Source organism: Vibrio algicola (assembly GCF_009601765.2).
In the GTDB taxonomy this organism is placed as follows: domain Bacteria; phylum Pseudomonadota; class Gammaproteobacteria; order Enterobacterales; family Vibrionaceae; genus Vibrio; species Vibrio algicola.
The window spans coordinates 173,014-230,684 of sequence record NZ_CP045699.1 but is presented as its reverse complement, the minus strand read 5'-3'; the positions used below and the strand labels follow the sequence as shown (position 1 = coordinate 230,684).

Here is a 57,671-nt window from a genome sequence, read left to right as displayed (position 1 = left end):
TATTTACAAGGTAGTATTAAAAAATGAACGAGAAATATGACGCGTTAAAAAGCAACGTACGCATGCTGGGTGATATCCTAGGTAACACAATTCAAGAAGCACATGGTGATGTTATTCTTGAAAAAGTGGAGACCATTCGTAAACTATCAAAATCCGCTACGGCAGGAAGCCAAGAGCGTGAAGATTTGATAGAAGAGATCAAAAACTTACCCAATGAGCAACTCACTCCGGTTGCACACGCATTCAGCCAATTCCTAAATCTGACCAACATTGCCGAGCAATACCACACCATTTCACGTCATTGTGAAGAGCAAGTGTGCGAACCCGATGCAATTAATACTTTGTTTGGCAAATTAGCCAACAACGACATCAGTAAAGAAGACACCGCGCAAGCAATTAAAGAACTCAACATTGAACTAGTGCTTACCGCGCACCCGACTGAAATTGCCCGTCGCACCATGATCAATAAATTGGTCAAAATCAATCAGTGCTTATCGCAATTAGAACACAGTGATCTTTCTCCTCGCGAACGCCTTAAAACTGAGCGTCGCTTAGAAGGTTTAATTGCTCAATCTTGGCACTCTGATGTGATTCGTCAGCAACGCCCGACGCCATTAGATGAAGCTAAATGGGGCTTTGCCGTGGTGGAAAACTCATTATGGGAAGCCGTCCCTGCCTTCTTGCGTGAGTTTGATGATCGCCTTAAAGGTCACCTTGGTGAAGGCCTTGCTATTGATGCTCGCCCAGTGCATTTTACTAACTGGATGGGCGGCGATCGCGATGGTAACCCGAATGTGACGCACCCTATTACTCAAGAAGTACTGTTACTTTCTCGTTGGAAAGCGGCCGATTTATTCCTAGGTGATATTCAAGAATTAATCACTGAACTGTCTATCGTTCAATGTAACCAACAAGTCCGAGATCTTGCTGGCGATGCACACGAACCTTATCGCGCCATCTTAAAAGGTTTACGCACTTTATTGACCAATACCACCACGGTATTAGATGCCCAAATCAACGGCGAAGATGTGCCTAACCTGCCAATTTTAACCACGGTTGATCAGTTGTGGGATCCGCTTTTAGCCTGTTATCAATCACTACGCGAATGTGGCATGAGCGTGATTGCTGAAGGGACGATTGTTGATACTCTGCGTCGCGTTAAAGCCTTTGGTGTGCATCTTGTTCGTTTGGATATTCGCCAAGAAAGTACTCGTCATTGTGATGCGATCGCAGAAATGACTCAGTTCCTTGAACTTGGTGATTATGCTCAATGGTCTGAAGATGAAAAAGTGGCGTTCTTAATTAAAGAGCTCAGCTCAAAGCGCCCTCTCTTGCCGCGTAACTGGCAACCATCAGCGGAAGTTCAAGAAGTATTAGACACTTGTCGCGTCATGGCGCAGCACCCACGCGAAGCCTTTGGCGCTTATGTTATTTCAATGGCGCGTACTGCATCCGATGTGCTTGCAGTGCATTTACTATTACAAGAATGTGGCTGTAAATTCCGCATGGATGTGTGCCCATTATTCGAAACTTTAGATGATTTAAACCATTCTGAAGTGGTGATGAAGCAGTTGTACTCACTTGAGTGGTATCGTGATTTCATCAACAACCACCAAATGGTGATGATTGGTTATTCTGATTCAGCCAAAGATGCTGGCGTGATGTCAGCCGGTTGGGCGCAATACGATGCAATGGACAAACTGGTTAAAGTTTCAGACGCTGAAGGCATCGAGCTTACCTTGTTCCACGGCCGTGGCGGTACGGTTGGTCGTGGCGGTGCACCTGCCCATGCAGCATTACTGTCTCAGCCACCACGCAGCCTAAAAGGCGGTTTACGCGTCACAGAACAAGGCGAAATGATCCGCTTTAAACTGGGCTTACCGGATGTTGCAGTCAACAGCTTCAACTTATATGCCAGTGCGATTTTAGAAGCGAATTTACTTCCGCCTCCAGAGCCGAAAAAAGAATGGCGCGATCTGATGGATGTTTTATCTGAAGTCTCGTGTGAAGCTTACCGTGGCATAGTGCAAGGCGAACCCGATTTCGTGCCTTACTTCCGCGCGGCAACTCCAGAGCAAGAACTTGGCAAACTGCCATTAGGATCTCGCCCGGCTAAGCGTAATCCTCAAGGTGGGGTCGAAAGTTTGCGTGCTATTCCTTGGATTTTCTCATGGAGCCAAAACCGCTTAGTGCTACCTGCTTGGCTTGGCGCCGGTGAAGCGATCCAGTATTCGATCGATAAAGGTCATCAAGCGATGCTGGAAGAAATGTGTCGTGAGTGGCCGTTCTTCTCAACTCGTTTAGGCATGCTAGAAATGGTGTACTCGAAGTGTAATATCGAGGTATCGCGTTACTACGATCAGCGCCTAACCGATGAGTCATTATGGCCATTAGGTGAGCGTCTACGCACCCAATTGCAAAAAGATATCGTCACAGTTCTTAACGTGGAAAACAACGAAAATTTAATGCAAAACGACCCATGGGGGCTAGAATCCATTCGCCTACGCAACACGTATGTTGAACCACTCAACATGCTGCAAGCCGAGCTGTTGTACCGTACTCGTCAAACAGACAACCCATCGCCTGAACTAGAAGAAGCGTTGATGTTGACTATCGCCGGTATCGCGGCGGGTATGCGTAACACCGGATAATCGCAAGTCATGACTAAAATCAAAGCCGCACTCGTTGCGGCTTTTTTGTGGTTCTCGCTTTTTTTCTGTTAGTTTCACAACTCAAGCAAGACGCCATATCGAAGCCTACGCAATTAGAGTATGATTTGCTGAGCTAATCGATTGGAACATTCTATGTCTTTACCGCACGTCATTTTAACTATCTTGAGCCAAAAAGAAGCCACAGGATACGATATAACCAAAGCCTTCTCGCAACAGGCCGGACAATACTGGAAAGCCAGTCATCAACAGGTGTATCGAGAGCTCAGTAAAATGCTGGCCAAGGAATGGGTGACTTGTGAAGAATTATTGCAAGTCGGTAAGCCAGATAAAAAAGTGTACGCCATCACCCCTTATGGCAGTAAAGCATTAGAAATGTGGTTTGAACTGCCAATGTCACACACCGAATTACGCGATGAATTCAGTGCCAAGCTAATGGCCTGCACGGTACAATCCCCGCAACCATTAATAGAGCAACTCGAGCGTTTGATCCCCGAAAACGAAGCGCTGCTCCTCCATTATCAACAACTCGACGCCCGCTACTCGCTACAATCCACATTATCGGCTTCATTGCGTTTAGAACGCCTCACCGTGCGCCGCAACCTGATTGAACGCCAATCATGGCTAACATGGGCGATAGATGTGAAGCAGGAATTAGAGTCGATATTGACTAAAAGATTGGCGTAATTCTTAGCGAAAGGCTTGCTTGGGGAAAAGTACGTTTAATTTAAATTCGATCTAATATTAAAGCGATATCGAGTCATTCTTAAGCGACTGCAAGTACAAATTATAGGCGTTATAGTAAATATGCCCTCACTGTACTACAATGAATACAGAGTAATACAATAGGAAATCACTATGCCGTCTATGTCTGTTAGGATCCCTGAAGAAGTAGAAAAGAAATTAGCCATTCTTGCTAAATCAACAGGGCGAACCAAATCGTGGATAACAAATCAAGCGATTCAAAGTTATTTAGATCGTGAACTTTGGCAGGTCAATGAAATCAAAAAAGCCATTAGCGAAGCTGACTCCGGACAATTCTCTACTGATAGTGAAGTGAAAAAGGTTTTCTCTAAGTGGGGCGTGGATGCAGGTTAAATGGCTAAAAAATGCATTACTAAACCTAGAACATTACGCGGATTACTTAAACGAACATAATCCTCAAGCTGCAAGACATTTTGTTAAAGAAATACACGATTTAACCGAGCTCCTCAAAGATAATCCATCAATGGGACGAGCAGGAAGAATATTTGGCACTAGAGAGCTTATTTTACAGAAATTTCCTTACCTAATACCTTATCGAGTAAAAGATAATTGCATTGAAATATTGCGAGTATTCCCTACCAATATGTCTCAACCGGACTTTTCGTAAATATCAAATTCAAGCGTAAAAAAGACAGCTAGAAGCGGCTTTAAATCAATGCAGCTCAGAGGTGACTGTATTTTCGCGAAGAGACAATATCCTAACAAGCCATTGGGACTGTAACCCGCCAACTCTGCCTAAATTTTGCTTGGTGGAAAGACTCGTTTTGATGCACCAATCATGGATGATTGGTGCGGCTTCTTTCGCACATGGATGTGCGGTTGAAGCCGATATCAAAGAAGAGTGTTGTAGCCAAGAGTGACAAAATTTCTAGCAGCGGCCTTTTTGCCACCTTTTTGGGCTGTTGAAAAAAGGTTGGTCGCCGAAGGCTGTGCGATGAGCTCACCCCCAACATCAAAACCCAAAAAAGGCCTACCTTTCGATAAGCCCTTTATAACCTAAATTCACACAATAATTCAAAGACTAAGGACGAACCCCTAGCGTATGACACAACGCATAGGTCATTTCAGAACGGTTTAGCGTATAGAAATGGAAGTCTTTGACTCCTTCACGACTTAGGGTTCGCACCATATCAATCGCTTGACTGGCACCGACCATTTGACGTGTGACGGGATCATCATCCAAGCCTTCGTATTGTTTTGCCATCCAGCTTGGAATACGCACATTGGTCATGTCGGCAAAACGTTTGGCTTGTTTGTAGTTTGAAACGGGCAAAATGCCTGGGATGATTTCAACATCAATGCCGGCAGTTACGCAGCGGTCGCGAAAGCGTAAGTAGCTTTCCACATCGAAGAAGAATTGGGTAATGGCGCGGTTCGCTCCGGCATCGACTTTGCGTTTAAGGTTGATCAAGTCCGCTTGAGCATTTTTAGCTTCTGGATGTACTTCTGGGTAAGCGGCAACCGAAATATCAAAATCTGCCACCCCTTTTAGTAATTCAACTAAGTCAGAAGCATACATGTCTGGCTTGCCACCCGATTGCGGTAAATCGCCACGCAGCGCCACGATATCGCGAATACCGTTGTTCCAGTAGTCTTTAGCTATGGTTTTTAATTCATCGCGGCTAGCATCGATACAGGTTAAATGCGGCGCGGCAATCAGACCGGTTTGATCTTTGATTTCTTTAATGATGGAGTGGGTACGATCACGCTCGCCAGAGTTGGCACCGTAAGTCACTGAAACAAACTTAGGTTGTAGCGTTTTTAGGCGATGGATAGAACTCCAAAGTGTTTCTTCCATTTTTTCACTGCTTGGCGGAAAAAACTCAAAAGAAACGTTAATCTTGCCTGCCAGATCGGCAACGTTGTGATTAAGTGCGTCAATATGACCTGCGTGTGAATAGCTCATTTCTTTATTCTCCCTGTGGCGGAGCCACTTATAAATCAACAGCGGCAAGGCCACTTATAAACTAACTGCGGAAAATTCCCTTCCACAACGAACATATACCAATGCCAGAAAATATCGCGTAACTCGTATTATCGTCAAACAAAAACAAGATTCCGTATCTTCTTCGCTTAGGCTCATGTACGGAATGACGTCGAGTGCTAAGTGATTGGTATTTATTAAAATAAATATTATACACAACTTAAATATCGCAACAAATTTTGCATTTAGCCGTCTATATGTCTAAAGAATGTCTTGAATAGGATCTAATGTCAACGATCTGAACATGAATTTTTTTCATATTGCGAGTGAGTAGATTTCAAATCATAAAAAATGCCACTTATCCTGCGCGATCTTTCTGGTTGAAAGAGCAAAAGATAAGTGGCATTTGAAACATTTAACTTACGTCGCTACTAGGAATTCAATCGAATAGCCCTTACAACAAAATCGACAGTCGATTCAAATCCGATTGCAATGCACCTGCTGTCACCATTTTTCCAGCACCTGGGCCACGAATAACCAACGGATTTTCTTTATACCAATGGCTTTCTATTGCAAAGATATTGTCACATGGCAATAAGTTCGCCAGCGCATGTTCAGGATTTAATGCCTCAACACCAACCGTCGCTTTGCCATCTCGATTTAAACGCGCCACATAACGCAGCACCTTTCCATCCGCTTGGGCTTTTTCCAAACGTTCGGTTAAACGCTCATTAAGCAATGCGCCGTAATCGAAAAAATCATCGGTTGAAAGATGTTGCAACTCTTGCGGCACCAAAGACTCAACTTTGACATCTTCAGGTTCAATGGTAAATCCAGCTTCGCGGGCAAGGATCACTAATTTACGCATCACATCAGAACCATCTAAATCTGAGCGAGGATCCGGTTCGGTTAACCCTTGTTGCCACGCCAAATCAACTAAATCACTAAACGGAATTGAGCCATCAAATTGCTGGAACAACCAAGATAATGTACCGGAAAAAATGCCCGAAATAGCGGTAATTTCATCACCACTATCACGCAGATCATGAATGGCATAGTTGACTGGCAAACCTGCCCCCACGGTGGCGTTATACAACCAATGACGTCCGGTTTTTTGGAACGCATCTTTGATGGCATGATAACGAACCGAGCTTGATGCACCGGCGATTTTATTGGCGCAAATCAGGTGCATACCTTGTTCGGCAATTCGTTCATATTGATCGGCTAACAAAGCGCTGGCAGTGACATCCATCACCACCACTTCATCGTAGCGTGTTTGGTGGGCCAGCGTGTCTAACCAAGTGCCACCATCATTACTGATACTCTCATCTTCAAATTGAGCCAGTGCATCTTTTGGGGTAATGCCATTGAGATCGAGCCAGTAGGTTTGACTATCAACCACTGCTACTAAATCAAAACTCATGCCGCTGCGTTTTTCTAATTCCGCTTGTTGGCTTTCAAATAGAGCCAACCAACTAGAGCCAATATTACCTTTACCACACAATGCAATCGCGACACGTTTTTGTGCTTGGAACAGTTGAGAATGCACACCAGCAACAATACTTGCGACATCTGTGCGACGTAAAATGGCAACTAAACTCAAGCCTGAATCTGCGGCAGAGACGAACTCCACAGGGGCATCTTTTAATTGTTGATAGAAGCCATAACAATGATTGGCATTACTGGTCACGCCAGCGCCAACAGCAGCCACCATTGAGTAGCCTTCTTTTAGCTTAATTTCTGCGCCAACCGCGATATCTTGCAAGTAACTTAACGCATCTCCGGCAATTTCTTGCGTATACGCCAGCAGCAAGCAACCTTGATCAGGCTGTGATTCCATTGCTAAGGGTTGTAATTGTGCGCGAGCTAATGAACGCATCACATCTAACTGCAAACGTTCAAAATCATGTCCTGCGCCAAAATGAATTTGCACCATTAATACTTCTTCAATCGAAGTGATAATTTTGGCACCACGACCAGAAGCTAATACACGCTCAATTCGAGTTGAGCCACATTCTGGTTGGTAACTGCAACGCAGGCTTAAATCCATCGCGCTTTGTGCTACCGGTTGCAGTGTTCGGCTATGCAGTACTGGCGCAGCAAGACGAGCAAGCTCACTGGCTTCATCTAGACGCAGCAAAGGCAATAAACACGCATCAGAGACTTTACGCGGGTCGGCGCTAAACACACCTGCGACATCACTCCAAATGGTCACGCGTGTCACTTCGGCTAGTACGCCAATCACAGTGGCTGAATAATCGGAACCATTACGCCCTAATAACACAGTTTCACCCGCATCGTTACGCGCCATAAAGCCGGTGATCACGATACGAATTTTTCCGTGCTGCGCTAGGCGCTCTTTAAGCAAAGGTAACGAGCGAGCGCGATCGACTTCTGGTTGAGCACCACGTTCTGCGCGTAAGAAGCGACGAGAATCCAATTGCACCGCTTCCATATCTAAATGACATAGCAAGGCACTTAATAGACGCGAAGACCACACCTCACCATGACCGAGAGCATCACAGCGCTCAACAACATTAACTGGCGCGGTGATCTCACTTAATTCTAAGAACTCATGATGCAATAAATCCAATAACGGTTGTGCGGCTTCTGCCGGTAATAATGACTCAACCAGATCCACTTGAAATTGACGTAACTGTTGTAGAATTTCGTGGGCAATTCGACCATCTTTTTCCAATGCTGCTAACCAATCAATCAATCGATTGGTGGTACTGCCCGCCGCTGATACAACAATTAAATCCGATTGATTGGAGTATTCGCGCAAAATATTTGCCACGCGTTTATAACATTCGGGATTAGCTAAACTGCTGCCTCCAAATTTGTGTAATTGACGAGCCGTGCTCATTTACGCTACCTCTTGTGCTTTTTTAAATGCTTGCTCTAAATCGGTGATCAAGTCTTGGCTATCTTCTAAGCCGACCGATACACGGAGCAAGGTTTGTGCAATACCTGCTTGTTGTTGCGCTTCATCTGACATGGCGCGATGTGTCATCGAAGCAGGATGACAAATTAGACTTTCCACTCCCCCTAGCGATTCCGCTAACGAGAATAATTGGAGCTGACCAACAAAAACCTTCAATTGTTCCATACTGCCGTTCAGTTCAAAGCTAAGCATAGAACCAAAACCAGTTTGTTGTGCTTTGGCGATCTCATGGCCCGGATGTTGTGGCAAGCTTGGGTGATAAACAGTGCCTACTAATGCTTGGGTTTGTAAAAATGCTAATAATGCTTGGGCGCTTTCTTCATGGACTCGCATCCGTGCTGGAAGCGTTCTTAAACCACGCAAGGTCATATAACTATCAAACGGCGTCCCTGTGGCACCAATGCAGTTGCCCCACCATGAAAGCGTTTCGACATGGTCAGGATCTTTTGCAATGATCACGCCGCCAATCACATCAGAATGACCGTTAATGTATTTGGTGGTGGAATGCACCACAAAATCTGCGCCTAATGTAATCGGCTTTTGGTACACCGGTGTCATAAAGGTGTTATCAACGGCCACTAATGCACCGACTTGCTTGGCTTTTTGACAGGCTAACGCGATATCGACCACGCGAACCAAAGGGTTAGATGGAGTTTCAAGTAAAATCAGCTTAGGCTTTTTGGCGATGGCTGCATCAAATTCAGCTTGATTGGATTGATCGACAAACTGAACTTTAAAGTCACCTTTTTGCGCGCGCGTATTAAATAAACGATAAGTACCACCGTAACAATCATGCGGCGCAATAATTAAATCATCAGGGCTTAAGAAAGCCGACACCCATAAATTTAGAGCCGAAGTACCACAATTGGTGATCACCGCGCCTGCACCTGACTCTAATTCTGACAATGCTTGTTCAAGTAGTCCGCGGTTAGGGTTGCCCGAGCGGGTATAGTCGTATTGCGGCACTTCACCAAAGGCAGGAAAGCCGTAGTTGGTAGAAAGATAAATCGGTGGCACGACCGCGTGATATTGAGAATCCGATTCAATACCGGTACGCACAGCAACAGTAGCAGGCTTTCTTGAACTCATGGTGTCTTCCTTTTCCATTTGCGCTTTGTTTTCTTTGAAAATAGATTGATTTAAAGAGTTAAAACCGCAATCACGAATCAATTGTTTGACAGAAATTCAATCTTACCGTTTTTTTAGGCAGTATTGTGCTTTCTCTCGTTCTTTTCTGCTACTTTATCGCTACCAAATCAAGACGTCAACACTTCTGGACGTCTAAACGTCTTTACTTGTGGCAGTCAATGCCGCTAGAATCGCACCCTGACAATTAATAATACCAATCAAAGTAATGAGATGATCAGATATTTACCTTGATTGATATAACAACAATAAACAGCGAAGGTACATGATGGCCGATTGGAATGGTGACTACATTAGCCCGTATGCGGAACATGGGAAAAAAAGTGAACAAGTTAAAAAAATCACAGTTTCTATTCCGCTCAAAGTATTAAAAATACTGACAGATGAGAGAACTCGTCGCCAAGTCAATAACCTGCGCCATGCCACTAATAGTGAATTGTTGTGTGAAGCATTTTTGCATGCTTATACCGGTCAGCCTCTGCCAACCGATGAAGACTTACGAAAAGATCGCCCTGATGATCTGCCAGCAGAAGTGAAAAAACTGATGACCGAAATGGGCATCGAATTCGAAGCTTTTGATGATTAACAACCGATTCTCATTTTAGTCATTAATCACTAAAAATTGATGACTAGGGGCTGTTAATCTTTCGTGGTTGTTTTTGCTGCGAATTGTTGGGTTTTTATACAAGGAAGAGGCTTTGTGGTGTAGCTGGCTACACGAAAAGCCGATGACGAAGTAGAAAAGACCAACAAACGCAGCCCGAAGGGTTCGGCTAAAAGCCTTTTACTCTTCGTTAAGTCTCATTTACTTAGAATAACTAGGCTTCAATCGACTTGCCTCGATTAAAAGGCTTTTATCTCGAACAAAATTTAATCACGAAAGATCAACAGCCCCTAGAAACGAACAAAAAAAGCCCGATCAAATTAGATTTGATCGGGCTTTTTTTGTTCAACTTTCTTCAATTAGAAAGGACTTATACCAATTCCATAAATTTAATGATCATTCAAAATTGAGTACAGAGAAAAGTATCAAAAGCCATGGGTGCCTTGTCTTAAGCGATCAAGGACGGATCAGCGTCTTTTCGGCGTATTCAAATTGATCAAATATAAAATGGAATTGGTATTAAAATTTATTTGTACTGCTCAGGTAACGCAATACGCGCCACACCAGACTTCACCGCCGCGCGAGCGACAGCGCCAGCAACGCGTGGTAATAAACGTGGATCCATTGGTTTTGGAATAATGTACTCCGAGCCAAAGCTTAATGATTCAACCCCTGCAGCAGCTAACACTTCCGCTGGCACTTCTTCTTTAGCCAACTGACGAATCGCCTCTACCGCAGCCAATTTCATTTCAGTGTTAATTTCACTGGCACGAACGTCCAACGCACCACGGAAAATGAATGGGAAACAAATCACGTTGTTAACTTGGTTTGGGTAATCACTGCGTCCGGTCCCCATGATCAAATCATTACGTACTTTGGCAGCAATTTCTGGTTTGATTTCAGGATCTGGGTTTGAACAAGCAAATACCACCGGTTTGTCTGCCATTAATGCCAAAGCTTCAGGTGGCAGTAAGTTTGGACCTGATACCCCTAAGAATAAATCTGCCCCTGTAATCACATCTTCAAGGGTGCGCATGTCGGTGTTATTGGCGAACAATTGCTTGTATTCATTAAGATCGTCACGACGTGTATGGATCACACCTTTACGGTCAAGCATGTAGATTTTTTCGCGCAATGCGCCACATTTGATCAATAGTTCCATACAAGCGACTGCCGCTGCGCCCGCGCCTAAACAAACAATTTTACACTCGTGCAGTTTCTTACCTTGCAGTTCAATCGCATTCAACATGCCGGCAGCGGTGACAATCGCAGTACCGTGCTGGTCATCATGGAATACTGGAATATCACAACGCTCAATCAATTGACGTTCAATTTCAAAGCAATCTGGTGCTTTGATATCTTCTAAGTTGATACCACCAAAGGTGTCAGCAATGTTCGCTACGGTGTCGATAAATTCTTCGATGGTGCGGTGTTTTACTTCAATATCGATCGAATCTAAACCAGCAAAGCGTTTGAACAATAAAGATTTACCTTCCATCACTGGCTTTGACGCCAATGGACCTAAATTACCTAAACCTAAGATCGCGGTACCATTTGAGATCACAGCAACCATATTACCTTTACCGGTATATTTGTAAGCATTATCAGGGTTCAGCGCAATTTCGCGCACCGGCTCTGCCACGCCTGGGCTATAGGCTAAAGCAAGATCTTCCGCCGAATCGGCAGGTTTCGTCAGCGCAATAGCAATTTTACCGGCGATCGGTTGGGCATGATAATCCAAAGCTTGTTGGCGGAAATCTTTGGTCTTTTGAGTATCGGACATAATTTAGGTGTTCCTAAGAAGATGAGGCAGGAATGGCGATAATAATGGATTGCACGGTCGGGATCTACTGTCGCTATTTTATTTTAGACAAGAAAAAAGAGATGCATTTGCATGCATCCCTTTGAAATTTGTCTCTGAGTCTAAAAATTTTAGGCTGAGATTATTTGCTGCTAAGAGCACCAAAACGCTTGTTGAAGCGATCAACACGGCCGCCAGTATCAACGATACGTTGCTTACCAGTGTAGAACGGGTGACATTTGTCACATACGTCTAAGTGGATGCTGTCTTTAGCTAGAGTTGAGCTGAATTCGAAAGCGTTACCGCAAGAACAAGTTGCAGCAACTGTTTTGTATTCTGGGTGGATTCCAGTTTTCATAGGACAAACCTTAATATTGGTCCGTATCGCTATCTGGTTCTTTCCTTTTATCTCACTCTTTATAAAAAGAGATAAACAAAGGATGCCAGACACCATACGTGGTGTTAAAAATGATGCAGAAATCTACATCGTTCGAGGCGCAGTATAATAATGAATCACAGCCCATCGATCAAGGAATTTGCTCTGTTTTTCAGCATTTATTGTTCGAGGCCAATTTCATTACCTTATATGACCCTCGAACATAGACACTAAATAATTGGAGTTACAGTTAGGCGACAAGTGCACGAAGCCCTATGAGCCATCTTTTATAAATAGGCAGGTCAACTATGTGATTAGGGTGAGTAAACGCAGTCTATTGTTGTTTATATAAAATAAGACTGAAGCTTCTAGTATAAACGTGTATAGGTGCTCGAAATTGCAATGGGCTTGCTTTATTATAGAGCCTCATTCGCCGTATTCTGTTGCCACGGAAATTCATCACTTATGCGCCCCACTATCGCCCAAGTCGCTTTGCCTGTCCCGTTGGACAAATGTTTTGATTACCAGATCCCGAATTATTTATATCCGGTGGTAGGCGGACGAGTGTCGGTACCTTTTGGCCGCCAAACCTTAACCGGCATCGTGACCGCTTTGGTCGATACGTCTGATTTACCAGTCGAACAACTCAAGCCCATCAAAGCCTGTTTAGACCAACAACCAGTATGGCCGACGCCTTTATATCAGCTATTGATCTGGTGCAGTCAATTTTACCAATATCCGCTTGGCGATACATTCTCTCTTGCCTTGCCTTCACTACTGCGCAAAGGCAAAGCCGCCAGTTTTGCCAGCATGAAACAATGGCATATTACCGACTCAGGTAAAGATCAATTCGCGGCAGGGTTCGGTCGTGCTCATCTACAAGCTCAAGCGATGCGATTAGTGGAAAATGGCCCCGTGCCTCATCCACTGATGATAGAAGAAGGGGTCAGTAGTAACACCTTAAAAACGCTGCAAGATAAAGGTTGGATCAGTGTGAGCCATTCTCAACCTGTGACCTCTCGTTGGCCCAAAGACATCGAGAATAGCGACCTCAAACCTAAACTGAATGAAGAGCAAGCGATCGCAATTGCCACCGTTAATAATGTATCTGGCTTTGGCTGTTACTTATTGGATGGGGTGACAGGTTCGGGGAAAACCGAAGTATATTTAAACTTGCTAAAACCGGTACTCGATAAAGGTCAGCAAGCATTGATTCTGGTGCCTGAAATTGGCTTAACCCCACAAACGATTCAGCGCTTTAAACGCCGCTTTAATGTGCCGGTAGAAGTAATCCATTCAGGTTTAAATGATACCGAACGCCTCAACGCGTGGTTATCGGCGCGAGATAAGCAAGCTGGCATAGTGATCGGCACACGTTCGGCGCTGTTCACTCCATTTGCTAGCTTGGGCATCATTATTGTCGATGAAGAGCATGACGCCTCTTATAAACAACAAGATACTTTGCGTTACCATGCGCGCGATGTCGCGGTGATGCGCGCCCACAAAGATAATATTCCCATCGTGTTAGGCTCTGCCACTCCGGCACTGGAAACTCTGCACAATGCCCAAGTGGGTAAATATCATTACTTAACCCTAAGCAAACGCGCAGGTAATGCTCAAGCCGCCAGCCATAAAGTGCTCGATATTAAAGGTTTATATTTAGAAGGTGGCTTATCTGCGCCACTAATCGCCCAAATGCGTCGCCACTTAAATGACGGCAATCAAGTCATGTTATTTTTGAATCGGCGTGGATTTTCGCCCGCGTTAATGTGTCATGAATGTGGCTGGATTTGTGAATGTAAGCGTTGCGATGCTTATTATACCTTTCACCAAGGTAGCCAAGAGATCCGTTGTCATCACTGCGGATCGCAAAGACCGGTAGTGCGTCAGTGTGAAGGCTGTGGTTCCACTCAATTGGTTTCAGTTGGAGTGGGTACCGAGCAGCTTGAAAAACAACTTGAGATGCAATTTCCTGAATTCAAAACCTTGCGCATTGATCGTGATAGCACCCGCCGCAAAGGCAGTTTAGAGTCGGCATTAGAATCGATCCGTACTGGCGAGTATCAAATTTTAATCGGCACGCAAATGTTGGCTAAAGGGCATCACTTCCCTAATGTCACTTTAGTGGGGCTAATTGATGTCGATGGTTCGCTTTATAGCAGTGATTTTCGCGCCTCAGAACGGTTGGCACAATTGTTTATTCAGGTTGCTGGTCGCTCAGGGCGAGCCAGTAAACCAGGTGAGGTTTTACTGCAAACTCACCACCCCGAGCATGCGTTATTACAATCCTTGTTGCATAAGGATTATCACCACTTTGCTCAGACAGCACTGAAAGAGCGAAAAATGGCACTGTTGCCACCTTTTACTCATTTGACTTTGATCCGTGCCGAAGCGACTCAAAATGACTCAACCGAAAGTTTTTTACGCCAAGTTAGACACACATTAGAAGCGCATCCACTGTTTGATGAGACTTGCATGGTACTAGGCCCTATGCCGGCACCATTATCCAAACGCGCAGGAAAATACCGCTGGCAACTACTGCTACAAATCGAAACAAGATCGAAAATGCAGCGTATCTTAGCGTCGGCAAAACCGGCAATTCAGCTGTTGCCACTGGCCAAAAAAGTACGCTGGTCATTAGACATCGAGCCGCAAGACCTTAGTTAGTAATATCTCAATAGTTATAAATAGGGCTGCAAAATAATTCAATGCGAGCAATATCACTTTTTTTATGTAATTATTGCAGCCTAATTAATGTTAACTACTTAATTTTAAGCATAAAATGAGAATATTCGTAATGCTAATGCCTCCTTGTCGGATTAACGTTTTGTTTTAATCATAAGCAGGGTAACCAGCGCGAATGCTCACCACCCATTTTTATAACATTAAGACGTCGTTATCCGGTGGGATGAAACCATTATTTTGCCTATATCAGCGCATTTTTTAAGATATAGGTTATACCCATTTGGGTTTTTAGAGAGAGGAAAATTTATGGCGACAATGAAGGAGGTTGCCCGACTTGCAGGCGTATCCACTGCCACCGTTTCAAGAGCATTAATGAGCCCAGAAAAAGTATCTAACTCAACTCGAAGACGAGTAGAAGATGCGGTGATGTCATCGGGATATTCGCCTAACTCATTGGTAAGAAACTTACGACGCAACGAATCGAAAACCATTATCGTTATCGTGCCGGATCTCTGTGATCCTTATTTCTCAGAAATCATTCGAGGGATTGAAGATACCGCCGCTGAACATGATTATTTAATTTTACTGGGTGATAGCAGTCAGCAACTTAACCGTGAAACCACGTTTATGAATTTGGTGTTTACCAAACAAGCTGATGGCATGGTATTACTCGGTAGTGACACCCCTTTTGATGTCAGCAAGCCGGAACAAAAAAATCTTCCACCTTTGGTAATGGGTTGTGAATACGCGCCAGAGCTAGAATTACCAACCGTGCATATTGATAATTTGACCGCCGCGTTTGATATCGTGAATTATCTGACTCAAATGGGACATAAACGCGTGGCCGAAATGTCAGGTCCAGAGAGTGCAGCTTTATGTCAGTTCCGCCACCAAGGCTATCAACAAGCTCTGCGCCGAGCTGGGTTAGAAATGAACCCTAGTCATAGAGTCTACGGTGATTTCAGTTTTGAATCCGGTGCTTTAGCGGTTAAGAGATTATTAACTCAGCCTGAACCTCCAACCGCTATCTTTTGTCATAATGATGCAATGGCGATTGGCGCAATGCAGCAAGCGAAGAAAATGGGCTATCGGATACCACAAGATCTTTCGGTAGTCGGTTTTGATGATATTCAATTTTCACAATACTGCGAACCGCCATTAACCACTATTGCTCAGCCTCGTTATGAGATTGGCAAACAATCAATGTTGATGTTATTAGAAACACTAAAAGGCAATGAAGTTCGAGCCGGTTCGCGCTTACTCGAAGCCAACTTAGTCATCCGCAACAGCGCTGGGCCACCAAAAATTAAATAATAAAATCCAAATAATAGATTCAGCCAACTTAAGCCTTATATACTTTTAATTAGAGAGAGGCGATGGGTTGGCTTTTTTATGCCACTTTATAAATCGTAGATATTTGAGCCAATTGGTATTAATATGTGGCTCCTTTTTTAAACAATACAAAATTATAGAGCGCCCGTGGCTAATAGAGATTACGTAAGAAAAAGTCCTGCACCCAAAAAGAAGAACACTCGCAAGTCTGCACCGAAGAAGAAAGCATCCCAACGTGCGATCCCTTGGAAGGCGGCTATTATTGCGATCATTCTCGCTGGCGGATTAATCTCTTTGATCTCAATGCTTAATAATGATCCAGAACCGGCAACCCCAAGCGCTACGATTATTCCTGTCGCGCCAAAAGCCAAGCCTAAAAAAGCGCTACCTCCACCGCCGAAAGAACAGTGGGATTACATGCAAAGTTTGCCGCAACGCGAAATTGAAGTAAAAGCCAAAGAACAAGTCGTACCAAAGATCCCTTACATCATGCAATGTGGCGCATATAAAGTGGAGTCTCAGGCAGAACAGCGCAAAGCGAACATCGCCTTCCAAGGTTTGAAAAGTAAGGTATTGAAGCTAGAAGGCAGTAGTTGGTATCGCATCATCTTGGGCCCTTATACTTACAAACGCTTAGCGGTAAAAGATCAGCACGTATTGCAGCGCGCTAAGATCGAGCCATGTATCATCATGAAAGACACGCTGGGGAAATAAAAATCATCCCCTCCCTTTCTTAACTATAGTCTAAAAATGCTCGTCACCTCGGAAGCGAGGGACGAGCTATCCATGAGCTCGCTTTGCTCTTTTTATATTCACCAAACTGCCCGTTCGATCCTGTGCCATTTTCCTTTCTTCCCTTGAATTCCACCCTCTTCAGCCGCATATAAATTAAAACAGCAGAATAAGAAGAGGTTCCTTGTGACTACGATAGTATCTGTACGCCGTAATAATAAAGTTGTCATCGCCGGTGATGGCCAAGTCTCTCTAGGCAATACCGTAATGAAAGGCAATGCAAAAAAAGTGCGTCGTCTTTATAACGGACAAGTATTAGCCGGTTTTGCTGGCGGTACAGCCGATGCTTTTACTCTATTTGAGCGTTTTGAGCGTAAACTTGAAATGCACCAAGGCCACTTAACCAAAGCGGCGGTGGAACTTGCCAAAGATTGGCGCAGCGATCGCGCGTTACGCAAACTTGAAGCAATCCTTGCCGTGGCCGATGAAACCGCTTCTCTTATTATCACTGGTAATGGTGACGTGGTTCAGCCTGAAAACGATTTAATCGCAATTGGTTCTGGTGGTAATTTTGCTCAATCTGCCGCGATTGCGTTATTAGAGAACACCGATTTAGAAGCGCGTGAAATTGCTGAAAAAGCCTTAAATATCGCCGGTGATATCTGTGTGTTCACCAATCACCACCATACTATTGAAGAATTATAAACCGCAGACTCAACACGGTTGCTAATTTATATGAAGCTTATCTCTTCTTAAAGAAGGAAAAATTTATGTCTGAAATGACACCTCGTGAAATTGTTCATGAACTCAATCAACACATTATCGGCCAAAGTAAAGCCAAACGTGCGGTGGCGATTGCACTGCGTAATCGCTGGCGTCGTATGCAATTATCAGAAGACTTTCGCGCCGAAGTAACGCCAAAGAATATTTTGATGATCGGCCCAACTGGTGTGGGTAAAACAGAAATAGCACGCCGTTTAGCCAAGCTAGCCAATGCTCCTTTCATTAAAGTTGAAGCCACTAAATTTACCGAAGTCGGCTATGTGGGCAAAGAAGTCGAAAGCATTATTCGTGACTTGATGGACGTGTCGATTAAATTGACCCAAAAACAAGAAATGGACAAAGTGAAATTCCGCGCCGAAGAACAAGCGGAAGAGCGCGTTCTTGATGCGCTATTGCCACCTCCTCGCGAAGGTTGGGGCCAAGACGATAAAGCCAAAGACACCGCATCCAATACTCGCCAAATCTTCCGTAAGAAATTACGCGAAGGTCAGCTCGACGATAAAGAAATAGAAATCGATGTGGCTGCGCCGCAAATGGGGGTCGAAATTATGGCGCCTCCTGGCATGGAAGAGATGACCAATCAGCTGCAAGGCATGTTCCAAAACCTAGCGGGCGATACTAAGAAAAGTCGCAAACTAAGAATTAAAGATGCCCTTAAAGCCTTAGTGGAAGAAGAAGCCGCTAAGTTGGTCAATCAAGAGGACTTAAAAGAACAAGCGATTTTCAATGCCGAAAACAACGGGATTGTGTTCATTGATGAAATCGACAAAATCTGTAAACGCGCCGATCAAACCGGTGGCGGTGATGTGTCTCGTGAAGGGGTACAACGCGATCTTCTTCCTTTAGTCGAAGGCAGCACAGTCTCAACTAAACACGGTATGGTTCGCACTGATCACATCTTATTTGTCGCATCTGGCGCATTCCAAACCGCTAAACCGTCAGATTTAATCCCAGAACTGCAAGGTCGCTTGCCAATTAGAGTTGAATTAGAAGCACTCAGCAGTGATGATTTTAAACGTATCTTAACTGAACCTCATGCATCTCTCACAGAGCAATACACCGCATTAATGGGCACGGAAAAAGTGGATGTCGTGTTTACCGAAGATGGTATTGCTCAAATTGCCGATGCAGCATGGCAAGTGAACGAAAGCACCGAGAACATTGGCGCACGTCGTTTGCATACCGTGATGGAACGCTTAATGGATGAGATTTCATTTGATGCTACCGACAATCCTGGCAGTAAAGTTGAAATTAATGCCGACTACGTGAACCAACGTTTAGGTGAATTAGTTGCAGATGAAGATCTTAGCCGATTTATCTTGTAAGATAGTCGCGCTACTCCAGTAAACTAAAAGCTCGCATAACGCGGGCTTTTTAGTGGTTGGGGCTTCTTGTCGTTTACGTATATAATTTAACGACTACTCTTAAATAACCGTCTCTAAATATAAGCACTTATGAAATCAACATTGTCTATTTGGTTGGATGCCGCGCGTCCTAAAACTTTACCCCTTGCGATAGCCTCTATTGCGATTGGTAGCAGCTTGGCTTATACCGACGGTCACTTCTCTTTTCCGATTACATTTTTAGCTTTGTTGACCGCAACTTTATTACAGATTTTATCTAACCTTGCCAATGATTACGGCGACACAGTACAAGGCACCGATAACGATAACCGCATTGGGCCTATTCGAGGCCTTCAACAAGGCGTGATCACTCAAGCCGGCATGAAAAAAGCGATTATGGTCAATATTGGTCTGATCATCATTAGTGGCTTAGCCTTGGTCTTTTATGCTCTGCAAAGCCCAACCAGTATTCTGTCTTTTATCGGCTTAGGCTTATTATCGATTTTAAGTTCAATTGCTTACACTATGGGCAGTAAACCTTATGGTTATGTGGGCTTAGGCGATATTTCAGTCTTTACCTTCTTCGGTTTACTTGGGGTGTTAGGCACTTACTTTTTGCATACCGGTACTATGAGTCCAACCTTGTTATTACCCGCTATCGGCTGTGGCTTTTTTGCCGTGGGTGTACTCAATATCAATAATATGCGTGATATTGAAAATGACACGGTAAGCAATAAGCGCACCATGGTGGTTCGCATTGGTACTGAACGCGCCAAATGCTATCACTTAATGCTGATCACAGCTGGCTGGGTGATGCTAACACTTTATTTGAGTTTGCACGTTTCAACCCCGCTACTCGCATTAACGATGTTGTTGCCTTTAGTACTGGTCTTCAAACACGGCAAAACCATTTGGAATATTGAGCATCCTCGTGAGTTTATTCCTATGATGCCCGATATGGTGAAATGCGCGATTGTGTCGAACCTGATTTTCGCCGTGACGTTAGTTATTGGTAATTAACCGCGCTGGATGAAGCTCCCGAAGGGCAAGTTAAAACAAGCCTTATGCTGCTTTAACTTCAATAAAGATAGAATAACTATGATTGTATTGAATTTGCCTTGCCTAACGCTTGTTTTATTCTTGCTGAGACTCGCATCTTGAGGTTACTTGGGTATATACTCGATAATCATCCCCCGCAAAGAGAAAGGCCACTATGGAATATAATACCTCTGCACTGTGTGACATTTACCTCGACCAAGTAGACGTGGTTGAACCTATGTTCAGCAATTTTGGTGGTTTAACCTCATTTGCAGGGCAAGTGACCACAGTAAAATGCTTTGAAGACAACGGCATTATCCGTTCGATTCTGCAACAAGATGGCACTGGGCGTATTTTATTAATTGATGGTGGTGGCTCATTACGCCGCGCTTTGATTGATGCTGAAATTGCCGCTATAGCAGAAGAAAATTCTTGGGAAGGCATTGTGGTTTACGGCAGTGTGCGTGAAATCGACGAACTGGAAGAGTTGCAAGTTGGCATTCAAGCATTGGCTGCCATTCCGGTCGGCGCCACTCAAACCAACGTTGGTGAGATTGATGTTCCGGTGAATTTCGGAGGGGTTACCTTCTTACCTGAAGATTTCCTTTATGCCGACAATACCGGTGTGATTTTATCGCAAGAGCCGCTTGATGTTAAGCTCGATCTTGATGACGATGATGCAGAGTTGGTCGATTAATCCGATATAAATCCGCTTAGCTTATTGCGCATAAATACCCATATAAAAAAACAGAGCCTAATAAGTGCTCTGTTTTTTTATGTCGTTTTTTACTGGTAAAGCTCGGTGAGAATGGATTACTCCACTTCGTCCATTTTACCAAGTAAACTGCGAATGCGTTCTTGCCAAGCTTGTTGCTCTTGACGCAATGTCTGCGTTTGTTGCTCTAACTCAACGCGACCTTCTTTTAGTTCCGTTGATTCTGAAGTCAATTGCTCATTTTTTTCTTTAAGCTCTTCAACTTCCATTTGCAATAAAGAAATAGTATCGACTGCTGTTTGAATTTTTGCTTCTAGTTGTTCTAAAACTTCGAAAGACATGTTGACTACCTGTTTAATGATCCATGATGAGTGATAGCTCCAGCTACCACTAGCGTTACCTTCATTCTACTCAGCTTCGTTTTATTCGCCATACTCTTATTGCAATATTTTTACCTGTTTGCACAAAAAAACATCAATTATCACTTAAATATGACATTCCGTAGTTATTAGTTTCAACAATGTTAAACAAATTTTCACTACTTAGCCCGAGGCATTGACACTTTTCCCTTATCACTTCGCTACATTTTTATTCAAACTCGAAAAAAGCAAACGTTACCCTTTGGGCTGTGATAAAATCTGCCACGAATTTTCCTTCCCTGTATTTGTATTGGAGTCCCTATGAAACGCGATTTAGCATTAGCATTTTCACGAGTTACAGAAGGTGCTGCGCTTGCCGGTTATAAGTGGTTAGGTCGAGGCGATAAAAACGCTGCCGATGGCGCCGCAGTTGAAGTCATGCGTAGCCTATTAAACCAAACTGAAATCAGCGGTGAAATTGTTATCGGTGAAGGTGAGATCGATGAAGCGCCGATGCTGTACATTGGTGAGCAAGTTGGCGTGGGTGGCGATGCGGTTGATATCGCAGTTGATCCTATCGAAGGCACTCGCATGACCGCGATGGGACAATCAAACGCATTGGCTGTATTAGCCGCCGGTGAAAAAGGCAGTTTCTTAAAAGCGCCTGATATGTACATGGAAAAATTAGTGGTTGGCCCTGGAGCTAAAGGTTGTATCGATCTTAACCTATCAATCGAAGACAATATTCGTAATATCGCTAAAGCATTGAATAAAGAATTACATGAGCTGACTGTCACTACGCTGGCGAAACCTCGTCATGATGACATGATCGCATCAATGCAAAAGATGGGAGTGCGCGTTTTTGCCGTACCAGATGGCGATGTTGCTGCTTCTATCTTAACCTGCATGCCAGACAGCGAAGTGGATATGATGTACTGCATCGGTGGCGCGCCAGAAGGTGTGGTATCTGCGGCGGTTATTCGCGCATTAGATGGCGACATGCAAGGGCGCTTATTGGCTCGTCACGACGTGAAAGGTGATACTCCTGAAAACCGCACTCATGGCGAACTAGAGCTACAACGTTGCGCGGAAATGGGCGTACAAGCTAACGTGATCCTAAAGATGGATGATATGGCGCGCAGCGACAATGTAGTATTTGCTGCCACCGGTATTACCAAAGGGGATTTGCTGGAAGGTATTACACGCAAAGGTAACATTGCCACCACTGAGACCTTAGTGATCCGTGGTAAGAGTCGTACCATTCGTCGCATTAAATCCATTCACTATCTAGAACGTAAAGACGATACGATTAAGAAACACATCTTATAATATCGTTACATTGTTAACTCGGTTGTAGATAGCAAAAAGTCGCTGATTAATCTTCTTAATCAGCGACTTTTTTTCTTTTGTATCAAGTCAAAATCTTATATTAATCCCAAAGCGAGCATATCAAGTCAAAGGGCAACAAATACAGCCGAGTTCGATCAAAGGAGAACGACCTCTGTATTCTATTGCGCTGACTTACCGTAGCTATTTTCGCCGTCGGTGCCCTTCATAAATCCGCACTCCACCAATGTCCACATACCGCAGAATATTGATACTAAAGTGACAATCGCTTGAGCGGCCATCATAGGCGTCATCGAGTCGACCGTCATGGTATCTGCTGCAATATCAGCACCACCTAAACGACCCAAAATGATAGGGACGTACAGTAATAACCACCAATTGGATTTATTTCTATCGTGCCAACGTTTGGCGGTTACCGCTAAGTCGGGGATCAACAAACAAACCACAACAGCCGATAGAATATAGCCGCCCATATTGCCTAAGCCACTTTGGGCAAGAAAAGCGCCCATGCCTAAAATCACAGCGTAATAAAAAATATTCCATATCCAAAAACGCTGTCGACCAATTCTTCCTTGAAAAGAAAATAGCCACTGTTTCCAACTCATCTTGATACCTTAATAAATCCAATTAAAAATTAACGACCTTTTGAAAACACTCTCGATCCATATCTCGAATGTTGACTGTTAAGATCGCCACAAAATCCGCCTTACCACGCAGTGCTGCCATGATGGCTTGCGACAATGCTTGCTTTTGCTCCACAGTTCGACCGCTTAATAACTCCACGGTAACGTGAATAAAATCAACCGTATCGGCTTTATCGCCAATCAACCAATTATGTGGACGTAATGTGCGCGATTTCACATCCATTGCTTGAAATAACCCACTATCAATCGTGGCATGGTGCAAATCTTCTAATAACGCCTGCACATTGACACGTTCTTCAATTGAATCTGAATATTCCATCACTACATTTGGCATTTTCTTTCCTCAATAAATAATCCAACGTTTGCCGCCAATTCCTGTTTGGTTAACATACCGATTTAAGTCAAAATTGCCACTTAACCATCTCGATTTATCTACTATAATCACGCTGAAAATTAATGAAAACTAAACTAACGTTAATCAGGCGATGCTGACATGACTAGAATCATGATCTCATCACATTATTCTGTTATATTCACTGGTAGTACATTTTGGGTTAAAGCCCGCTCATTTATAAAATTGGAGAATATCCTATGCGTCATCCTGTAGTTATGGGTAACTGGAAACTAAACGGTAGCAAAGCAATGGTAACTGAGCTACTAAACGGACTTAACGCTGAACTTGAAGGCGTGACAGGTGTAGACGTTGCAGTAGCGCCACCAGCGTTATTCATCGATCTTGCAGAACGCACTCTTACCGATGCGGGCAGCCAAATCATTCTAGGTGCTCAAAACACTGATCTAAACAACAGCGGTGCTTTCACTGGTGATATGTCTCCAGAAATGTTGAAAGAATTCGGCGCATCTCACATCATCATCGGTCACTCTGAGCGTCGTGAATACCACCACGAATCAGACGAGTTCGTTGCTAAGAAATTCGCATTCCTAAAAGAAAACGGCCTAACGCCAGTTCTTTGCATCGGTGAATCTGAAGCACAAAACGAAGCGGGCGAAACCGTTGCAGTATGTGCACGTCAAATCGACGCAGTGATCAACCTTCTAGGTGTTGACGCTCTTAACGGCGCTATCATTGCTTACGAACCAATCTGGGCAATCGGTACTGGTAAAGCAGCAACAGCTGATGATGCACAACGCACTCACGCGCAAATCCGTGCTCACATCGCAGCGAAATCTGAAGAAGTGGCTAAAAACGTTGTGATCCAATACGGCGGTTCTGTTAAACCTGAAAACGCAGCAGCTTACTTCGCACAACCAGACATCGATGGTGCTCTAGTTGGCGGCGCAGCACTTGACGCGAAAAGCTTTGCCGCTATCGCTAAAGCAGCCGCTGAAGCAAAAAAAGCATAATTAGCTGAATTGAGTTCATCTCTCACATTTGAGAGCTTGCCCTCGAAGCTGATGCATTAAAAAAGGGTTAATGAGATATTTCTCATTAACCCTTTTTGTTTACCATTTTTTATTTTCAATGAGCATACAGACATAAAAAAACCGCAGACTCTCATCTACGGCTTATCTTACAAAACACTGAAAATCCTAAGTAATTAGAATAACTCTTCAGCAACTTTGTATAAGTCAGTTTTCACTGGACGACGCATGTTTTCAATCGCATCAATAATATCATGATGAACCAACTCTTCTTTTTGAATACCAACACAACGGCCACCATGGCCTTCAAGTAAAAGGTGAACTGCGTAGTTACCCATGCGAGACGCTAAAATTCGGTCAAACGCCGTTGGACAACCACCACGTTGAATATGACCCAGTACGGTGGCGCGAGTTTCACGACCGGTTACGGCTTCAATATCTTTGGCTAGTTCATACGCATCCATCTGCAATTCTGTCATCGCAATGATCGCATGCTTTTTGCCTTTTTCGATACCATCTTGAATATTCTGAATTAGCGCTTTTTGATCTAAATTATTTTCAGGGGTAATGATGTATTCACAGCCGCCGGCAATAGCAGACATTAAAGTCAAATCACCACAGTGACGACCCATTATCTCTACAATGGAGATGCGTTGGTGAGATGACGATGTATCACGCAGACGGTCAATCGCATCAATAACCGTATTTAAAGCGGTCATGTAGCCAATGGTGTAATCGGTACCGGCGATATCGTTATCGATAGTGCCTGGTAGACCGATACATGGGAAACCCATTTCAGTGATTTTCTTTGCGCCCATGTAAGAGCCGTCACCACCGATAACCACTAACGCGTCGATACCGTGTTTTTTCAGGTTTGCGATGCCTTTTTCACGCACGGCTACGTCTTTAAATTCAGGGAAACGCGCTGAACCTAAGAAAGTACCACCACGGTTGATCACATCTGATACGCTAGAGCGATCTAACTTCTCAATGCGGTCTTCAACTAAACCAAGGTAGCCATCGTAGATACCAAACACTTCTAGCCCTTCGCCTAGTGCGGTACGGACTACACCACGAATTGCTGCGTTCATGCCTGGTGCATCACCACCACTTGTTAAAACACCGATCTTCTTAACCATGTTTTTCACCCTTAAAATATCAAAATATAAAATTGGTTTACTTGGATCTTCTACTGCATTTTTGGCTAATCTTTGCCAATTTAATCTGAGATCCAATGTCTTTACTTACCGTTACTTGACCGTAAGTTTATGTTGTTTTATCTGCCAGTATAGGCATTTTTATAACGTTATAAGCAATATACAAGCTTGTTATGACAGCATGTTGATTCACATCACTTTCACGCAAGTTTTTTCATATGTGAACAAGATAGTCAATTGTGAGTAATTTGTCTCTAATTGAATGATCTTTGTCACACTTTTTATCCGATTATTTTATGCAATTTTTTCTCAACTGGCTAATTTAACGGTCGATACTTTGCTGCAGGTACGACGGATATCGGATCTTGGTGAATGATGACATCGGAGTGAGGGAATAATCTATCGAGTTTTTCTTCCACTTCATCGGAAATGCGATGCGCTTCTATTAATGGCAAATCATCATCCAGTTCGATATGTATTTGAATAAAGCGCATTGGCCCCGACATCCGAGTGCGTAAGTCATGTGCGCCTAATACCCCTTCAATCGACACGCAAGCAGAGTGGATCGCTTCCACTTCTTCTTCGGGTAGTTGACGGTCGAGTAACGATTGCACCGCTTCTTGCGCCATTTGGTAAGCACTGTAAAGAATATAGAGACCAATCCCAACCGCAAATACTGCATCCGCTTGTTTGTAGCCATACCAACTTAGAACTAAGGCAATCATAATGGCAATGTTCATGTATAAATCGGTTTGATAATGCAGCGAATCGGCGGCGATCGCTTGGCTACCGGTTTTACGCACCACATGCTTTTGGAATATCACTAACCCTGAAGTTAAGACAATAGCAAAGGCGCTGACCCATACCCCAATCTCGGGAGACACTAACGCTTGTGGGCGAAAGAAACGTTCAACCCCGTTTAGCAATAAGAAACAAGCCGAACCTGAAATAAACATTGCTTGCGCCAACGCGGCTAACGATTCTGCTTTACCATGCCCAAACTGATGATCATCATCCGCCGGTTGCAATGCGTAACGCACCACTAATAAATTAGTTACTGAGGCGGCTAAATCCAATAAAGAATCAACTAAAGAAGCCAATAAGCTGACCGAGTTGGTTTGCCACCACGCCACGACTTTGACCAATAACAAGATAGAGGCAATGACCATGGCAGCCCATGCCGCTGAGTTCACCAGTTTTGCGTAGTTTTTTTCCATTACTTATTCTTTACCTATTTCTCAAATATATTACTTTAAAACGTATGACTATTTACTGCGATCCCGTGAATAATGAAGGCGCATAACAACACCACTTTAATCACCAAGAGGTTATAATTTTTCAAGTTTCGCGTAAGCGGTCACTAACCATTTTATTCCTTCGCCATTAAACGCCACTTGCACTCGGCTTTGCTGACCACTGCCCTCAAAATTAATGATAGTCCCTTCACCAAATTTAGGGTGACTGACTCTTTGGCCTAACCCATAACCAGTGCTGTTGAAGGTTTCCTTAACCGCACTTGAGCCAAAACGACCAGACGTTGCTGGGCGGCTAACTTGCGCTTTCATCCGCACTTCTTCAACACAGCTTTCTGGGATCTCGCGAATAAAACGTGACGGTTTATGGTATTTCTCTTGCCCATACACTCGGCGCATTTCTGCATAGATAATGTAGAGCTTTTGCATCGCTCGGGTCATACCAACATAACAAAGTCGACGCTCTTCTTCTAAACGCGCCGCATCTTCTGCCGACATTTGATTAGGGAACATCCCCTCTTCCACCCCAACCATAAACACTAACGGGAACTCCAAACCTTTAGCACTGTGCAGCGTCATAAGTTGCACCGCATCGGTAAACTCATCCGCTTGCCCTTCGCCGGCTTCAAGTGCTGCATGCGATAAAAATGCCGACAACATACTCATGTCATCCGCTTCTTCTGGCTTTTCAAATTGACGCGCAGCGGTGACTAATTCTTCCAAGTTCTCGATACGAGCTTGCGATTTTTCGCCCTTCTCGGTTTCATACATGGTGAACAAGCCCGACGATTTAATCGCATGATCAAATTGCTCATGTAAGGCGAGATCGTAAGTATCATCTTCCAGCGCCACAATTAATTCGACAAAACGACCAAATGCCATTGCGGCGCGGTTAGGCAGCACCTTTTCTTCAATTAATTGTATCCCCGCTTGCCACAAAGTAATGCCACGATCGCGCGCGGTCATACGGATGGTTTCAAGGGTTTTATCCCCTAAACCGCGCGTGGGGGTATTCACAATTCGCTCAAAAGCCACATCATCATTGCGATTATTCATTAGACGCAAATAACCTAATGCATCTTTAATTTCTTGGCGCTCGAAGAAACGTTGACCGCCATAAATACGATACGGCAAACGAGCTTGAATTAATGCCTCTTCCAAGACTCGCGATTGCGCATTGTTACGATACAACATCGCGCAACTGGTGAGCGGGGTGCCTTTTTCATGCCATTCTTTTATTTTACTGACCGCAAAGCGTGCTTCATCGAGATCGTTATAAGCAGAATAAAGCGAGATCGGCTCACCTTCATCGCCATCGGTCCATAAATCCTTGCCCATGCGCTCGGTGTTATTACTGATCAGCTCATTGGCAGCATTCAAAATATTTTTGGTTGAGCGATAATTTTGCTCTAAGCGAATGGTGCGTGCGGCGGTAAATTCACGCAGGAACTTTTGAATGTTTTCAATTTGTGCACCACGCCAACCATAGATAGATTGATCATCATCGCCCACGATCATCACATGGGCATCACGCCCTGCCATCATGCGTAGCCAAGCGTATTGAATGTTGTTGGTATCTTGGAATTCGTCCACCAAAATGTGCTTAAAGCGCGCTTGGTAATGCTCACGAATATGCACTTTATCGCGCAGTAATTCATGGCAACGTAATAAGATTTCAGCAAAGTCGATAAGACCCGCGCGATCACACGCTTCTTGATAGGCTTGATAAATTTGCAGATAGGTTTTAGCAACCGGATCGTGATAGGTATCAATATGACTTGGGCGCAGACCTTCATCTTTTTTACCATTGATCCACCAGCATGCTTGTTTGGCCGGCCATTGTTTTTCATCTAAGTTTTGCGCTTTAATCAAACGGCGCAATAAACGCAGCTGATCTTCAGAATCTAAGATCTGGAAATCTTCTGGTAGTTTAGCATCCATATAGTGAGCGCGAAGAATACGATGACAAATACCATGGAAAGTCCCGTTCCACATGCCTGATGAAGTGCCCATCATTAACTCTTCAATCCGTCCACGCATTTCGGCCGCTGCTTTATTGGTGAAGGTTACCGACAGAATTGAAAACGGCGACGCTTGTTCCACCGATAATAACCAAGCAATACGATGAACCAATACTCGTGTTTTACCACTGCCAGCCCCCGCGAGTACTAACAAGTTCTCAAGCGGCGCAGCTACGGCTTCACGTTGTCGGTCGTTGAGACCATCGAGTAATAAAGAAGGATCCATCATGATTCCACTGGTTATTTATACATTACTACCAGTATACATGAAGCATGGTTTAACCATAAGACCCTCGGGCATGAAAGATAAAAATTAAGAACCACACTCATAAAGTAAAAGTAATGAAATTTTATCCAGCCTAACTCGTTCTATTTATTCTAATCATTCTAAATACTGATAAAATATATAAAGACACAGTAAAACACATCAAAACTTATGGAGAAGATATGATGAAACGTTACTGGAAGATCCTAATTTTCACCTTACTACTGAGTACTCAAGCCTTGTTTGGCACTCAGGTGATGGCTGCCAGCGATGCTATTTACACCACGCATTTTAGTGATAAAGCCCTAAAAGGTTATGACACAGTGGCCTACTTTACCCAAGGGAAAGCGGTGCAAGGCAGTAAACAATTCAAAACGACTTATCAAGGCGCGGTATGGTGGTTTTCAAGCAAAAAAAACTTAATCGCCTTTAAAGCAGAGCCTAAAAAATACGCACCGCAATATGGTGGCTATTGTGCTTGGGCGCTAGGTGCAGACAACTCACTCGCACCGGGTTCGCCTCTACAATGGACTATTTACAACAAGAAACTGTATATCAATTACGATCAAAATATTCAGGATAAATTTCTCGCCAATATGGAAGATTTGATTGAAAGCGCCGATCAACGTTGGCCAAAGATTTTAGAGTAAACCCTGCATTATTTTGGTTCGAATGACTTACAGCTTTTCAAATTCCAGCTGAATATGCTCAATCAATAAACGTAGGCGCTTGGGCTGATAACGGTCTTTATGGTAAATCGCCGAAAAGGCCACATTGGGGATCTGCCAATCGGGCATGACTTTCACTAGCTTCCCTTGCTCGATCAACTCGCGACAATAAATACTCGGCACTCGGATCAGGCCGCACCCAGCCACCGCTGCGTTTAATAATGAGCGACCATTTTTACATTGAAATTGCCCTTGCACTTGCACATCAAAATCTGACGGTGGCAATGCGACGGTTTGGTGATGCCACTTTTTAACTGAGCCAGTTAAACAGTTATGTTGTAGTAAGTCTTTCGGGTGATCTAATGCTTGGCCATTGGCCGATAAATAGCTTGGACTAGCGAGCGTCACCATCTCTAAATCGAGTAATTTTTTGCCAATGAAGCCTGCATCTTCTAATTGCCCCATCCGAAATGCCACATCAAACTGGTCTGAAATCAAATCAACCCGATGACTGCTAAAATCCATTTCTAACGACACATCCGGATATTGCAGCATAAAACTCGACAACATGGAGGCGACGATTTCCTCCCCCAGATAGCCCCCAACACAGTTAATTTTAATGTGTCCGCGCACCTGCTCGACATCATCCAGCGCCACTAATAATGCTTGATTGATCCCTTGCAGATTGGTTTGGCATTGATGGAAGAATTGTTCACCTGCCGCCGTCAATTTTAAAGTACGGGTCGTTCGCAACAATAATGTCACCCCCATTTGCCTTTCCAGTTGGGAGATCTGCTTGGAGACATGTGAACGTGATACCTCTAGCGCCTCGGCGGCTTTGGTAAAATTGCCCAGTTCGGCGATCAACACAAAAGTGCGGATATCGCTTAAGTTAATTTGATTGATCATCTTGTTGTCCCACCTTAACTATCCAAACCACTTATTGTTTCCATATAGAAACAGTATTTCAACCAATGCCATATATATCAACATTAATATTATCCGTAAGATACACCGATACCAACAAGCGACAACAAAACCTTGTCTCTTAATCAAATATTCTGACAACCAATTTCGTCATAAAAAGGTGATCACATGAAAAAGTTAATCGTAATTACAGGTGCAAGTTCTGGTATTGGTGAAGCTATCGCCCGTCGTTTAAGCGGCGAAGGTCACCCTCTTTTATTATTGGCGCGTCGCGTTGATCGTTTAGAAGCATTAAACTTGCCAAATACCTTGTGCGCTAAAGTCGATGTGACTAATGCACAAAGCTTTGTTGATGCGGTTGCCATTGCTGAAGCCAAATTTGGCCCAGTCGATGGTTTAGTCAACAACGCTGGCAGCATGTTATTAGGTCAACTGGATCAACAAGATGCCAGCGAATGGAAAACCATGTTTGATGTTAACGTGATTGGCTTAATGAATGGCATGCAGGCGGTGCTTGCACCAATGAAAGCACGTCAAACTGGCACTATCATTAACATCAGCTCGGTGGCAGGACGCAAAACCTTTGGTAATCACGCCGCTTATTGTGGCAGTAAATTCGCGGTACATGCGATTTCTGAAAATGTACGCGAAGAAGTGGCCGATTCTAATGTTCGTGTCACCACCATTGCCCCTGGCGCAGTGGATACGGAATTGTTATCGCACACCACATCAGATGCGATTAAAGATGGTTACAAAGATTGGACTGCAAGCATGGGTGGCGCATTAGTTGCTGATGATATCGCTCGCACTGTGGCGTTTGCTTACCAACAGCCACAAGGCGTTTGTATTCGTGAAATCGTGGTAGCGGCGACTCGTCAAACCATGTAAGTAAAGTGGTTCGCTTTGCTGTGAGAACCTATAAGCTAGCCCACTAAAGCCAAAGAAAAAGCATAAAGCGAGATCACGGATAAAATGCTCACAGATCAGCGCTTCAACCGTAAACATGACTGAAATAAACCGTCATTACACCGTGAGCGTGACTGAAATAAGTTGTCATTCCATACGCGAGTAGAACGAGCAGATAGGGAATCTCGCTTTAGCTTTCCTCAATAACAAAAAAATGCGGCGTGACTCAATTAACGAGTCACGCCGCATTTTATTTTAACAATACACTTCTAAATACAGTCTCGCCTTACAATCCAAACACCCAAGCGGCTAAGGTATAGCTGATCCCTGTAATAAAGAAAATACCGACAATATTGAGCATAAATCCGGCGCGGATCATCTCTTTAATTCGCAACTGACCCGATGCAAACACAATACTGTTTGGCGGTGTTGCTACTGGCATCATAAAGGCACAACTGGCCGCTAATGCCGCAGGTATCGCTAACATTGCAGGACTTTGTCCCATCGCAATCGCAATTGGCCCAAGTAATGGTAAGAAGCCAGCGGCCGTGGCAGTATTACTGGTCACTTCGGTTAAGAAAATAATCGCCGCGGTCACAATCAACATCACGATAATAATTGGCATGCCACCAGTTGACGCTAAGCTATCCCCGATGAAATCAGCCAAGCCTGAGCTTTTTATTTGCGCTGCCAGACTTAAACCACCACCAAATAACAACAATACGCCCCAAGGCAGTTTCTTAGTGCTTTCCCAATCCAAAATAAACTCTTGTTTCTTCACATTGATGGGAATAATAAACAACAACAAAGCCGCAAACATCGCGATACTGGTATCGTTAATTGGCAACCCTGTCCATTTAGCTAATAACGGACGGAACACCCAACTGAGCGCCGCGCCAACAAAGATAACCGCGACCCATTTCTCCGCTTTACTCAACTTACCTAGCGCTTTTAATTGCTTACCTAATAAGCTAGTCGCATCGCCTTCTTGGGTATCGGGTAATTTATAAGAAATTTTAGTCAGCCAAACCCAAGTAAAGCCCAGCATAATGATCGACAATGGCAAACCCACCATCATCCACTTGCCAAAACCTAATTCCATGTTGTAACTGTCAGCTAAGTAGGCCGCAAGTAAGGCATTGGGTGGCGTTCCAATTAAAGTCGCCAAGCCACCAATACTGGCTGAATATGCAATACCTAACAGCAACGCACTGGCAAATTCTGGGTTTTTATCGCGCTTTTCGCCACACACAATACCAATGATCGACATACCAATCGGCAGCATCATTACAGCGGTCGCGGTATTACTCATCCACATCGACAAGAATGCGGTTACCATCATTAAGCCACCAATTTGATGGGCTGGTTTATTGCCTACCGTCAACATCGCCAACAAGGCCACACGTTTATGCAGATTCCACTTCTCCATCGCAATCGAAAGCAAGAAGCCACCCAAAAATAAGAAAATCAGTGGATTGGCAAATGCCGCGGTCGCTTCTTTTATTGAAGCAGTACCTAATAACGGCGATAGAATAATCGGCAGAAATGAGGTAACAGGAATCGGCGCCGCTTCAGTCACCCACCACACCGCCATCAAGGTCGCCAAACCGATCATGCGCCAAGCGGGCACACTTAAGCCTTCCAATGGCGGTGAAATAATTAAAGTAAGAAGTAAAATAAGGGGCCCAATAAAAAGACCTAAATAACGGGAGTTATTCGGAATAACCGATTCTTTTTCAAGCATGGACATAATGACATTTCCTAGGTGAGATCAGGGGCGTCTGTTTTAATATATGTCTAACAAAAAAGAAACATAAACACCTGTAGTTCGTGAGCTAACCGCAACCCGTTGTTTCCATTCTGTGATCAAAGTACCCATATTAAATGTAAGTATTAATGATTGATGTTTTAAACGCCTATTTTTAGCGACGACAAAACCGCTCAAACACAACAAGCTGGTATCCCCCTTATCCCCCTTATGGTGCTTTAAACCTACCTTGCTGTACTTTCAATTATAATTGGCCACTTAATTTCTGGTATTCGGACCAAGTCGAAGTAAATAGTAAGCTAAAGTGTCGATGATGAAGATTTAAAACCAAAGGCTTTCAAGATGTTGTAAACTTTTTAACGTCGCTGCAAAAAACACCTGATCCAATCATGGCTTGATAACGTATTACTCAATATGAATTCAATGAAGGTGATGACTATGCAGCAAATTGTGTATCGAGTAATCGACAAGGAGATCATCATCGCTGCCCAACCTTTATTGCCAACAGATCTAACCCCATATCTGATATTGGTCGCCAAGCATCAGGATAAGAACGCTTTTAATGTCTTGTTTACATTCTTTGCACCCAAAATAAAACGCTTTGGTATCAGTAAACTCAACAGCGAAGCCTTAGCCAAAGAATTGATTCAAGAAACCATGACCAAAGTATGGCGCAAAGCCCATTTGTATCATCCCGATAAAAGCGCGGCGACCACTTGGATATACACCATAATGCGTAATACTGCTTTTGATATGTTACGCCAAATCCAATCTCGCTCAGAAGAGTCATTATCGGATGATATTTGGCCACTAGATTCGATTATCGACAGTGCCCACAACACAGAGCAAACTCATCAATTTGAAGATCACCTGCTCTCTAAGCATTTACTTCTGCACCTCGATCGCCTTCCAGAAGCTCAGCAACAAGTGATAAGAGGTCTTTATTATCAAGACCTATCACAAGAGCAACTGGCACAACATCTTGATATTCCGATAGGTACGATCAAATCAAGATTGCGATTAGCGTTGGAGAAATTAAAGCAATACATGGGGGAGAAGGAGCATGATTAAACATCACCCGACTACGACCATTTTACAGCGTTTCGTCGATGGCGATTTACCCGTATCGGTTTCAATTGTGGTGGCCAGTCACGTTGAGATATGCCTACACTGCCAGCAACGCAGCATGCAATTAACCGAGCAGTCGGCGAAGGCATTATTTCAACAGGCTTCAGGTCAAGAGATTTTAGTGCAGTCATCTGATCTAGATGATCTAGATATGACCATAGACGAAATCAGCATGATGGACAGCATCACCAGTATTGATGTGACGGAAGATAAAATGGCTTCCGAGACACCATTACCCAAAACAGTGACTGAAATTGAGATCAACGGCACCCGTATTGCCCTGCCACGAGCCATGAGATCGATCGGCTTAAAACCATGGCAAGGATTTGGCAAGATCTCTCGCGCTCGCGCGGTGCTGGATGATGGTCACTTAAAAATGTCACTGCTACACCTTGCCAAAGGTGGCGGCATTCCAACTCATACCCATAATGGTTTTGAAATCACCTTGCTGCTGGAGAGCAGTTTTCACGATGATATGGGGGAATATAACGCGGGCGATTTTATATGGTTGGATGGCAAGCACACTCATAGCCCACTCACAGAGCAAGGCTGTGTTTGCTTGACGGTTTCCAATGATGCGATTCACTTTACTCAAGGGGGGAGCCAGTTACTTAACCCAATCGGTAAGTTTATTTACTAGAGGCTGTTGCTCTCGAACAAAATTTAATCACGAAAGATCAACAGCCCCTAGCACTTACTCCATTTTTTTTACCACGTAGCAAAAATAGAGAATATGAGGTTTTATATGGATTCAAAACTGACAATCGGCATCAGTGCTTGTGTGCTAGGACAGAAAGTTCGCTTTAATGCTGGCCATAAGCGTTCGGCATTTTGCACCGATCAACTGGGTGAATTTGCCGACTTTGTCCCTGTGTGCCCAGAAGTGGCTATCGGCTTACCAACGCCAAGACCGACCATTCGCCAAATTCTCAATGACGATATTATTACCGTCTCCCAACCCGATGGCAGCGGCGATGTCACCCAAGCTTTAAAAGATTTTGGTCAAGCTCATGCCAAAACCACTTTTGATATGGCAGGATTTATTTTCTGCGCCAAAAGCCCAACCTGCGGTATGGAAAGAGTCAAAGTGTATTATCATCACGGCAAAGGTTCAGCCTCAACTGGGGTTGGCGTATTTGCCGAGCAGGTTATGCAAGCCAATCCCTGCTTGCCGGTTGAAGAAAACGATCGCTTAAATGATCCGGTGATCAAAGAAAACTTTATTACCCGCATTTTTGTTTATCATCGTTGGCTTAAAACCAGAAAATCGGGTCTGACCAAACATAAACTCATTACCTTTCATCGCGCTCATAAGTATCTGGTGATGAGTCATCATATTGAAAGTTATCGCGCCCTTGGTCAGCTACTCGCCCGTGCTGACCAGCCATTAGAGCAGCAAGCCGATCAATACATTCTCGGCTTAATGACGGCGCTAAAAATCAAAGCCACTCGTAAATCGCACACTAACACTTTGCAGCACCTACAAGGCTACTTTAAAAAGCAATTAACCGCCGAAAAAAAACAAGCGTTAAGTGAGGAGATCAACGCCTACCGCGAGGGCTACTCTCCATTATTAGTACCGTTGACCTTAATCAACCATCATTTAAAAGAATTCCCAAATGAATATTTAAGCGATCAGGTTTACTTAACGCCACACCCGAAAGAACTCAAACTGAGGTATGGATATTGAGCTCACTTTATTGGATCCGCCGAGATGTTCGCCTAGCAGATAATCCGGCGCTACTGTCATTATTAAATGATAAGCATCTGTTGCCATCCGACTTAGAAAATAAGCCACAAGCGGCAAACGACGCACCCAAATACGCACTATTTATTTCGACACCACAGCAATGGCAGCAACATCACTTAGCGCCCATCAAAGCGGATTTGTTGCATCGCCATCTTGAATTATTTGCTACCCAGTTGGCGGAAATCGGCATTCATTTTATTCATCTACAAGCCAATGATTTTAGCGATCAAGTCGAGCGATTAGTCGAGTTTTGTCAGGCTAATAATATCCAACACCTTGTGGCCAACCGTGAACCTGAACGCAATGAAATCGAACGAGATCAACAAGTGATAGAAGCGGGTCTTGATTTGCAACTCTTTGATTGCGATACCATTGCGCCGCTAGGAAAAATACTCAACCAACAAGGCGAGATGTTTAAAGTCTTTACTCCGTTTAAAAAAGCTTGGGTCAATTACATCCGAGAAGTTGGAGTGCAATATCGCGATCCGCCACAATCTACACCGACCAGTCGATCCTCGCACAAGAAAGCCTCGCTCGACCAATCGCAGAAATCTGTACCTCAATCTGAACCAATCTTGTTTGATTATCCGCGAGTAGACTCGAGTCACTGGCCATTAATTGATGATGTACAAGCCCAAGTGATCCCTGATTTTTTGGCTAATAAAGTGGCGGATTATTCACAGCAACGTGATATTCCTTCGGTAAAAGGCACTTCTTGCTTATCCCCCTACCTTGCCATTGGTGCGCTCAGTGCCAGACAACTGGCAGCGCAACTTATTCAGCGTGATCCTCAAGTGCTTTATCACTCAGAACACCCTTCTTTTGCTTGGCTGAATGAGCTGATTTGGCGCGATTTTTATAAGCATTTGCTCCATCATCACCCACGTTTAATAACCGGTGAGTGCTTTCAAACTAAATATAACCGCTTAATGTGGCGTAATGATAACGCCGATTTTCAAGCATGGTGTGAAGGTAAAACCGGTTACCCGATTGTCGATGCTGCGATGAGACAGCTACGCCAAACTGGCTGGATGCATAATCGCTTGCGAATGATTGTCGGCAGCTTTTTAACTAAGCACTTATTAATTGATTGGCATTGGGGCGAGCATTTTTTTATGTCGCAGTTAATCGATGGTGATTTCAGTGCCAATAATGGCGGTTGGCAATGGGTCGCCAGCACAGGCTGTGATGCCCAACCTTACTTTCGTGTTTTTAATCCTATCCTACAGAGCCAAAGATTTGATCCAAATGGCGACTTCATTCGTAAATATCTACCAGAGCTAAAAAATGTGCCAAATAAGCAACTGCATTTCCCGCATGACTATTTAAGCAAACAAGGGAAAAGTGAGCAGTATTGGCCACCTTTGGTCGAACATAAATTTGCCCGCCAGCGAGCGATTAACTTTTTTAAGCAGAGCTAATCTGAACTTATAAAGTGAATGACCATATGGAGGGTTAAGCAAGAAAAAGAATAAGGATATCGACATGACTGACGGATCAGAGCCGCACACTCGCCATCAACCTTGGCTGCAAAACTTCATCGTTATGTATCAAGCGTTAGGCACTTCAAAGCTAGATCGGCAGCAAGCAGGCTCGCAGCCGCAAGACTTTAAGTTGCTGCATCAGGTTTATCATTCTGAGGTCGAGTTTATCGATCCACTGCATCATGTGAGCGGTATTTGTGCCTTAGTCGCCTACTTCAAAAACATTTATACCCATGTCGAACACTGCCAATTTGCTATCCATCATGTGGTGGAATCAGATCACGAAGCAGCCATTTATTGGACTATGACTTACACCCATCGCAAGCTCAACCATCACCAACCGATTAAGGTCGAAGGGCACTCTCATTTAAAGCAACGAGAAGGGATGGTCGGATATCACCGTGATTATTTGGATGTCGGCGCGATGGTTTATGAACATATTCCTTTACTCGGTCGCGTGATTAAAACCATCAAACAGCGAGCAGGGGAATAAATATGAAGGTCATGATAACAGGTGCCACTTCTGGTATTGGCAAAGAACTCGCCATTCGCTACGCAAACCAAGGACATCAAGTGATTGCCTGTGGTCGCAGCGAAGAGAAATTACAACGATTGGCGGATAGCAATTCGTACATTCGCACGCTTTGTTTCGAGTTAACCGATTTTCATCACTACCCACAACTTGAGCACGACATCGATTTACTGATCTTAAATGCCGGTGATTGCTACTACATACAAGATCCGCTTAATTTTAATGCCGAGGCCTTTGAGCGAACCATCAATATCAACTTAATTTCCATTGGCTATGGCTTGCAAGCTTGGTTAAAAAACATCACCCAAGGCGGTCGATTAGTCTTAGTCAGCTCCAGCGCCGCTATTTTGCCCTTACCAAAAGCAGAAGCCTACGGAGCATCAAAAGCTGGGTTGACTTATTTAGCCAAAACCTTAGCGCTAACCTTAAAGCCTCACCATATTTCAGTGTCGGTGGTGCAACCCGGTTTTGTCGATACCCCGCTCACCGAGCGCAATAATTTCCCGATGCCGATGATACTTACCAGCCAAGTGGCCGCGCAGAAAATCATACAAGGGATAAGCAAAGGGAAAGCGGAAATCAATGTGCCATTGAGCTTTGTTTTGATCATGAAGATTTTACGTTGTTTACCTCACTTTATTTGGCGCTACTTAGCGGTAAGGATGACCTAATGAAAAAAATTGCAATTGTAGGCTCTGGCATCTCAGGCTTAACCTGCGCCTATTTACTCGATAATTATCGTTCAGGTGAAAAATTCGATATTACGGTATTTGAAAAAAATGATTATGTTGGAGGCCATACTGCCACCATCGACATCACTCATAATGGTCAAAACCATGCGATAGACACCGGTTTTATTGTGTTTAATGACCGAACTTACCCTAACTTTAACAAGTTACTCGATACACTCGGTGTCAATAAACGTGCCACTGAAATGAGTTTTAGTGTCCACAATCGCACCACTGGATTTGAGTATAACGGCAATAACATTAATTCATTATTTGCCCAGCGTCGTAATCTATTTCGTCCACGTTTTTGGCGTTTGCTGTTAGAGATCATCAAATTTAATAAGCAGTGCAAATCGTTATTTCACCGCGATGCCATTGAAAATAACCAGACCTTAGGTGACTTCTTACACGCCAATTCTTTTTCTGATTTTTTTGCCGAGCATTATATTTTACCTATGGGGGCGGCGATTTGGTCCACCAGCCTAAAAGAGATGAAAGCATTTGAACTGAAATTTTTCATTCAATTTTTCTATCACCATGGCTTACTCAACATTAGCGATCGCCCTCAATGGTATGTGGTTGCAGGCGGTTCAAAATCGTATGTGGATCAGATCCTATCTCGCCTGACCAAACCGGTACTCACTCAAAGTGATATTCAATCCGTGACTCGTCACCAAGATAGCGTGTCGATTGTGCTCAACCCAAGTTCGGCCAATGGCTTGCCACAAACGCAGGTATTTGATGAGGTTATTTTTGCTTGTCACTCAGATCAAGCTCTCGCCTTATTAAGCGATGCCAGCGAAGACGAAAAAGCCGTACTCGGTAATATTCCCTATAGCCGTAATGAAGTGGTTTTGCATACCGATACCGCCTTGCTACCGAAGCGAAAGTTGGCTTGGGCCAGTTGGAATTATTTGCTTGATGGCGATCTGTTAGGCGATGGCGATTTATTGTCAGATGAGCGTAAACCACTCGCTTCAGATATCAATAAAAACAGCAAACCACCACGCCAAGCATGCGTGACTTACAACATGAACATATTGCAAGGCTTTGAAAGCGCTTCAACCTTTTGTGTCACCTTAAATCAAACCGACAGTATTGATGCCAGCAAAATCATTCAAAAGTTTATTTACCATCATCCGGTATTAAATAGCGATAGTGTGGCGGCGCAAAAACAACGTTCGAAAATTTCGGGCAAAAATCACACTCATTTTGTCGGCGCTTATTGGTATAGCGGCTTTCATGAAGATGGGGTGCGCAGCGCGCTCGATGTGACACAACACTTTGGCGTATCACTATGATAACTCAGTCAAACAAACCTACCCATAAGCCAAGCGGCCAGCCTGTTAGCCCCGCGATAAGCCATGTTAGCGACCATAGCGGGATCTATGTCGGCAGCGTTCGCCATCGTCGCTTTGGGGGTATTCCTCATCAATTTAGCTACCAGCTTTATATGTTGGGCATCGATCTGGATGAACTGCATCATCTGACTCAAAAAAGTCGATTATTTGGCACTAAATGGTTCAATCCAATCCGCTTTTGTGAGCAAGATTATTTGAAGCAAGATGAGACTCAAGAAAATGATAAAAATAATCGTTTAAAAAATGATCCAGACTCACTCAAGCAGCGTATTGGTTTGAAACTACAGAGCTTAGGCGCTGATTGGAATAGCAACAATAGAGTCTTGATGTTGGCGCAATGCCGTTGTTTAGGTTTGTATTTTAGCCCAGTAAATTTTTATTTTTGCTACGACCAAGATCAGCAATGCCAATGGATGTTAGCCGAGGTCAGCAACACACCTTGGAAAGAGCGACATTATTATCTAGTCGATCCAAATGCGCCAACGGTGACCAAAAAAGCCTTTCATGTGTCACCTTTTATGACACTCAATATGGATTACCACTGGAGGGTATCGGCACCAGATAGCCATGCCTTAGTGCACATTGAGAACCACAAATTCAATGCCAATAAACAAGATCACAATGGCTTAGAGCAAGATAAAAAAGACAAAGTATTTGATGCAACACTGGCGTTAAAAAAACGAACATTCGATACGCGCCAGTTAGCCAAAACAGTGACGAGCACGCCATCTATCACTTTAAAGATTGTAGTGGGAATTTACTGGCAAGCCTTAAAATTATTGGTTAAACGGGTGCCTTTTGTCGCTCATCCGCACGCCAAATAAAGCAAGCTATACAGAAAAAATAAGTAAAAAAGAGCAGTAAAACAAGAAACCGTTATCAAGAGTCGAGGTTAAAATGGATCATTTAGCAAAGCAAAGTAATGCACTCAATTCTGAAGCCTCATTACGATCAGGATCGTTAAGCGCAAGTTTATCAAACCAAGATCATCAACAGTATCGTCAACTGATCTTTTCGATCTTAACTCATTTAACCGATAGTCAACTGACTATAGTAGAAGGCAAGCATCGCCGTATTTTTGGTGAGGATAATGCGCCGCTTAAAGGTCAAATTACTATCCATGACAGCAGCTTTTTCAAAGACATGATATTTAACGGCAGCATTGGCGCGGCTGAAGCTTACATTGACGCTAAATGGAGCTCTCCCAACCTCACCGCGCTTATTCAAATAATGGCGCGTAACCAAACTCAACTCGATCAAATTGAAAGTAAAACCCGCTGGATAAGCAGTATTAAAAACTGGTGGCTACGCCGTCAAAACCTCAACAGCGAGACCGGATCGAAGCGCAACATTCTTGCCCATTACGATATCGGTAATGAGTTATACCAACGCTTCCTCGATCCATCCATGCTGTATTCATCGGCGATATACAGCCAAGAGACCGCCGATTTAGCCGCCGCGCAGCAATATAAAATGCAGCTAATTTGTCAGCGACTTGAACTGCAACCGACGGATAGCGTGATTGAAATTGGTACGGGTTGGGGCGGGTTAGCGATTTATATGGCGCAACATATCGGTTGCCATGTCACCACGACCACCATATCCGATGCGCAATTTGATTATGCGCAACAGCAAGTCAAACAATGGGGTTTAGAAGATAAGATCACGTTACTCAAACAAGATTATCGCTTATTGGAAGGTCAATATGACAAGCTAGTATCGATTGAAATGATTGAAGCGGTGGGACATGAATACTTACCGACTTTCTTTACTCAATGCTCACAACTGCTAAAACCCAGCGGCAAAATGCTATTGCAGTCGATCACCATTGCCGATAGTCGTTATCATCAGTACCGTCAAAATGTCGATTTTATTCAAAAGTATATTTTCCCGGGTGGTTGCCTCCCTTCGATTGCCGAAATGAGCAAACACATCGCCACCAGTACCGATATGGTGGTGGACGAAATTCAAGATATTGGCTTGCATTACGCCAGAACGCTTAACGACTGGAACCAAGCCTTTCAATCAAGTTGGAGTGAATTGGAGCAACTCGGTTATAAGCAAGAATTCAAACGTTTATGGCAATTCTACCTTTGCTATTGCGAAGGAGCATTTATGGAGCGGGTGATCAGCACTCATCATGTCATGGCAAGAAAACCGCGTTATATGAGTCCGAATGATGCGTCGATTTTGGATTATTAATCTCGCGCTGTTCCAGCTGAGTTGGTTCTGTGCGGCTTTTTATACCGAACAGGCCACTTATTGGATGATCGCTATTTTGTTGCTGCACTTTGGCTTGTCACCAACCAAGCTGGCCGATGCCAAAGTGTTAGTGCTACTGGCTCCTGCCTTAATGGTCGATAGTATTCATCTTGCCATTGGCACTTTCTCTGCCAGCGCCACTTTTTCCAGCCAATATATTTATTTTCCACCTTGGTTAGGACTATTGTGGGCAATGTTGTTAGTCAGCTTTAACCACAGCCTACATTGGCTCACCAATAAACCTTTATGGCTCGCCTATATCTTAGGGGCAATTTCAGGAACCAGCAGTTATTTAGCCGGAATAGAAGCCGGTGCGATGCAAGCAACATGGGATTATCCATGGTTAATTACCGTATTAGCATTGTCGTGGGCCATTTTATTACCGCTACTGGTGGTGTGCTATCGCATGCTTAACCCATTGCATTCAGCTTCCGCTGAAAAATATATTTTAAAGCATAAAGTAGCCGCACTTAATCCTAAAAATCGGCGCAAAAAAGCCCTCAATAAACAGACAATCAATCATAAAGTGCCATAGCGTAGGCTGTGCCAAGTACGGATCTGTGGCTTTTTTTGCGCATTCCAATTGCTCAAATATTGAATCGAATGGATATAAGGAAAAGATAAAGGAGTGGTTATGTTTAAATTATGTTTATCATTGATATTACTTAGCTTTTCCGTTTCAGCTCACAGCGATGAGGGGTTGAATCTCGCTCAATTACACAAATTGGGCCAAGGCAAGATGCAGTATCTGTTTTGGGATTTATACCAAGCTGAATTATTTGCCAGCCATCGCAATGTTGATCAATCCGATACCAAAGCATTACGCCTAACTTACCTTAAATCCATCTCAAAAAATGACTTACTGGAAGCGACTCAAGATCAATGGCAGCGGCTAGGGATCACCTCCAATCAGACCGACGTTTGGCTCGCTGAATTAGATAAAATTTGGCCCAACGTCAGCTCTGGCAATCAATTAACCTTATTGGTTAACCCACAAGGTGTGAGTGCATTTTATTTTGCCAGCCATGCGACTCACTCAGTAAAAGCAATGGGTTCGATTAAAGACGTCGATTTTGGGCCCGCCTTTTTGAGTATTTGGTTATCCCCCAAAACATCCGAACCCAAACTGCGCCAACAATTATTAGGATCACAGCCCCAATAAACGCAATCGAGAGGAACTCACATGAAACTGATCATAGTATTTCTTACCTTGCTGCTCACCGGATGCAGCCCAAATAGCTTAGAGCAATACGCCAATACCACGCCGGAGTTGAAACTCGAACAATTCTTTGACGGTAAACTCAAAGCCTACGGCATGGTGCTGGATCGCTCCGGCAATGTGACTCGACGCTTTAACGTGGATTTGATCGGTTCATGGAAAGGCAACCAAGGCGAGCTCAAAGAATGGTTTGAATTTGATGATGGTGAGAAATCGACTCGGGTGTGGTATTTAGAAAAATTATCCGACAATCAATACCAAGGTCATGCCAGCGATGTGATCGGCACCGCGACCGGCACCACCAGCGGATCGGCCTTGTATTGGAAATATGACATGAACATAGAATCGCAAGGCACCACCTATCAACTTACCTTAGATGATTGGATGCACCTTATCGATGAAAAGCGCTTATTCAATAAAACCGACATGACCAAATTTGGCTTTCGAGTCGGCAGTTTAATCCTTTATATTGAGAAGCGGTAAGAGCAGTCATTCCAATTGAGTTAAGCCCATAACCTAGCCGTGATTGCACTCCCAATAACCTTATAGATATAATCGATTGATTACGCAATAAGGAGTTCTTATGTCGATTGTTACTCAGCTGTCTCTATTTATAGATGTGGTACAACAGAATTCATTTTCAAAAGCCGCTGCATTGCATGAAATGGACAACTCCTCATTATCGAAACAAATCAAGAAACTAGAGACTAGTCTTGGCGTTCCACTCGCTCCTTTTCGCTTACCCCTGTCGGTGAAGAAATATTAAAAAAAGCCACCCAGTTAAAAGTGACATTAGATGAGATCCAAACCATCGCCAATACTCATCAATTCGAGCCGAAAGGCAAACTGCGGATCACCGCGCCGATCTTCTGGGGACAAGAGTATTTACAGCCAGTTATTTCTAAATTTATGGCGCAATACCCACAAGTCGAAATCTCATTAATACTGGCGGATAAGCAAACGGACATCATCACCGACCATTTTGATTTGGCGTTTAGAGTGGGAAAATTGAATGAGTCTAATTTAATTGCTAAGAAAATAGCACCGACTCAATTTGCGATTATTGCATCCGAACTTTTTATCCAAAAGCATGGCACACCCACCACGCCAGATGAATTAATTAAACTGCCCGCCGTTATTTTCACCAATGGCGATACGGTGTTAGATAAATTACGCATCAGTAAAACGCCACATAAGAGTGATTGGGAAAATTACAAAATGCAGGGTAACTATAAAGTCAGTGATGTACGCACCTTAATGGCAGCGGTCAAAGATGGGATAGGTTACAGTTTGATTGATTTATTTAATCTTGAGCAGCCGATTACCGAATCTCGGCTATTTCCGTTACTGACCGAGCACCGACTGTCGACTATGGATACCGGTATTTATGTGGTCTACCCGCATCGACAACAACCGATATTAGTCCGAGAATTTATTACTTCGGTACAACATCATATCGGCGCGCCTCCGTTTTGGAGCAACCACATTCCTAATTACTCTCAGTTGTATCGTTAATTAAACCAACTCAACACATTGATTTAATTAACCTATATTTCAACTACAATTGAGAGCATTCTTTCATGCCAGATGGTTCTGTCTTGCTCGTTAAAACCCTTCGAGGACGATTTTCCCTTTTGCAGTTTGAGTCTCTAATAACTGATGTGCTTGTCGTAGATTTTGAGCATTTATTTTGCCCATATGCTTACCTAGCGTCGTTCTCAGCAGTCCTTTATCAATCATATTCGCGGTTATATTCAATAACTGATGCTGAGACTGCATATCCTCTGTTTGATAAAGAGAGCGAGTAAACATCATCTCCCAATGCACAGAAATACTTTTCTTTTTAAACAACATGATATCGAGTGTTTCAGGATCATCGATCAGTGCAAACTGGCCCTGAGGTTTGAGTACTTTTTCAATTTCAACTAAATGTTGAGTGGTATTATTTAAGCCCACCACATAATCAACCTCCCCCAATTGCTGAGCGGTAAATTCTTCACTTAATAGGTTGGTGTGGTTTATCACATGATCGGCACCTAGATCTTCTAACCATGCCACGGTTTCTGGGCGAGAAGCGGAAGCAATAACCGTCAGATCGGTTAAGTTTTTAATCAACTGAACCATGATAGAGCCGACACCACCGGCCGCACCAATCACCAAAATACTCTTATTAGAATTGGTTTTGTCGACCTTCAAGCGGTCAAATAGCATTTCCCATGCGGTAATGGTTGTCAGTGGTAACGCCGCCGCTTCCGCAAAAGATAAGGAGCTTGGCATCTGACCCACAATGCGCTCATCGACAAGTTGAAATTGAGCGTTGCTGCCAGAACGACTAATATCACCGGCATACCACACTTTATCACCAGGCTTAAATAGAGTGACATTCTCACCAACAGACTTAACAATACCTGTCGCATCAAAGCCTAATATTTTGTGTTCATTTTCAGGTGCAGGCATATTCTGGCGAAGTTTAAAATCGATAGGATTAACCGATACAGCCTTCACTTCTACTAAAATATCGCGCCCTGTTGCAGATGGTATGGCAACGTCAATATCTTGTAATGACAGTTCGTTTGTTGATGCTAGGTTTTGTTGGTAACCGCTCGCTTTCATCGGATTTTCCTTTGCACTTTATTCTGAATGTTTGATGGGCTAATTATGACAAAATAGTCATCGTGGATAAAGAGTCAAAGGATCCAATCATTATGGACAGATCTATCCATAATGAGATTTAAGCCGGTGATAACATCAATCGCTAAAACGATCTCGGATCATTATTTGATTTTTTTGACCAAACCCATCGCCAATACAATCAACACCAAATACATCGCCATTAATGGGATGCCGCTGTCTAGCGGTAACGAAGATGCAAGCAGGGAAATAAGCGCAGTGCACAACCAACAAACCGAAAATACCAACGCATTGGCAATACCTGCAATATGACTAAAAGGCCCTAATGCATGGCCAAGATAAAGCGGAAATAACATCCCCAGCGAAAAGATAATCAAACCAATTGGGGCGATAAAGGCGTATATATTTAACCCAAATTCAAATTGATAACCAATACCGAGCAACACTGCCAATAATGACAAACCTAGCGATACCACGGTTTTACGCATTGCGGTGATATGAAATAAGAAGTGGTTGGTGATATTACCGATTAACCAACAGCCGCCTAAAGCCAATGCCAGATAACCATAAAATACAGGGCTATAGCCTAAGGTTTCTTGGATAAGAAATGACGATACGGTATTGAAAGTGGGCAGAATGCTGTAAAAAATACCGCATGCTAACGCAATATATTGGAAGTTTTTATTCAATAAAATATCGCTAAGATTCGCTTTCATGGTGCTTAAATGTAACGGCTCACGATTAAGGTGCGTTTCTTCAAAAAATAACCATAACAACACACAACCAATACTGACCCAGACCGCTAAAAAGATAAACACCATCTGCCAACCAAATAGGGTTTCAATATAACCTCCGACAAAAGGCGATAAAGTTATCCCCATCGCAAACGAAATCGTCAACCAGTTTATTGCTTTTAGATAAGCATCACCGTGAAATAAATCTTTTACGACCGCTCGTCCACCAACACAAACAAACGAAACTGACAGCCCTTGCAATAAGCGCAAACCGATCACTGCTTGCATCGAGCTCATCATCATCGTCAGCATCAAACTCACGACCAATACCATGCCACCAATCAGCATCGGCTTTTTACGGCCATAAGCATCCACCACAAATCCGGCAATCAACTGCCCCAAACCAAAGCCAAGCATCGCGGCCGTAAATGCCCATTGGGTCATGGTTTCACTCGCCCCTAATGCCGATCGCATTGAAGGCAAGGAAGGAACAATGATATCCACCATGATCCCACCAAAGGCGACCAGCATATACATAAGAAGAGGAATGAAGCCTTTATTGTTTATCATTGAAATACCTAGATTTTATGTTGTTATCGTCTCCATTCCTTAGAGTCGTTTTCTATCGTTCTAAAAAAGACTACACCCACTGCCCTGCTACAAAACCACTGCTCCATGCCCATTGGAAGTTGTAACCGCCTAGCCAGCCGCTGACATCCATCACTTCGCCGATAAAATACAGGCCTTGGATATCGTTACATTGCATGGTTTTAGACGACAAATGCTTGGTATCAACGCCTCCTAAAGTTACTTCTGCGGTGCGGTAACCTTCGGTGCCATTGGGCAACACTTGCCATTGCTCAAGTTGATCGACCACGGCTTGAATTTCTTTTGGATTAAACTGCTTTAATGGTTTATCAGTGAGTAATTTACGATCGATAAACACTTCAATCACACGCTTAGGCAGAACTTTGGCAAGGGTGTTTTTTAAGCTTTGGTTGGGGTGTTTTTCTCGTGAGTGAGTCAGCAATGCTAGTACATCATCATTGGGAACCAGATTGATACTGACAGTTTGTCCTGCGCGCCAAAATGAAGATATTTGCAGCACTGAAGGACCGGATAACCCACGATGAGTAAATAGCAGCGCTTCTTTAAACAAGGTGCCATCTTGGGCGGTGATCTCAGCGGGTACCGCAATGCCGGATAACTCGGAAAACGCTTCTTTTTCTTCTTTATGCAGAGTAAAAGGGACTAAACCGGCACTGGTTGGCACGACCGATAATCCAAACTGCTCAGCCAGTTGATAGCCAAATGGGGTCGCGCCCAGTTTGGGCATTGAAAGGCCACCGGTAGCCACCACTAATGACTCACAAGTGATCTCGCCAGTGTGCTCTTTGCTACTCGAAATAGAATGGAATGAAAAGCCGTTTTCTGTCTTTTTGATGTCTTGAATATCACAACGATACCATTGAGAGACATGGGAAAAATCGCACTCTTTAAGCAACATATTAACGATATTTTTCGCCGGATTTTTATCCTCAGCATTAGCCGATAAACAAAACAGCTGCCCGTGATCGCGCTCTTCAAATTCAATCTCATATTTAGAGATTAAGCTAATGAAATCCCAATTGGTGTATTGCGATAAAGCCGATTTTACAAAGTGAGGATTTTGGCAGACAAAGTTATTGGCACTGACATCGTAATTGGTAAAGTTACAGCGACCACCACCAGAGATCAAAATTTTACGCCCTGGCTTTTTGGCATTATCGATCACTAAGGTTTTGCGTCCACGCTTACCAGCTTCGGCAGCGCACATTAACCCTGCCGCACCCGCACCAATGATCACAACATCAAAATGATTACTCATAACTTTATCTACCGCACAAAAAAAAGATGCGCGATTTTAGCACATCCTTTAATAAATAGATGAGGTAAAGCATTTATGACAATGCGAGTTTGGTTTATTTATTCACTAGGCAATAAATGCCATCAATAACGTTAAACCGAGTAAGCCGGCCGATAACATAAACAAATCACGCACCTTACCGCACTTGGAGATAAAAACTGGCTCGTGGTGGTGTTGATAATCACGGTTTTTTAAGTAGTGAAATAAGCGCACTTGTTTGGACATATTACCATTGGTGTGGAAAAAACCGCGCCCATCGACTTGCTGGTACAGCAGTGGGTGTGCTTCTCGCATGATAAAAATAAGTGAGCGTAGTGCAGTTAGGTATCGCACCATATTGATAGCGGTTACGAGCGTAAACGCAATAAGTAAAGTATCAGCACTGATCATCCTTTCCTCCAAACACCTTCTAGTGGGGCGGAAGAAAAGATAATCAGTATCTTTTTTTCTAGCTCAAGCTTAGTAACACTTAATATCAGTGAAACTTAAACTGGATTCGAGCTTGCCATCACTGAAGATGATCCTTGTTTTGCCAACTCAGCCAGATCTTTATCGATAAAGAAAAGCGCTTTGCCATCTTCCCCGACGAGTTCTAACTTGTCCAAAACACCTTTGAATAGTTTTTCTTCTTCGTGCTGCTCAGCAACATACCACTGCAAGAAATTAAAGGTGGAGTAGTCTTGGCAAGTAAACGCCATATGAGCGAGTTTGTTGATGCGTTCTGTGATCATTTGCTCATGCTGGTAGGTTTCTCGGAACACCTCACCAAGGCTAGCAAACTCATGTTTAGGGGCATCAATCGCGCCTAAAATCGGCAATCCACCGGTTTCGCTAACATAAGTAAACAAGCGTTGCATGTGTTCCATTTCTTCTGTTGCATGAGCGCGTAAAAATTCAGCCGCACCTTCAAAGCCCTTGTCTTCACACCAAGCACTCATTTGTAAGTATAGATTGGATGAGAAAAATTCCAGATTTATTTGATCATTTAAATTATCGATCATCGCTTTTGATAGCATATTCAACTCCTGTTTGAACCAATATTTAATTTACTGCATGCCTTCACTATACCATGCTGTAGGAATGCTGCTGTGATAAACGCTCTTTTTTACAAGACGCAATGATGTGAAGCGACAAGTGTTTTTTTTAATTTTTCAGGCGTAACATAAAACCATACCAAGTAAGGCATATACTTAAGCCAATACTATAATTTTTTCCGGAGAGTGCTCTATGACTTACAAACATATTCTTGTGGCAGTGGATTTATCTGAAGACAGTGAAATTTTAGTAAAAAAAGCAGCGGGACTGGCATGCGCACTTAATGCCAATTTATCTCTGGTGCATATTGATGTGAACTTTACCGACATGTACACCGGCTTTATGGAAATCAACTTTGCTGAAACCCAAAATGCGATGCTCGAGGCGGCGCAAGGGAAGATCCAAAAACTGGTACAAACGGTGGATTATCCGGTCAGCGAAATCATCGTTTCTAGTGGTGATTTATGCAATGAGATCCGCAATACGATCCAAGAAATCAATATCGATTTGGTGTTATGTGGTCATCACAAAGATTTCTGGAGTAAGATCTTGTCTACCTCTCGACAAATGCTTAACGACTCCCCTGTCGATATGCTGATCGTGCCATTAGATGATTAATTCATTTTCGAGATAAAAACTAGTTTTGAAATAAAAACCAATTTCGAAATAAAAACATAATGAGATTAAGCTGCTTTTATTGTCACTTAAGGTAAACTTGCCATCCTTATTTTGGTTTACAGGGATACATTATGGTTTACCTTTCTGCGGTCACGCTATTGTGGGCGTTCTCTTTTAGCTTGATCGGCGTTTACCTTGCCGGTCAAGTTGATGCTTGGTTTTCGGTGTGGATGCGTATCGCTCTGGCCGGCTTAGTGTTTTTACCTTTCTTAAAATTCAAAGGCATTCCCCGTGTGCTGATCGCTAAATTAATGGCAATTGGCGGCATTCAGCTGGGGTTAATGTACTGCTTTTATTATCAATCTTTCTTATTACTTTCCGTGCCTGAAGTATTGCTGTTTACCGTTTTCACGCCGATTTATGTCACCTTGCTTTATGATTTTCTTAAAGGGCAATTTTCACCATGGTATTTAGTCACCGCCGCCATTGCCGTGGTGGGCGCGGTGATCATTAAATTTGCAGGGGTAAATGAGAATTTCTTCACGGGTTTTTTAGTGGTGCAAGCGGCCAACTTATGTTTTGCCATCGGTCAGGTTGGCTATAAATTTGTGATGGAAAAAGAAAGCATTAAACCGCCACAACATACGGTGTTTGGTTATTTTTATATTGGCGCGTTTATCGTGGCTAGCATCGCGTTTTTATTAATGGGAAATATGGCTAAACTGCCGACCACAAACCTGCAATGGGGGATATTAATTTACCTTGGTTTGATTGCGTCTGGCTTAGGCTATTTTATGTGGAATAAAGGCGCATGTATGGTTAATGCAGGCGCGTTAGCGGTAATGAATAATGCCTTGGTGCCCGCGGGACTGGTGGTGAATATTTTGATTTGGAATCGCGATGTCGACTTTATTCGCTTATTGATTGGCGGCGCAGTGATCTTATTGTCTTTGTGGGTCAATGAGACTTGGGTTAAACGAAAAGCGTAACCAGTAAATTATGGCTTGCTACCTCGATAAGCCAAAATAAAAAAACGGACATTCGTGTAAATGTCCGTTTTTTTAGGTTTAGACTGAGTCTAATAACGGATTTCCCATGTGATTGATCCAAGCCTTTAATCGATATGGATAGCCATCCATTGCCGCAGTGAGATGCTCGGTTAATAATGGCGTAGAGATCGGGTACCAAGGCGCACGAGTCGGATACGGCGATTGTCCAGCTGCCACTTTGTTTTTGTATTCGGTGGTTTTCTCATACGGAAATTTACTACGCGATAAAAACACGCCTTTGGGTGCGACTTTCCCTTTAAATTGAGTGAAATCGTAACGAGGGCCGGCACCCGACGTTGGCCAACCGCCCGCTTTGGCCATCATGCCGCCTTTCTTGTTAATGTTCCCGACCATGGCATTAAGCATTAAAATGGTATAGCCGTTATAAAAACCATTGGCGTGCATATTATGCTCAAACGCCCTGTGCTTTAATTTTTGTAATGATGAAGCCACACTCAAGTGACCAAGTTTGGTATCCAAGGTTTGCTCGACCAATAAACGCGCCGGTTGCGCCAGAGTATTGGCAACCAATTCCCCTGTTGCTTGATTGACTACCACATAAGGATCGCTGTCTGAACGAGCTTCCCCATTAAATGGCAAACCAATATCCGAGGCTCGCAGCATAGACCCTTCACGAGCATGGCCCGCTTGGGTGATCACAAGATGAGTGGCATTACACCAGTGCGCATTTCCTGCCGCTTGCATTGCTTCATGACTCGCTTGGGCAAGGTAATCTTTATTATAGCGATCGTGGGTAAACATCCACTGCATCATAGCAAACACCAATGCCGAATCGCTGGCAGGTTTAATTGGTACCCAATGATTGTTATGACCTGCGGCTAAGCTTGAAGTCATCGGCAATACTGGGGTGACAACCGCATAGTCAAAATTATCACGGGTGCGGGCTTTCGCTAATTGACGAGCTTGACGCTTAAAAGGATTACCCGATTGAGCTGGCGCAGTGCCAATAAATAGTGCGAATTCCACATGCTCATAATCGGGTTTTAAGTTTAAGAATTTATCCAGATCATTGAGGAATGCCCCAGAAGCGGCGCGAAATACATAGCCACAATATGAGCCATGGTTAGCAAAGTTACGGGTACCAAAGCTATTAAAAGCAAAACGTTTTAAAATATCATCACGCCCTTCGTTGGTGGAGTTTGTCACCAATAATTGGTTGGCTAATGGGCCATACTCCGGATTTTTAACATCTAACGGGGTATTGAGATCGCGGATCGCTTTCAAGCCATCAACATGCCCTTCACCAAACAGATCACCGCCTTCGACCACTTCTTTGACTAATTGCTTAAAGCTGATCGGTTGCCACTTACCTTCGCCACGTTTGCCAACCCGCTTTAATGGTTGAGTCACACGATACGGGCTATTTTGCACATCCATCATGGCATTGCCACGCGCACATGCGGTTGAACGTCCATCAATCCCCGCTTCTCCTGTGGGGGTTAGGTTTGTCGATTTGCCATGACATTATTGAACAACATCATGGCGATTTTCATCTGCATCCCGGCCAAATACAGAATCAAAAACAAACCCCATTTGGCTGTGAAGCGCGTATTTTATTACCCTTACAAGCGTTAAACCTTAAGTAGGTACACCATGCTAGATTTACCGATTTATATTGTTGATGACGATGATTCTGTGCGCGACTCATTGGCCTTCTTATTACAGGAGCTGGATTACCAAATTTATACCTTTAGTGATGGTGCGCAGTTTCTTCAACAGGCAAAAATAGCGCAACCAGGCTGCGTATTATTAGACAGTCGCATGCCAATCATGCGTGGTCAGCAAGCATTGCAAACTTGCCATATTCAACACGCTTTTGATTCACTCACCGAGCGAGAGAAAGAGATTTTAAGATTAATTGTTCAAGGTATGAAAAATCAACAAATTGCCGATGATTTATGTATTGCGGTCAGAACCGTTGAAGTACACCGTTCGAGTTTGATGAAAAAATTTGAGACTAAAAGTATCACAGAATTGGTGATGCAGTATTCAAAATGAACGCTTTAAACCAGCATAAATGTAAAAAAACTCGTAATATCTAAACGCCGATTAATGCAGCACTTTTAATTGAGAAACTCGCTCTTTATTCTCAGTATTTAGCCCAGAGACAGCGCTCAATGCAGAGAGTGGCCAATCTAACTCGTACTGCGCCAGTTTTTGTTTCATTTGCGCTTGTTGCTTATTCAGCTTAGCTTGTTGTTTAAGCAGTTTGCGCTCTTGTTTGAGTACCTTGTGGTGTTTATCTGCTAATTCGCTTTGTTTTTCCAGCAACTTTTTCCGCATTTTTTGCTGTTTTTTCTCCGCCTTTTCCTGCTTGTGTTGCAGCTTCAACACTTGTTTTATCAAATCAAGATCAGGGGTTTTGGTTTGAGATGGAGATGGAGATGGAGATGGATAAATGGGTTCGACCAAATGCACACCATGCTTTAACGGCGTCTCTTTAATCGACGCTTCACGTTGAGCTTTTAACGCCTTCGCTTTTTCGACCGCTTGAGCCGATCGATTAACTTGAGGAAGGTGATCTTGTTGAGGGTTAACTTGGATCGGATCTTGCGAGGTTAACTCTGAGGTGTGAGCAGAAGTTAGATCGAAAACTTGATCAGTGAGTTCGGTTAGTGCGACAGGTTGACACAAAGCATTTTTTTGACTGGATGAACGCGCGCAAGCACCACAGAAAAACTGAGGTTCAGCGATCAATTCAGCCATATTACTCGCCGCGATATCTTGGCGTGTGTACTTACATAATGTCTTTTTTGCTGGAGAATTTGCCATCAACCACACACCTATAAAGTGAAATGACATCATTTACTCTAGCCTGTGAATGCTTTGTTTCATCTTCCCTTCGATCTATAAATCATTTGATTCTTGAGTCTTAGGTGAAGATTGTCACGGCCAAAGTAAATAACAACTATTCTTATTTATAGGGTTTTTAGCATTTAAATGCAAGTGATAATTACTATCAATTACTTGAGGAGGTATTTTTGCTCAACATCCACCAAGGCCACTTTAGTTAAAAAAGAACGACCTAATAAAATGGCATTAACCATGTGGTCGCGATCCACTAAGTTAAATGGTGTAGTGTAAGTTTTATCACCTAACTTAATGTTTAATTCAATGATCGGACGACGTGAAGTTTTAGTACTAGAAGACTGCTTAATATGCACCCAACGCACCACTGGCAAGGTAATGGTTTCACTTTCTTGGTCTTTCACTTTAATTTTAAACGACACCATATCTTTGCCATCTTTTTCAAAATCTTTAATCTCAGTGGCGTTAATCGATGAGGTGGTGGCACCGGTATCGACCTTGGCGATGGTCTTTTGATTGCTATTTAGCACCGTCACCCATTCCTTTTGGCCTACAATGATCTTATTACCAAAAGTGGTGCACGCTTGATTGGATCCAGCGGCTGAATCGGCGGCCAGTACTGTCATAGGAGTGAATAATAACATCGCTAATAATAGTGTTATCTTTTTCATTGGATCCCTTTTCACATGGTTAGAGCTACTATATTGATGGAAGTTAATGTAACCACCTTATATCGCAGCTTTGTCATAAGATAGACAATAAGTTTAGACCGAAGGTAACAGGATGTGTTCCATTTAATTTTTACTGGCATAAAAAACGAGCCACTCAGCTCGTTCTTATATTAGGGATTGTTAGAGAGGCGTGATGTTATGACTTCATTGCCGCTTGCACATACACATCAAAGCGATTTTTTTTGGTTTCAATCGCCATGCTAGGTTTTTCTCCATCAAGCCAATCAGCATAATCTGGCCGCTTTACCACCACACGTTTGGTGGCTAAAGCCAATGCCGGTTTAAGCAAAGCATCGGCGTCATTATCTGCGCCAACTAAAGATTGAAATACTCGCATCTCTTTTTTCACTAATGCCGATTTTTTTTTGTTTTCAGGGTGTGGATACATAGGATCAAGATACACCACATCCGGTTGAATAAAGCCGTCTTGCTGCATTAATTGCTCGAGTGCATCGTGACTCGAAGCATGCAATAAACTCATGCGTTCACTCACCCAAACGCCAATTTCTGGATCTTGCTTGGCGCGTGATAATCCATCATCTAATAATGCCGCAACAACCGGATTACGCTCGACCATTTGTACTTTACAACCTAATGATGCAAGCACAAACGCATCACGCCCTAGCCCTGCTGTGCCATCTAAAATGGTAGGGTTTTTTCCTTTATTCAGCCCTGCCGCTTTGGCAATCGCTTGCCCCTTACCACCACCAAATTTACGGCGATGTGAGGCCGCACCTCCGGCTAAATCCACATAAATTGCACCTAACTTAGGTTCATCTAATTTACGCAATTCAACTCGCTCATCGGTCAATACCAATGCAAATACCGAGTCGGCTTGGTGGGTTAACTGCCAACGTTGAGCTAACGCTTGCAATTCGGCTTCTCGACCAAGCGCTTCACAGCATAAGGCTAATTTCATTGTTGCTTACCTTGTTCTTCAAGCCATTGATCCACAAGCCTTGGCAGCGGAATAGGAGCACAAAAGAAATAACCTTGCGCATAATCGACCCCAAGATCGACCAATAAATCGAGTATTTGTTGGTTTTCGACAAATTCGGCCACAGTTTGCATGCCCATTTGCTTGGCTAATGAGTTCATGGCACGAACTAGTACATAATCTTTGGAGTCATTATGCATATCTCGAACAAAACAGCCATCAATTTTAACAATATCGAGCGGTAAGGTTTTTAAATAAGCAAAAGAAGATAAGCCCGAACCAAAATCATCCAAAGCAATCAAACAACCTAGCTGTTTTAGACGTGTAAACAAATCGGTAGCCACTTGCATATTGGCCACCGCAGCGGTTTCAGTGATCTCAATACACAATTTTTCTCTTGGAATAGTGGTATTTTCGAGTAGATCGGTTAAGAACATAATAAAGTCATTGTCACCCATCGATTGCCCCGATAAGTTAATTGAACAACGGCCTAAATGCTTAACAATATTAGGTCTGGCTTCAAACCAAGCTAATGTTTTTTTGAATACTTCACGATCAATTAAATGGGCTAAGTTATAGCGTTCAATCGCGGGCATAAAGATCGCGGGCGACATTAAAATATTGTCTTTATCACGCAAACGCACCAAGATTTCAAAGTGCATTTTCCCACTAGCATTGGGACTGATATCTTTGATTTGTTGCGCGTAAAGATCGACACGGTCATTGGCGATCGCATCATAAACTTGGTTTACACACTCCATTTCCATTTCACGGCGGCGGAAGTTTTCATCATCGGCGCGGTATAAGTGAGCGCGATTACGACCCTCTTCTTTGGCTAAATTACAGGCGGTATCGGCTTGTGCATGCACCATCTGATGAGACGTGACGGTATGATCAATCACTCGAATACCAATCGAGGTACTGATATTTATATGGATACCTTGCCAGCTAAATTCGCTTTGATTAAACGATTTTAAAATTTGATCTGCAAAACCTAATAATTCGTCTTGTTCACAATCTCTGATCAGTAGAGCGAATTCGTCACCACTGATCCTTGCCACCACCGAACGCTCTGTCGTCAACCCTGATAGCAAGTTACCGCAATGCATTAATACGGCATCTCCCGCTTCATGCCCAACCGTATCATTAACAAGTTTAAACTGGTCTAAATCTAGATACAGC

At 43.4% G+C, this 57,671-nt stretch carries 53 protein-coding genes and 2 pseudogenes (1 of these 55 running past the window's edge); 32 read left to right on the top strand and 23 right to left on the bottom strand.

Translation table 11 applies throughout. The features are described 5' to 3' along the window. Positions 1-23: 23 nt before the first annotated feature. The 4 genes from ppc to GFB47_RS01025 all read left to right on the top strand — a co-directional run bounded on the left by ppc (position 24) and on the right by GFB47_RS01025 (position 4,041). Positions 24-2,651, top strand: coding sequence for a phosphoenolpyruvate carboxylase (gene ppc, locus GFB47_RS01040; RefSeq protein ID WP_153445854.1), 2,628 nt, complete (start codon positions 24-26; stop codon positions 2,649-2,651). Between the two features lie 153 nt (positions 2,652-2,804). Next, positions 2,805-3,356, top strand: coding sequence for a PadR family transcriptional regulator (locus GFB47_RS01035; protein ID WP_153445852.1), 552 nt, complete (start codon positions 2,805-2,807; stop codon positions 3,354-3,356). Positions 3,357-3,527: 171 nt separating this feature from the next. Beyond that, positions 3,528-3,767 carry a CopG family ribbon-helix-helix protein gene (locus GFB47_RS01030; protein WP_153445850.1) on the top strand — a complete coding sequence of 80 codons (240 nt, stop codon included), beginning with the start codon at positions 3,528-3,530 and terminating at the stop codon, positions 3,765-3,767. Next, positions 3,757-4,041, top strand: a complete 285-nt coding sequence (locus GFB47_RS01025; RefSeq protein WP_153445848.1) for a type II toxin-antitoxin system RelE/ParE family toxin — start codon at positions 3,757-3,759, stop codon at positions 4,039-4,041. The genes GFB47_RS01030 and GFB47_RS01025 overlap by 11 nt, the downstream gene beginning before the upstream one ends. A gap of 414 nt (positions 4,042-4,455) precedes the next feature. Here GFB47_RS01025 and metF read toward each other — a convergent pair whose 3' ends face one another. The 3 genes from metF to GFB47_RS01010 form a co-directional block, all read right to left on the bottom strand. Further along, entirely contained in the window at positions 4,456-5,340 is an 885-nt protein-coding gene (metF, locus tag GFB47_RS01020) for a methylenetetrahydrofolate reductase (protein WP_153445847.1), read from the bottom strand. Between the two features lie 472 nt (positions 5,341-5,812). Continuing rightward, positions 5,813-8,224 (bottom strand): bifunctional aspartate kinase/homoserine dehydrogenase II, encoded by a 2,412-nt coding sequence (locus GFB47_RS01015; protein ID WP_153445845.1) that lies wholly within the window; start codon positions 8,222-8,224, stop codon positions 5,813-5,815. Then, entirely contained in the window at positions 8,225-9,391 is a 1,167-nt protein-coding gene (locus tag GFB47_RS01010) for an O-succinylhomoserine (thiol)-lyase (protein WP_153445843.1), read from the bottom strand. A 325-nt stretch (positions 9,392-9,716) separates the two neighbouring features. Here GFB47_RS01010 and metJ point away from each other — a divergent pair, with 325 nt between their 5' ends. Continuing rightward, a complete protein-coding gene (gene metJ / locus GFB47_RS01005; RefSeq protein ID WP_153448095.1) occupies positions 9,717-10,034 on the top strand; it encodes a met regulon transcriptional regulator MetJ in 318 nt (105 codons plus the stop codon). 544 nt (positions 10,035-10,578) lie between these two features. Here metJ and GFB47_RS01000 read toward each other — a convergent pair. Next, positions 10,579-11,835: a malic enzyme-like NAD(P)-binding protein gene (locus tag GFB47_RS01000; protein WP_153445841.1), complete on the bottom strand. Its 1,257-nt coding sequence runs from the start codon at positions 11,833-11,835 to the stop codon at positions 10,579-10,581. Between the two features lie 160 nt (positions 11,836-11,995). Continuing rightward, positions 11,996-12,211, bottom strand: a complete 216-nt coding sequence (gene rpmE, locus GFB47_RS00995; protein ID WP_153445839.1) for a 50S ribosomal protein L31 — start codon at positions 12,209-12,211, stop codon at positions 11,996-11,998. 483 nt (positions 12,212-12,694) lie between these two features. Between rpmE and priA the strand changes: the two genes are divergently transcribed. The 7 genes from priA to rraA all read left to right on the top strand — a co-directional run bounded on the left by priA (position 12,695) and on the right by rraA (position 20,839). Then, positions 12,695-14,896: a primosomal protein N' gene (priA, locus tag GFB47_RS00990; protein ID WP_153445837.1), complete on the top strand. Its 2,202-nt coding sequence runs from the start codon at positions 12,695-12,697 to the stop codon at positions 14,894-14,896. 324 nt (positions 14,897-15,220) lie between these two features. Further along, positions 15,221-16,228 carry a DNA-binding transcriptional regulator CytR gene (cytR, locus tag GFB47_RS00985; RefSeq protein ID WP_153445835.1) on the top strand — a complete coding sequence of 336 codons (1,008 nt, stop codon included), beginning with the start codon at positions 15,221-15,223 and terminating at the stop codon, positions 16,226-16,228. Positions 16,229-16,393: 165 nt separating this feature from the next. Continuing rightward, positions 16,394-16,960 carry an SPOR domain-containing protein gene (locus GFB47_RS00980; protein WP_153445833.1) on the top strand — a complete coding sequence of 189 codons (567 nt, stop codon included), beginning with the start codon at positions 16,394-16,396 and terminating at the stop codon, positions 16,958-16,960. Between the two features lie 204 nt (positions 16,961-17,164). Beyond that, complete coding sequence (gene hslV / locus GFB47_RS00975; RefSeq protein WP_153445832.1) at positions 17,165-17,683, top strand: ATP-dependent protease subunit HslV; 519 nt, start codon at positions 17,165-17,167, stop codon at positions 17,681-17,683. 65 nt (positions 17,684-17,748) lie between these two features. Next, on the top strand, positions 17,749-19,086 hold the full coding sequence (gene hslU, locus GFB47_RS00970; protein WP_153445830.1) for an HslU--HslV peptidase ATPase subunit: 1,338 nt from the start codon (positions 17,749-17,751) through the stop codon (positions 19,084-19,086). Positions 19,087-19,215: 129 nt separating this feature from the next. Next, a complete protein-coding gene (locus GFB47_RS00965; protein ID WP_153445828.1) occupies positions 19,216-20,124 on the top strand; it encodes a 1,4-dihydroxy-2-naphthoate polyprenyltransferase in 909 nt (302 codons plus the stop codon). A gap of 193 nt (positions 20,125-20,317) precedes the next feature. Beyond that, positions 20,318-20,839 (top strand): ribonuclease E activity regulator RraA, encoded by a 522-nt coding sequence (gene rraA, locus GFB47_RS00960; protein WP_153445826.1) that lies wholly within the window; start codon positions 20,318-20,320, stop codon positions 20,837-20,839. Between the two features lie 116 nt (positions 20,840-20,955). Here the strand turns inward: rraA and zapB are convergent, their stop codons facing one another. Further along, on the bottom strand, positions 20,956-21,198 hold the full coding sequence (gene zapB / locus GFB47_RS00955; protein ID WP_153445825.1) for a cell division protein ZapB: 243 nt from the start codon (positions 21,196-21,198) through the stop codon (positions 20,956-20,958). A 339-nt stretch (positions 21,199-21,537) separates the two neighbouring features. Here zapB and glpX point away from each other — a divergent pair, with 339 nt between their 5' ends. After that, positions 21,538-22,545, top strand: coding sequence for a class II fructose-bisphosphatase (gene glpX, locus GFB47_RS00950; protein WP_153445823.1), 1,008 nt, complete (start codon positions 21,538-21,540; stop codon positions 22,543-22,545). Between the two features lie 179 nt (positions 22,546-22,724). On the opposite strand, the gene GFB47_RS00945 is transcribed toward glpX, so the two are convergent. Then, a complete protein-coding gene (locus tag GFB47_RS00945; RefSeq protein WP_153445821.1) occupies positions 22,725-23,168 on the bottom strand; it encodes a DUF805 domain-containing protein in 444 nt (147 codons plus the stop codon). Positions 23,169-23,190: 22 nt separating this feature from the next. Further along, the gene (locus tag GFB47_RS00940; protein ID WP_153445819.1) at positions 23,191-23,541 is read right to left on the bottom strand and encodes a 5-carboxymethyl-2-hydroxymuconate Delta-isomerase; all 351 of its coding nucleotides are present in this window, start codon (positions 23,539-23,541) and stop codon (positions 23,191-23,193) included. A 257-nt stretch (positions 23,542-23,798) separates the two neighbouring features. Between GFB47_RS00940 and tpiA the strand changes: the two genes are divergently transcribed. Next, positions 23,799-24,572: a triose-phosphate isomerase gene (tpiA, locus tag GFB47_RS00935; protein WP_153445817.1), complete on the top strand. Its 774-nt coding sequence runs from the start codon at positions 23,799-23,801 to the stop codon at positions 24,570-24,572. Between the two features lie 194 nt (positions 24,573-24,766). On the opposite strand, the gene pfkA is transcribed toward tpiA, so the two are convergent. The 3 genes from pfkA to uvrD form a co-directional block, all read right to left on the bottom strand. Continuing rightward, the gene (gene pfkA, locus GFB47_RS00930; protein ID WP_153445815.1) at positions 24,767-25,729 is read right to left on the bottom strand and encodes a 6-phosphofructokinase; all 963 of its coding nucleotides are present in this window, start codon (positions 25,727-25,729) and stop codon (positions 24,767-24,769) included. 335 nt (positions 25,730-26,064) lie between these two features. Further along, complete coding sequence (gene fieF / locus GFB47_RS00925; protein ID WP_153445813.1) at positions 26,065-26,964, bottom strand: CDF family cation-efflux transporter FieF; 900 nt, start codon at positions 26,962-26,964, stop codon at positions 26,065-26,067. 111 nt (positions 26,965-27,075) lie between these two features. Then, positions 27,076-29,250, bottom strand: a complete 2,175-nt coding sequence (uvrD, locus tag GFB47_RS00920; protein ID WP_153445811.1) for a DNA helicase II — start codon at positions 29,248-29,250, stop codon at positions 27,076-27,078. Between the two features lie 221 nt (positions 29,251-29,471). Here uvrD and GFB47_RS00915 point away from each other — a divergent pair, with 221 nt between their 5' ends. Beyond that, positions 29,472-29,936 (top strand): YHS domain-containing (seleno)protein, encoded by a 465-nt coding sequence (locus tag GFB47_RS00915; RefSeq protein ID WP_153448094.1) that lies wholly within the window; start codon positions 29,472-29,474, stop codon positions 29,934-29,936. A gap of 27 nt (positions 29,937-29,963) precedes the next feature. Here GFB47_RS00915 and GFB47_RS00910 read toward each other — a convergent pair whose 3' ends face one another. Continuing rightward, positions 29,964-30,863: a LysR family transcriptional regulator gene (locus GFB47_RS00910; RefSeq protein ID WP_153445810.1), complete on the bottom strand. Its 900-nt coding sequence runs from the start codon at positions 30,861-30,863 to the stop codon at positions 29,964-29,966. 186 nt (positions 30,864-31,049) lie between these two features. Here GFB47_RS00910 and GFB47_RS00905 point away from each other — a divergent pair, with 186 nt between their 5' ends. Then, positions 31,050-31,769 carry an SDR family oxidoreductase gene (locus GFB47_RS00905; protein WP_153445808.1) on the top strand — a complete coding sequence of 240 codons (720 nt, stop codon included), beginning with the start codon at positions 31,050-31,052 and terminating at the stop codon, positions 31,767-31,769. A 304-nt stretch (positions 31,770-32,073) separates the two neighbouring features. On the opposite strand, the gene GFB47_RS00900 is transcribed toward GFB47_RS00905, so the two are convergent. Then, complete coding sequence (locus GFB47_RS00900; protein ID WP_153445806.1) at positions 32,074-33,537, bottom strand: SLC13 family permease; 1,464 nt, start codon at positions 33,535-33,537, stop codon at positions 32,074-32,076. A gap of 456 nt (positions 33,538-33,993) precedes the next feature. Here GFB47_RS00900 and GFB47_RS00895 point away from each other — a divergent pair, with 456 nt between their 5' ends. The 13 genes and pseudogenes from GFB47_RS00895 to GFB47_RS00835 all read left to right on the top strand — a co-directional run bounded on the left by GFB47_RS00895 (position 33,994) and on the right by GFB47_RS00835 (position 45,534). Next, positions 33,994-34,626, top strand: a complete 633-nt coding sequence (locus GFB47_RS00895; RefSeq protein ID WP_153445804.1) for a sigma-70 family RNA polymerase sigma factor — start codon at positions 33,994-33,996, stop codon at positions 34,624-34,626. After that, positions 34,619-35,323, top strand: coding sequence for a ChrR family anti-sigma-E factor (locus GFB47_RS00890; RefSeq protein ID WP_153445802.1), 705 nt, complete (start codon positions 34,619-34,621; stop codon positions 35,321-35,323). Before GFB47_RS00895 ends, GFB47_RS00890 begins: the two co-directional genes overlap by 8 nt. A 105-nt stretch (positions 35,324-35,428) precedes the next feature. Further along, the gene (locus GFB47_RS00885) at positions 35,429-36,373 is read left to right on the top strand and encodes a YbgA family protein (protein ID WP_153445800.1); all 945 of its coding nucleotides are present in this window, start codon (positions 35,429-35,431) and stop codon (positions 36,371-36,373) included. Continuing rightward, positions 36,370-37,854: a deoxyribodipyrimidine photo-lyase gene (gene phrB / locus GFB47_RS00880; protein WP_153445799.1), complete on the top strand. Its 1,485-nt coding sequence runs from the start codon at positions 36,370-36,372 to the stop codon at positions 37,852-37,854. The genes GFB47_RS00885 and phrB overlap by 4 nt, the downstream gene beginning before the upstream one ends. Before the next feature lie 64 nt (positions 37,855-37,918). Beyond that, positions 37,919-38,410, top strand: coding sequence for a nuclear transport factor 2 family protein (locus GFB47_RS00875; RefSeq protein ID WP_153445797.1), 492 nt, complete (start codon positions 37,919-37,921; stop codon positions 38,408-38,410). A gap of 2 nt (positions 38,411-38,412) precedes the next feature. Then, positions 38,413-39,120, top strand: a complete 708-nt coding sequence (locus GFB47_RS00870) for an SDR family NAD(P)-dependent oxidoreductase (RefSeq protein ID WP_153445795.1) — start codon at positions 38,413-38,415, stop codon at positions 39,118-39,120. Then, positions 39,120-40,478 carry an NAD(P)/FAD-dependent oxidoreductase gene (locus tag GFB47_RS00865; protein ID WP_153445794.1) on the top strand — a complete coding sequence of 453 codons (1,359 nt, stop codon included), beginning with the start codon at positions 39,120-39,122 and terminating at the stop codon, positions 40,476-40,478. Before GFB47_RS00870 ends, GFB47_RS00865 begins: the two co-directional genes overlap by 1 nt. Continuing rightward, positions 40,475-41,362: a DUF1365 domain-containing protein gene (locus tag GFB47_RS00860; RefSeq protein ID WP_153445792.1), complete on the top strand. Its 888-nt coding sequence runs from the start codon at positions 40,475-40,477 to the stop codon at positions 41,360-41,362. The genes GFB47_RS00865 and GFB47_RS00860 overlap by 4 nt, the downstream gene beginning before the upstream one ends. Positions 41,363-41,435: 73 nt before the next feature. Beyond that, positions 41,436-42,740: an SAM-dependent methyltransferase gene (locus GFB47_RS00855; RefSeq protein WP_153445790.1), complete on the top strand. Its 1,305-nt coding sequence runs from the start codon at positions 41,436-41,438 to the stop codon at positions 42,738-42,740. Continuing rightward, positions 42,715-43,335 (top strand): DUF2878 domain-containing protein, encoded by a 621-nt coding sequence (locus GFB47_RS00850; RefSeq protein WP_153445788.1) that lies wholly within the window; start codon positions 42,715-42,717, stop codon positions 43,333-43,335. The genes GFB47_RS00855 and GFB47_RS00850 overlap by 26 nt, the downstream gene beginning before the upstream one ends. 99 nt (positions 43,336-43,434) lie before the next feature. Beyond that, positions 43,435-43,962, top strand: coding sequence for a chalcone isomerase family protein (locus GFB47_RS00845; RefSeq protein WP_153445786.1), 528 nt, complete (start codon positions 43,435-43,437; stop codon positions 43,960-43,962). A gap of 21 nt (positions 43,963-43,983) precedes the next feature. After that, the gene (locus GFB47_RS00840; protein WP_153445784.1) at positions 43,984-44,502 is read left to right on the top strand and encodes a DUF3833 domain-containing protein; all 519 of its coding nucleotides are present in this window, start codon (positions 43,984-43,986) and stop codon (positions 44,500-44,502) included. A gap of 100 nt (positions 44,503-44,602) precedes the next feature. Then, a pseudogene (locus GFB47_RS00835) lies at positions 44,603-45,534 on the top strand (LysR family transcriptional regulator). A 90-nt stretch (positions 45,535-45,624) separates the two neighbouring features. On the opposite strand, the gene GFB47_RS00830 reads toward GFB47_RS00835, so the two are convergent. From GFB47_RS00830 to ftnA, 5 genes are all read right to left on the bottom strand, one after another. After that, positions 45,625-46,632, bottom strand: a complete 1,008-nt coding sequence (locus GFB47_RS00830; RefSeq protein ID WP_153445783.1) for a zinc-binding alcohol dehydrogenase family protein — start codon at positions 46,630-46,632, stop codon at positions 45,625-45,627. A gap of 161 nt (positions 46,633-46,793) precedes the next feature. Further along, positions 46,794-47,954, bottom strand: a complete 1,161-nt coding sequence (locus GFB47_RS00825) for an MFS transporter (RefSeq protein WP_153445781.1) — start codon at positions 47,952-47,954, stop codon at positions 46,794-46,796. A gap of 70 nt (positions 47,955-48,024) precedes the next feature. Beyond that, positions 48,025-49,251, bottom strand: a complete 1,227-nt coding sequence (locus GFB47_RS00820) for a BaiN/RdsA family NAD(P)/FAD-dependent oxidoreductase (RefSeq protein WP_153445780.1) — start codon at positions 49,249-49,251, stop codon at positions 48,025-48,027. Positions 49,252-49,356: 105 nt separating this feature from the next. Then, positions 49,357-49,680, bottom strand: coding sequence for a universal stress protein UspB (gene uspB, locus GFB47_RS00815; RefSeq protein ID WP_153445778.1), 324 nt, complete (start codon positions 49,678-49,680; stop codon positions 49,357-49,359). 95 nt (positions 49,681-49,775) lie between these two features. After that, a complete protein-coding gene (gene ftnA, locus GFB47_RS00810; protein WP_153445777.1) occupies positions 49,776-50,306 on the bottom strand; it encodes a non-heme ferritin in 531 nt (176 codons plus the stop codon). Between the two features lie 211 nt (positions 50,307-50,517). On the opposite strand from ftnA, the gene GFB47_RS00805 reads away from it, so the two are divergent. Continuing rightward, positions 50,518-50,943: a universal stress protein gene (locus tag GFB47_RS00805; protein ID WP_153445775.1), complete on the top strand. Its 426-nt coding sequence runs from the start codon at positions 50,518-50,520 to the stop codon at positions 50,941-50,943. A 131-nt stretch (positions 50,944-51,074) separates the two neighbouring features. Beyond that, positions 51,075-51,932 (top strand): carboxylate/amino acid/amine transporter, encoded by an 858-nt coding sequence (locus GFB47_RS00800; protein ID WP_153445773.1) that lies wholly within the window; start codon positions 51,075-51,077, stop codon positions 51,930-51,932. Positions 51,933-52,025: 93 nt separating this feature from the next. On the opposite strand, the pseudogene GFB47_RS00795 reads toward GFB47_RS00800, so the two are convergent. Continuing rightward, a pseudogene (locus tag GFB47_RS00795) lies at positions 52,026-53,468 on the bottom strand (tetrathionate reductase subunit TtrA); the annotation flags it as partial. A gap of 138 nt (positions 53,469-53,606) precedes the next feature. Here GFB47_RS00795 and GFB47_RS00790 point away from each other — a divergent pair. Then, a complete protein-coding gene (locus GFB47_RS00790; RefSeq protein ID WP_153445770.1) occupies positions 53,607-54,011 on the top strand; it encodes a response regulator transcription factor in 405 nt (134 codons plus the stop codon). A 51-nt stretch (positions 54,012-54,062) separates the two neighbouring features. On the opposite strand, the gene GFB47_RS00785 is transcribed toward GFB47_RS00790, so the two are convergent. The 4 genes from GFB47_RS00785 to GFB47_RS00770 all read right to left on the bottom strand — a co-directional run. Continuing rightward, a complete protein-coding gene (locus GFB47_RS00785) occupies positions 54,063-54,785 on the bottom strand; it encodes a hypothetical protein (protein ID WP_153445768.1) in 723 nt (240 codons plus the stop codon). Between the two features lie 191 nt (positions 54,786-54,976). After that, positions 54,977-55,492 (bottom strand): ATP-dependent zinc protease family protein, encoded by a 516-nt coding sequence (locus tag GFB47_RS00780; RefSeq protein WP_153445767.1) that lies wholly within the window; start codon positions 55,490-55,492, stop codon positions 54,977-54,979. Positions 55,493-55,688: 196 nt separating this feature from the next. Continuing rightward, positions 55,689-56,471: a class I SAM-dependent methyltransferase gene (locus tag GFB47_RS00775; RefSeq protein ID WP_153445765.1), complete on the bottom strand. Its 783-nt coding sequence runs from the start codon at positions 56,469-56,471 to the stop codon at positions 55,689-55,691. Continuing rightward, positions 56,468-57,671, bottom strand: partial view of a putative bifunctional diguanylate cyclase/phosphodiesterase gene (locus GFB47_RS00770; protein WP_153445764.1) — the 3' portion only. Its footprint extends 1,085 nt past the window's final position; only the last 1,204 of its 2,289 coding nucleotides appear in the window; its start codon lies off the right edge, out of view; its stop codon occupies positions 56,468-56,470. Before GFB47_RS00770 ends, GFB47_RS00775 begins: the two co-directional genes overlap by 4 nt.

What these genes read in the sequence shown, in the direction of transcription:
- cytR (WP_153445835.1), top strand. Translation starts at nt 15,221, where the DNA reads ATGGCGACAATGAAGGAGGTTGCCCGACTTGCAGGCGTATCCACTGCC.
- uvrD (WP_153445811.1), bottom strand. Translation starts at nt 29,250, where the DNA reads ATGATGGATCCTTCTTTATTACTCGATGGTCTCAACGACCGACAACGT.
- GFB47_RS00940 (WP_153445819.1), bottom strand. Translation starts at nt 23,541, where the DNA reads ATGCCAAATGTAGTGATGGAATATTCAGATTCAATTGAAGAACGTGTC.
- GFB47_RS01025 (WP_153445848.1), top strand. Translation starts at nt 3,757, where the DNA reads ATGCAGGTTAAATGGCTAAAAAATGCATTACTAAACCTAGAACATTAC.
- GFB47_RS00905 (WP_153445808.1), top strand. Translation starts at nt 31,050, where the DNA reads ATGAAAAAGTTAATCGTAATTACAGGTGCAAGTTCTGGTATTGGTGAA.
- GFB47_RS01015 (WP_153445845.1), bottom strand. Translation starts at nt 8,224, where the DNA reads ATGAGCACGGCTCGTCAATTACACAAATTTGGAGGCAGCAGTTTAGCT.
- glpX (WP_153445823.1), top strand. Translation starts at nt 21,538, where the DNA reads ATGAAACGCGATTTAGCATTAGCATTTTCACGAGTTACAGAAGGTGCT.
- metF (WP_153445847.1), bottom strand. Translation starts at nt 5,340, where the DNA reads ATGAGCTATTCACACGCAGGTCATATTGACGCACTTAATCACAACGTT.
- pfkA (WP_153445815.1), bottom strand. Translation starts at nt 25,729, where the DNA reads ATGGTTAAGAAGATCGGTGTTTTAACAAGTGGTGGTGATGCACCAGGC.
- GFB47_RS01030 (WP_153445850.1), top strand. Translation starts at nt 3,528, where the DNA reads ATGCCGTCTATGTCTGTTAGGATCCCTGAAGAAGTAGAAAAGAAATTA.
- metJ (WP_153448095.1), top strand. Translation starts at nt 9,717, where the DNA reads ATGGCCGATTGGAATGGTGACTACATTAGCCCGTATGCGGAACATGGG.
- GFB47_RS00895 (WP_153445804.1), top strand. Translation starts at nt 33,994, where the DNA reads ATGCAGCAAATTGTGTATCGAGTAATCGACAAGGAGATCATCATCGCT.
- GFB47_RS00900 (WP_153445806.1), bottom strand. Translation starts at nt 33,537, where the DNA reads ATGTCCATGCTTGAAAAAGAATCGGTTATTCCGAATAACTCCCGTTAT.
- ftnA (WP_153445777.1), bottom strand. Translation starts at nt 50,306, where the DNA reads ATGCTATCAAAAGCGATGATCGATAATTTAAATGATCAAATAAATCTG.
- GFB47_RS00790 (WP_153445770.1), top strand. Translation starts at nt 53,607, where the DNA reads ATGCTAGATTTACCGATTTATATTGTTGATGACGATGATTCTGTGCGC.
- GFB47_RS00840 (WP_153445784.1), top strand. Translation starts at nt 43,984, where the DNA reads ATGAAACTGATCATAGTATTTCTTACCTTGCTGCTCACCGGATGCAGC.
- tpiA (WP_153445817.1), top strand. Translation starts at nt 23,799, where the DNA reads ATGCGTCATCCTGTAGTTATGGGTAACTGGAAACTAAACGGTAGCAAA.
- rraA (WP_153445826.1), top strand. Translation starts at nt 20,318, where the DNA reads ATGGAATATAATACCTCTGCACTGTGTGACATTTACCTCGACCAAGTA.
- GFB47_RS00775 (WP_153445765.1), bottom strand. Translation starts at nt 56,471, where the DNA reads ATGAAATTAGCCTTATGCTGTGAAGCGCTTGGTCGAGAAGCCGAATTG.
- GFB47_RS00910 (WP_153445810.1), bottom strand. Translation starts at nt 30,863, where the DNA reads ATGATCAATCAAATTAACTTAAGCGATATCCGCACTTTTGTGTTGATC.
- GFB47_RS00820 (WP_153445780.1), bottom strand. Translation starts at nt 49,251, where the DNA reads ATGAGTAATCATTTTGATGTTGTGATCATTGGTGCGGGTGCGGCAGGG.
- GFB47_RS01000 (WP_153445841.1), bottom strand. Translation starts at nt 11,835, where the DNA reads ATGTCCGATACTCAAAAGACCAAAGATTTCCGCCAACAAGCTTTGGAT.
- priA (WP_153445837.1), top strand. Translation starts at nt 12,695, where the DNA reads ATGCGCCCCACTATCGCCCAAGTCGCTTTGCCTGTCCCGTTGGACAAA.
- GFB47_RS00800 (WP_153445773.1), top strand. Translation starts at nt 51,075, where the DNA reads ATGGTTTACCTTTCTGCGGTCACGCTATTGTGGGCGTTCTCTTTTAGC.
- GFB47_RS01035 (WP_153445852.1), top strand. Translation starts at nt 2,805, where the DNA reads ATGTCTTTACCGCACGTCATTTTAACTATCTTGAGCCAAAAAGAAGCC.
- GFB47_RS00860 (WP_153445792.1), top strand. Translation starts at nt 40,475, where the DNA reads ATGATAACTCAGTCAAACAAACCTACCCATAAGCCAAGCGGCCAGCCT.
- ppc (WP_153445854.1), top strand. Translation starts at nt 24, where the DNA reads ATGAACGAGAAATATGACGCGTTAAAAAGCAACGTACGCATGCTGGGT.
- GFB47_RS00965 (WP_153445828.1), top strand. Translation starts at nt 19,216, where the DNA reads ATGAAATCAACATTGTCTATTTGGTTGGATGCCGCGCGTCCTAAAACT.
- GFB47_RS00850 (WP_153445788.1), top strand. Translation starts at nt 42,715, where the DNA reads ATGATGCGTCGATTTTGGATTATTAATCTCGCGCTGTTCCAGCTGAGT.
- fieF (WP_153445813.1), bottom strand. Translation starts at nt 26,964, where the DNA reads ATGGAAAAAAACTACGCAAAACTGGTGAACTCAGCGGCATGGGCTGCC.
- GFB47_RS00780 (WP_153445767.1), bottom strand. Translation starts at nt 55,492, where the DNA reads ATGAAAAAGATAACACTATTATTAGCGATGTTATTATTCACTCCTATG.
- uspB (WP_153445778.1), bottom strand. Translation starts at nt 49,680, where the DNA reads ATGATCAGTGCTGATACTTTACTTATTGCGTTTACGCTCGTAACCGCT.
- GFB47_RS00865 (WP_153445794.1), top strand. Translation starts at nt 39,120, where the DNA reads ATGAAAAAAATTGCAATTGTAGGCTCTGGCATCTCAGGCTTAACCTGC.
- GFB47_RS00825 (WP_153445781.1), bottom strand. Translation starts at nt 47,954, where the DNA reads ATGATAAACAATAAAGGCTTCATTCCTCTTCTTATGTATATGCTGGTC.
- GFB47_RS01010 (WP_153445843.1), bottom strand. Translation starts at nt 9,391, where the DNA reads ATGAGTTCAAGAAAGCCTGCTACTGTTGCTGTGCGTACCGGTATTGAA.
- zapB (WP_153445825.1), bottom strand. Translation starts at nt 21,198, where the DNA reads ATGTCTTTCGAAGTTTTAGAACAACTAGAAGCAAAAATTCAAACAGCA.
- GFB47_RS00855 (WP_153445790.1), top strand. Translation starts at nt 41,436, where the DNA reads ATGGATCATTTAGCAAAGCAAAGTAATGCACTCAATTCTGAAGCCTCA.
- GFB47_RS00785 (WP_153445768.1), bottom strand. Translation starts at nt 54,785, where the DNA reads ATGGCAAATTCTCCAGCAAAAAAGACATTATGTAAGTACACACGCCAA.
- GFB47_RS00870 (WP_153445795.1), top strand. Translation starts at nt 38,413, where the DNA reads ATGAAGGTCATGATAACAGGTGCCACTTCTGGTATTGGCAAAGAACTC.
- GFB47_RS00945 (WP_153445821.1), bottom strand. Translation starts at nt 23,168, where the DNA reads ATGAGTTGGAAACAGTGGCTATTTTCTTTTCAAGGAAGAATTGGTCGA.
- rpmE (WP_153445839.1), bottom strand. Translation starts at nt 12,211, where the DNA reads ATGAAAACTGGAATCCACCCAGAATACAAAACAGTTGCTGCAACTTGT.
- GFB47_RS00830 (WP_153445783.1), bottom strand. Translation starts at nt 46,632, where the DNA reads ATGAAAGCGAGCGGTTACCAACAAAACCTAGCATCAACAAACGAACTG.
- GFB47_RS00915 (WP_153448094.1), top strand. Translation starts at nt 29,472, where the DNA reads ATGAAACGTTACTGGAAGATCCTAATTTTCACCTTACTACTGAGTACT.
- GFB47_RS00875 (WP_153445797.1), top strand. Translation starts at nt 37,919, where the DNA reads ATGACTGACGGATCAGAGCCGCACACTCGCCATCAACCTTGGCTGCAA.
- GFB47_RS00885 (WP_153445800.1), top strand. Translation starts at nt 35,429, where the DNA reads ATGGATTCAAAACTGACAATCGGCATCAGTGCTTGTGTGCTAGGACAG.
- GFB47_RS00845 (WP_153445786.1), top strand. Translation starts at nt 43,435, where the DNA reads ATGTTTAAATTATGTTTATCATTGATATTACTTAGCTTTTCCGTTTCA.
- hslU (WP_153445830.1), top strand. Translation starts at nt 17,749, where the DNA reads ATGTCTGAAATGACACCTCGTGAAATTGTTCATGAACTCAATCAACAC.
- GFB47_RS00805 (WP_153445775.1), top strand. Translation starts at nt 50,518, where the DNA reads ATGACTTACAAACATATTCTTGTGGCAGTGGATTTATCTGAAGACAGT.
- GFB47_RS00890 (WP_153445802.1), top strand. Translation starts at nt 34,619, where the DNA reads ATGATTAAACATCACCCGACTACGACCATTTTACAGCGTTTCGTCGAT.